The sequence below is a fragment of the Streptomyces sp. NPDC005706 genome (assembly GCF_040631045.1).
Lineage (GTDB): Bacteria > Actinomycetota > Actinomycetes > Streptomycetales > Streptomycetaceae > Streptomyces.
The window spans coordinates 1-57,671 of sequence record NZ_JBEXYS010000025.1 but is presented as its reverse complement, the minus strand read 5'-3'; the positions used below and the strand labels follow the sequence as shown (position 1 = coordinate 57,671).

General features: G+C 70.9%; 46 protein-coding genes, 3 pseudogenes and 1 riboswitch. Of the genes and pseudogenes, 28 read left to right on the top strand and 21 right to left on the bottom strand.

What is annotated here, in order from left to right:
* Positions 1 to 40 precede the first annotated feature (40 nt).
* Both ABZ478_RS29610 and ABZ478_RS29605 read left to right on the top strand, forming a co-directional pair.
* Positions 41 to 658, top strand: coding sequence for a LysE family translocator (locus ABZ478_RS29610; RefSeq protein ID WP_359553945.1), 618 nt, complete (start codon positions 41 to 43; stop codon positions 656 to 658).
* A 185-nt stretch (positions 659 to 843) separates the two neighbouring features.
* Positions 844 to 1,941: a PP2C family protein-serine/threonine phosphatase gene (locus ABZ478_RS29605; protein WP_359553943.1), complete on the top strand. Its 1,098-nt coding sequence runs from the start codon at positions 844 to 846 to the stop codon at positions 1,939 to 1,941.
* Positions 1,942 to 2,045: 104 nt separating this feature from the next.
* Here ABZ478_RS29605 and ABZ478_RS29600 read toward each other — a convergent pair whose 3' ends face one another.
* Positions 2,046 to 2,981 (bottom strand): hypothetical protein, encoded by a 936-nt coding sequence (locus tag ABZ478_RS29600; protein WP_359553941.1) that lies wholly within the window; start codon positions 2,979 to 2,981, stop codon positions 2,046 to 2,048.
* Positions 2,982 to 3,950: 969 nt separating this feature from the next.
* Here ABZ478_RS29600 and ABZ478_RS29595 point away from each other — a divergent pair.
* Together ABZ478_RS29595 and ABZ478_RS29590 are read left to right on the top strand one after the other, a co-directional pair.
* On the top strand, positions 3,951 to 4,379 hold the full coding sequence (locus ABZ478_RS29595) for a hypothetical protein (protein ID WP_359553940.1): 429 nt from the start codon (positions 3,951 to 3,953) through the stop codon (positions 4,377 to 4,379).
* Between the two features lie 273 nt (positions 4,380 to 4,652).
* Positions 4,653 to 5,234, top strand: coding sequence for a suppressor of fused domain protein (locus tag ABZ478_RS29590; protein WP_359553938.1), 582 nt, complete (start codon positions 4,653 to 4,655; stop codon positions 5,232 to 5,234).
* Between the two features lie 582 nt (positions 5,235 to 5,816).
* On the opposite strand, the gene ABZ478_RS29585 is transcribed toward ABZ478_RS29590, so the two are convergent.
* Positions 5,817 to 6,488 (bottom strand): hypothetical protein, encoded by a 672-nt coding sequence (locus ABZ478_RS29585; protein ID WP_359553936.1) that lies wholly within the window; start codon positions 6,486 to 6,488, stop codon positions 5,817 to 5,819.
* Between the two features lie 460 nt (positions 6,489 to 6,948).
* On the bottom strand, positions 6,949 to 7,161 hold the full coding sequence (locus ABZ478_RS29580; protein WP_359553934.1) for a hypothetical protein: 213 nt from the start codon (positions 7,159 to 7,161) through the stop codon (positions 6,949 to 6,951).
* 414 nt (positions 7,162 to 7,575) lie between these two features.
* Here ABZ478_RS29580 and rlmN point away from each other — a divergent pair, with 414 nt between their 5' ends.
* From rlmN to ABZ478_RS29555, 5 genes are all read left to right on the top strand, one after another.
* The gene (gene rlmN / locus ABZ478_RS29575; RefSeq protein ID WP_359553933.1) at positions 7,576 to 8,682 is read left to right on the top strand and encodes a 23S rRNA (adenine(2503)-C(2))-methyltransferase RlmN; all 1,107 of its coding nucleotides are present in this window, start codon (positions 7,576 to 7,578) and stop codon (positions 8,680 to 8,682) included.
* 23 nt (positions 8,683 to 8,705) lie between these two features.
* A riboswitch (TPP riboswitch) is annotated at positions 8,706 to 8,813 on the top strand.
* 80 nt (positions 8,814 to 8,893) lie between these two features.
* Positions 8,894 to 9,979 carry a thiamine ABC transporter substrate-binding protein gene (locus tag ABZ478_RS29570; protein WP_359553931.1) on the top strand — a complete coding sequence of 362 codons (1,086 nt, stop codon included), beginning with the start codon at positions 8,894 to 8,896 and terminating at the stop codon, positions 9,977 to 9,979.
* A gap of 47 nt (positions 9,980 to 10,026) precedes the next feature.
* Positions 10,027 to 11,628, top strand: coding sequence for an iron ABC transporter permease (locus ABZ478_RS29565; protein ID WP_359554000.1), 1,602 nt, complete (start codon positions 10,027 to 10,029; stop codon positions 11,626 to 11,628).
* Positions 11,628 to 12,650: an ABC transporter ATP-binding protein gene (locus tag ABZ478_RS29560; protein WP_359553930.1), complete on the top strand. Its 1,023-nt coding sequence runs from the start codon at positions 11,628 to 11,630 to the stop codon at positions 12,648 to 12,650. Before ABZ478_RS29565 ends, ABZ478_RS29560 begins: the two co-directional genes overlap by 1 nt.
* A gap of 24 nt (positions 12,651 to 12,674) precedes the next feature.
* Positions 12,675 to 13,472, top strand: a complete 798-nt coding sequence (locus ABZ478_RS29555) for a maleylpyruvate isomerase family mycothiol-dependent enzyme (protein ID WP_359553929.1) — start codon at positions 12,675 to 12,677, stop codon at positions 13,470 to 13,472.
* Between the two features lie 76 nt (positions 13,473 to 13,548).
* Here ABZ478_RS29555 and ABZ478_RS29550 read toward each other — a convergent pair whose 3' ends face one another.
* From ABZ478_RS29550 to ABZ478_RS29520, 7 genes are all read right to left on the bottom strand, one after another.
* Positions 13,549 to 14,241, bottom strand: a complete 693-nt coding sequence (locus ABZ478_RS29550; RefSeq protein WP_359553927.1) for an LAETG motif-containing sortase-dependent surface protein — start codon at positions 14,239 to 14,241, stop codon at positions 13,549 to 13,551.
* Between the two features lie 160 nt (positions 14,242 to 14,401).
* A complete protein-coding gene (locus ABZ478_RS29545) occupies positions 14,402 to 15,529 on the bottom strand; it encodes an LOG family protein (protein WP_359553925.1) in 1,128 nt (375 codons plus the stop codon).
* Between the two features lie 45 nt (positions 15,530 to 15,574).
* Positions 15,575 to 15,982, bottom strand: a complete 408-nt coding sequence (locus tag ABZ478_RS29540) for a VOC family protein (protein ID WP_359553924.1) — start codon at positions 15,980 to 15,982, stop codon at positions 15,575 to 15,577.
* Between the two features lie 111 nt (positions 15,983 to 16,093).
* A complete protein-coding gene (locus tag ABZ478_RS29535) occupies positions 16,094 to 17,470 on the bottom strand; it encodes a hypothetical protein (RefSeq protein ID WP_359553922.1) in 1,377 nt (458 codons plus the stop codon).
* The gene (locus ABZ478_RS29530; RefSeq protein WP_359553921.1) at positions 17,452 to 18,192 is read right to left on the bottom strand and encodes an ATP-binding cassette domain-containing protein; all 741 of its coding nucleotides are present in this window, start codon (positions 18,190 to 18,192) and stop codon (positions 17,452 to 17,454) included. The genes ABZ478_RS29535 and ABZ478_RS29530 overlap by 19 nt, the downstream gene beginning before the upstream one ends.
* 208 nt (positions 18,193 to 18,400) lie before the next feature.
* Positions 18,401 to 19,783, bottom strand: a complete 1,383-nt coding sequence (locus ABZ478_RS29525; RefSeq protein ID WP_359553920.1) for an aspartate aminotransferase family protein — start codon at positions 19,781 to 19,783, stop codon at positions 18,401 to 18,403.
* Positions 19,768 to 20,289: an Lrp/AsnC family transcriptional regulator gene (locus tag ABZ478_RS29520; RefSeq protein ID WP_359553919.1), complete on the bottom strand. Its 522-nt coding sequence runs from the start codon at positions 20,287 to 20,289 to the stop codon at positions 19,768 to 19,770. Before ABZ478_RS29520 ends, ABZ478_RS29525 begins: the two co-directional genes overlap by 16 nt.
* 205 nt (positions 20,290 to 20,494) lie before the next feature.
* Between ABZ478_RS29520 and ABZ478_RS29515 the strand changes: the two genes are divergently transcribed.
* Together ABZ478_RS29515 and ABZ478_RS29510 are read left to right on the top strand one after the other, a co-directional pair.
* Positions 20,495 to 21,934 (top strand): gamma-aminobutyraldehyde dehydrogenase, encoded by a 1,440-nt coding sequence (locus tag ABZ478_RS29515; protein ID WP_359553918.1) that lies wholly within the window; start codon positions 20,495 to 20,497, stop codon positions 21,932 to 21,934.
* Positions 21,935 to 22,148: 214 nt separating this feature from the next.
* Positions 22,149 to 23,336, top strand: a complete 1,188-nt coding sequence (locus ABZ478_RS29510) for a spermidine/putrescine ABC transporter substrate-binding protein (protein WP_359553916.1) — start codon at positions 22,149 to 22,151, stop codon at positions 23,334 to 23,336.
* Here the strand turns inward: ABZ478_RS29510 and ABZ478_RS29505 are convergent.
* Complete coding sequence (locus ABZ478_RS29505; protein WP_359553914.1) at positions 23,333 to 24,370, bottom strand: acyltransferase family protein; 1,038 nt, start codon at positions 24,368 to 24,370, stop codon at positions 23,333 to 23,335. The two genes, ABZ478_RS29510 and ABZ478_RS29505, sit on opposite strands and share 4 nt — an antisense overlap.
* A gap of 185 nt (positions 24,371 to 24,555) precedes the next feature.
* Positions 24,556 to 26,955, bottom strand: coding sequence for an excinuclease ABC subunit UvrA (locus ABZ478_RS29500; protein ID WP_359553913.1), 2,400 nt, complete (start codon positions 26,953 to 26,955; stop codon positions 24,556 to 24,558).
* 210 nt (positions 26,956 to 27,165) lie between these two features.
* Between ABZ478_RS29500 and ABZ478_RS29495 the strand changes: the two genes are divergently transcribed.
* The gene (locus ABZ478_RS29495) at positions 27,166 to 27,693 is read left to right on the top strand and encodes a hypothetical protein (RefSeq protein WP_359553912.1); all 528 of its coding nucleotides are present in this window, start codon (positions 27,166 to 27,168) and stop codon (positions 27,691 to 27,693) included.
* 51 nt (positions 27,694 to 27,744) lie between these two features.
* On the opposite strand, the gene ABZ478_RS29490 is transcribed toward ABZ478_RS29495, so the two are convergent.
* Both ABZ478_RS29490 and ABZ478_RS29485 read right to left on the bottom strand, forming a co-directional pair.
* Positions 27,745 to 28,431, bottom strand: a complete 687-nt coding sequence (locus tag ABZ478_RS29490) for a glycerophosphodiester phosphodiesterase (protein ID WP_359553911.1) — start codon at positions 28,429 to 28,431, stop codon at positions 27,745 to 27,747.
* 101 nt (positions 28,432 to 28,532) lie between these two features.
* The gene (locus ABZ478_RS29485) at positions 28,533 to 29,615 is read right to left on the bottom strand and encodes an adenosine deaminase (RefSeq protein WP_359553910.1); all 1,083 of its coding nucleotides are present in this window, start codon (positions 29,613 to 29,615) and stop codon (positions 28,533 to 28,535) included.
* A 197-nt stretch (positions 29,616 to 29,812) separates the two neighbouring features.
* Between ABZ478_RS29485 and ABZ478_RS29480 the strand changes: the two genes are divergently transcribed.
* The gene (locus tag ABZ478_RS29480; RefSeq protein ID WP_359553908.1) at positions 29,813 to 30,595 is read left to right on the top strand and encodes a DUF4190 domain-containing protein; all 783 of its coding nucleotides are present in this window, start codon (positions 29,813 to 29,815) and stop codon (positions 30,593 to 30,595) included.
* 37 nt (positions 30,596 to 30,632) lie between these two features.
* Here the strand turns inward: ABZ478_RS29480 and ABZ478_RS29475 are convergent, their stop codons facing one another.
* On the bottom strand, positions 30,633 to 31,196 hold the full coding sequence (locus ABZ478_RS29475) for an NADAR family protein (RefSeq protein ID WP_359553907.1): 564 nt from the start codon (positions 31,194 to 31,196) through the stop codon (positions 30,633 to 30,635).
* A gap of 212 nt (positions 31,197 to 31,408) precedes the next feature.
* Here ABZ478_RS29475 and ABZ478_RS29470 point away from each other — a divergent pair, with 212 nt between their 5' ends.
* From ABZ478_RS29470 to ABZ478_RS29435, 8 genes are all read left to right on the top strand, one after another.
* Positions 31,409 to 32,947 carry a gamma-aminobutyraldehyde dehydrogenase gene (locus ABZ478_RS29470; protein WP_359553905.1) on the top strand — a complete coding sequence of 513 codons (1,539 nt, stop codon included), beginning with the start codon at positions 31,409 to 31,411 and terminating at the stop codon, positions 32,945 to 32,947.
* A 49-nt stretch (positions 32,948 to 32,996) separates the two neighbouring features.
* On the top strand, positions 32,997 to 34,244 hold the full coding sequence (locus tag ABZ478_RS29465) for a spermidine/putrescine ABC transporter substrate-binding protein (protein ID WP_359553904.1): 1,248 nt from the start codon (positions 32,997 to 32,999) through the stop codon (positions 34,242 to 34,244).
* A complete protein-coding gene (locus ABZ478_RS29460; RefSeq protein ID WP_359553902.1) occupies positions 34,241 to 35,404 on the top strand; it encodes an ABC transporter ATP-binding protein in 1,164 nt (387 codons plus the stop codon). Before ABZ478_RS29465 ends, ABZ478_RS29460 begins: the two co-directional genes overlap by 4 nt.
* Positions 35,405 to 35,406: 2 nt before the next feature.
* Complete coding sequence (locus ABZ478_RS29455) at positions 35,407 to 36,336, top strand: ABC transporter permease (RefSeq protein WP_359553900.1); 930 nt, start codon at positions 35,407 to 35,409, stop codon at positions 36,334 to 36,336.
* Complete coding sequence (locus tag ABZ478_RS29450; protein WP_359553899.1) at positions 36,337 to 37,137, top strand: ABC transporter permease; 801 nt, start codon at positions 36,337 to 36,339, stop codon at positions 37,135 to 37,137.
* Positions 37,138 to 37,160: 23 nt separating this feature from the next.
* Positions 37,161 to 38,591, top strand: coding sequence for an FAD-dependent oxidoreductase (locus tag ABZ478_RS29445; RefSeq protein ID WP_359553898.1), 1,431 nt, complete (start codon positions 37,161 to 37,163; stop codon positions 38,589 to 38,591).
* 123 nt (positions 38,592 to 38,714) lie between these two features.
* A complete protein-coding gene (locus ABZ478_RS29440) occupies positions 38,715 to 39,188 on the top strand; it encodes a hypothetical protein (RefSeq protein WP_359553896.1) in 474 nt (157 codons plus the stop codon).
* 69 nt (positions 39,189 to 39,257) lie between these two features.
* The gene (locus ABZ478_RS29435; RefSeq protein ID WP_359553895.1) at positions 39,258 to 41,072 is read left to right on the top strand and encodes a glycoside hydrolase family 18 protein; all 1,815 of its coding nucleotides are present in this window, start codon (positions 39,258 to 39,260) and stop codon (positions 41,070 to 41,072) included.
* On the opposite strand, the pseudogene ABZ478_RS29430 reads toward ABZ478_RS29435, so the two are convergent.
* Together ABZ478_RS29430 and gabT are read right to left on the bottom strand one after the other, a co-directional pair.
* Positions 41,014 to 41,670: pseudogene (locus ABZ478_RS29430) on the bottom strand (phosphatase PAP2 family protein); the annotation flags it as partial. The gene ABZ478_RS29435 and the pseudogene ABZ478_RS29430 sit on opposite strands and share 59 nt — an antisense overlap.
* A 376-nt stretch (positions 41,671 to 42,046) precedes the next feature.
* Positions 42,047 to 43,381, bottom strand: coding sequence for a 4-aminobutyrate--2-oxoglutarate transaminase (gene gabT, locus ABZ478_RS29425; RefSeq protein ID WP_359553894.1), 1,335 nt, complete (start codon positions 43,379 to 43,381; stop codon positions 42,047 to 42,049).
* 287 nt (positions 43,382 to 43,668) lie between these two features.
* Between gabT and ABZ478_RS29420 the strand changes: the two genes are divergently transcribed.
* From ABZ478_RS29420 to ABZ478_RS29410, 3 genes are all read left to right on the top strand, one after another.
* Positions 43,669 to 45,795, top strand: a complete 2,127-nt coding sequence (locus ABZ478_RS29420; protein ID WP_359553893.1) for an ATP-binding protein — start codon at positions 43,669 to 43,671, stop codon at positions 45,793 to 45,795.
* A gap of 138 nt (positions 45,796 to 45,933) precedes the next feature.
* Positions 45,934 to 47,505: a PucR family transcriptional regulator gene (locus ABZ478_RS29415; protein ID WP_359553892.1), complete on the top strand. Its 1,572-nt coding sequence runs from the start codon at positions 45,934 to 45,936 to the stop codon at positions 47,503 to 47,505.
* Between the two features lie 147 nt (positions 47,506 to 47,652).
* On the top strand, positions 47,653 to 49,098 hold the full coding sequence (locus ABZ478_RS29410) for an aldehyde dehydrogenase family protein (protein WP_359553890.1): 1,446 nt from the start codon (positions 47,653 to 47,655) through the stop codon (positions 49,096 to 49,098).
* 279 nt (positions 49,099 to 49,377) lie between these two features.
* On the opposite strand, the pseudogene ABZ478_RS29405 reads toward ABZ478_RS29410, so the two are convergent.
* The 3 genes and pseudogenes from ABZ478_RS29405 to ABZ478_RS29395 all read right to left on the bottom strand — a co-directional run.
* Positions 49,378 to 49,746: pseudogene (locus ABZ478_RS29405) on the bottom strand (carbohydrate-binding protein); the annotation flags it as partial.
* Positions 49,742 to 50,176 (bottom strand): annotated as a pseudogene (locus ABZ478_RS29400) (family 31 glucosidase); the annotation flags it as partial. The pseudogenes ABZ478_RS29400 and ABZ478_RS29405, both read right to left, overlap by 5 nt.
* Before the next feature lie 87 nt (positions 50,177 to 50,263).
* Complete coding sequence (locus tag ABZ478_RS29395; RefSeq protein ID WP_359553889.1) at positions 50,264 to 51,277, bottom strand: LacI family DNA-binding transcriptional regulator; 1,014 nt, start codon at positions 51,275 to 51,277, stop codon at positions 50,264 to 50,266.
* Between the two features lie 313 nt (positions 51,278 to 51,590).
* Here ABZ478_RS29395 and ABZ478_RS29390 point away from each other — a divergent pair, with 313 nt between their 5' ends.
* The gene (locus tag ABZ478_RS29390) at positions 51,591 to 53,528 is read left to right on the top strand and encodes an acyl-CoA dehydrogenase family protein (protein WP_359553888.1); all 1,938 of its coding nucleotides are present in this window, start codon (positions 51,591 to 51,593) and stop codon (positions 53,526 to 53,528) included.
* Between the two features lie 29 nt (positions 53,529 to 53,557).
* Here the strand turns inward: ABZ478_RS29390 and ABZ478_RS29385 are convergent, their stop codons facing one another.
* The gene (locus tag ABZ478_RS29385; protein ID WP_358935783.1) at positions 53,558 to 54,019 is read right to left on the bottom strand and encodes a hypothetical protein; all 462 of its coding nucleotides are present in this window, start codon (positions 54,017 to 54,019) and stop codon (positions 53,558 to 53,560) included.
* A 275-nt stretch (positions 54,020 to 54,294) separates the two neighbouring features.
* Here ABZ478_RS29385 and dxr point away from each other — a divergent pair, with 275 nt between their 5' ends.
* The 3 genes from dxr to ABZ478_RS29370 all read left to right on the top strand — a co-directional run.
* Positions 54,295 to 55,560 carry a 1-deoxy-D-xylulose-5-phosphate reductoisomerase gene (gene dxr / locus ABZ478_RS29380; protein WP_359553887.1) on the top strand — a complete coding sequence of 422 codons (1,266 nt, stop codon included), beginning with the start codon at positions 54,295 to 54,297 and terminating at the stop codon, positions 55,558 to 55,560.
* Positions 55,561 to 55,568: 8 nt separating this feature from the next.
* Entirely contained in the window at positions 55,569 to 56,861 is a 1,293-nt protein-coding gene (locus tag ABZ478_RS29375; protein WP_359553999.1) for a site-2 protease family protein, read from the top strand.
* 169 nt (positions 56,862 to 57,030) lie between these two features.
* Positions 57,031 to 57,671: flavodoxin-dependent (E)-4-hydroxy-3-methylbut-2-enyl-diphosphate synthase (locus tag ABZ478_RS29370; protein WP_359553886.1), on the top strand; the 641-nt coding region annotated here is incomplete at its 3' end.

Sequence of the window (57,671 nt, the reverse complement as noted above, 5' to 3'; positions counted from 1 at the left end):
TGGGGAGGGGCCTGGACCGGGCGGGTGCGAGGATGGGCGCGTGCTCGTACAACTGGTCGCCGCGGTCGGTGTCCTCGCTGTCCTGACCGTCGTTCCCGGCCCGGACATGGCCGTCGTGACGAAGCGGGCCGTGGCCTGCGGCTGGCGGGACGGGCTGCGCACGGTCGGGGGCATCACCGCCGGCCTGCTCACCTGGGGCGTGCTCACCGTGGCCGGGCTGGCAGCGGTACTGGCCGCGTCCGCCGCCGCCTACACGGTGGTCAAGCTGGCCGGCGCCGCGTACCTGGCCTTCCTCGGCGTGCAGACGTTGCTTCGCAGCCGGCGCGGTCGCATGAGTGCCGCGACGCCCGGGCCCGCCCCGAAGGGAAACCCGTGGCGGACGGGCTTCGTGAGCAACGTCTTCAACCCGAAGATCGCCGTGTTCTACACGGGTCTGCTCCCCACCCTCGCGCCTCCCGGCATGTCACCGCACACCGGTATGGCGCTCCTCGTCGTCCTGCACGCCGTGCTCACCCTCGCCTGGCTCGGCGGGTACGTACTGCTGCTGGCCAGGGCCCGCGCCTTCTTCGAGAGGCCCGCCGTGCGGCGGGCCATGGACCGGGTCACCGGCGTCGTCCTGATCGGCTTCGGCATCAAGGTCGCGGCGACGCAGCCCTGACGCTTCGTGGCCGTGGCCGCAGCCGGAGTGCAGCCGTCGGCGGCGCCGTCACCCTGGGCCGGCGCGGGTGCCCCGGGCGACGTGGCGTCTGCTCGTCGGGTGTCCCCGACGGTGGCAATGTGGAAGATGTGAAAGCTGAGGACAGCTCAGCCGGTATGTGGCAGCTACGGCGGTCGAGTCACGCGTTGCTGCTCATTCCGATCGCCCTCATCGTGGTGATCACGGCGGTCGACCAACTGGTGCCGGAGGACATCCATCTCGGCCCGCTGCTCGTGATCGCCCCCGCGATCACCGCCTCGTTCACGGGCGCATGGCTCACGGGCGTGATCGGCACCCTGGCGGTGGCGGCACAGGCGTACATCGGCTGGCACTTCGGCGTGCTCTTCTCACGCAACGTACTGGTCCAGATCCTCGCCCTCGCGGTGCTCTCGGCCCTGAGCGTGGTCTTCTGCCTGATGCGCGAGCGGCGCCAGCGCCAGCTCGCCCAGGTGCGGTCGGTCGCCGAGGCCGCGCAGCACGGCCTGCTGTGGCCGCTGCCGGAGCGCATGGGGTCCCTGCAGATCGCCTGCCTGTACCTGGCCGCCGAGGACGAGGCGAAGATCGGCGGCGACCTGTACGCGGCCACCCGCATTACCGGCGGCGTGCGCCTCATGATCGGGGACGTCCGCGGCAAGGGGCTGTCCGCGATCGGCGAGGCCGCTCTGCTCCTCGGAGCCTTCCGCGAGGCCGCCCACCGGCACGCCACCCTCCCCGACCTGGCCACGACGCTGGACCACAGCGTCACCCGTTACCTGGCCGACTTCGAGCCGACCGCGGAGGCCGGTGAGCGGTTCGCGACCATGCTGCTGCTGGAACTCCCCGACGACGAGCACATCATCCGGATGATCAGTTGCGGGCACCCGCCTCCGCTGCTGCTCAGTCCGAACAGCGCCCTCACGGTCCCCGGCCTGCACCCCGCACCACCCCTGGGGACCACGGAAACGGGCCCGGAGGCGTACGCCATCGACGCGGCCTCCTTCGAGCCCGGCGACACCCTCCTGCTCTACACCGACGGCGTCATCGAGGCCCGTGACCGCGACGGCCGCTTCTACCCCCTGGAGACGCGGGTCGCCCAGTGGAACAAGAGCGGCCCCGAATCGCTGCTCCACCACATCCACCGCGATCTGCTCGCCCACACCCGCGGACGCCTCAACGACGACGCCGCCCTCGTCGCCCTGCACCGCCACGGACACCGCCGTCACGGCCGCGTCATCCACTCGAGCGGCTTCGGCCACACCCCGTGAAACACGCGGGTGCCCGACCGCGCGTCCCGCCCATGGCCCGGTCCGCCTCGGCGCGGCCGATGACGCCGGAGACGCCGCCGGGCCGGCGCGCCACGGCGTGACCGTCACTGGTCCGAGCCCTGACGGTGAGAGACCTGGCCCCGAACCGTGCGCCACTGCGACCGCGTCTGCTCGACCACCTTGTCCCACTGCCGGCGGACCTCACGGTCGGACGGGCGGTGACCCGCGCGGATCCGGCCGAGTTCGTCGTGTACTTCCCGTCCCAGTGCCGCCGATGCGACCAGGGCGAGCATGACCGTGAACAGGGCGGAGATCATCGCGAAGACCGCACCGACCACGCCGTAGCGTGCGGCGGAGGAGTTGAAGAGATGCGGCATGTAGACGGCCGCGCCCACCGAATACGCCGCGGTCAGGGCGGCGCCGGTGACGGCGAAGGGAATCAGGTCCGTCCAGCCGATCCGATTCGCCGACAGGAGCCGGCCGGTCCAGACGAGGAACACGGCGGTCACCGGTACCTCGCACACCAGGGCGACCAGACCCGGCCCGTGCCCGCCGAGGAGCGCGGAGAGCAACGTGATGACCGCCGCGTAGCCACCGAGCGACAGGATCCACCACAGACCTTTGCGCGTGTTCCGCACACTGAGGGGCCTGAGTTCCCATGCCTGCTCGAAGAGCCGCTGCGCCGCTCGCGTGAAACTCAGCATCGAGATCGCCAGAAACGCGACGCCGAAGATGCCCACACTCGCGCTGGTCCCTTCGGCGGGAGAGAACAGTGACCTGACCGCATCGGCGCCCGCGCCGGTGAGGTGGTAGCGCTGGATGATCCGCTCGGCGGCGTCGTACTGCCCGAAGACGGCGCCGAGGAGGATGGAGACCGGGACCAGCGCTGTCAGGGCGCTGGACGCGAGGGCCATCGAGCGGTCGAAACCCACGATCTTCTGGAACCGGTTGATGACCCGCAACGCGAACGCGGGCCGCAGCCAGAACGTCAGTGTCCTGACGAGGCGCTCTCGATTGATCTCCGCCGTCCTGCCTTCCATCGGGATCAGGATCTTTGTGGGCGAAGAGAGCGTAGCGGACGCCAGTGGGGTCGATGAGGGCGACACGAGAAGCGGCCCCCCGGCCGCACGACCGCGACTCGCCCAGCCGCACCTTCAGGCGGTCGGGCCCCCTCAGCGCCGCCGGGGGAACTTCCAGCCGTTCTGGCGCAGCTTGAAGAGGATGAACACTGCGCAGAGCGCCCACACGACCAGGAAGGCCCACAACAACCACGGAGGCCCGTCCGGACGCTCCGCCAGTTGAACCGCTGCCGCGTAAGAAGAGGTCACTCCTCGCGCGTGCCCGGCTGCGCGGGCAGGAACACGCGGTCGACTGCCTTCCGCTTGCGCTCCTGGCTCGACGGCATCACACACTCCGCCCTCTGAGACGCTGGGCAGATGCTCACTGAAGAGGAAGCACGAGGGCTCGTTGCGGCGGAGCTCGCACGGGTCGAAAGAGCGATATACCAACACCTGGACCTTGCGATCTCCAGGGTTGAGCCCGTGTCTTTCGGGTGGGTGTTCTACTGGTGCGCGCGACGGGACATCGGTCGCCCCGCCGGCCAGCGGCCACACTCGGTGGGAACGGCCCTTTCTTGGTGGATCGGGAGAACAAGCGGCTTATCCGAGGTGCAACCAGCAGGCCCGTACCCCGACAGATCGCGGACTATGAGCGTCGGGGGCACCGTCGCCGACTGCGGGCCCATAGTGGTGGGCGCGGGGAGCTCCCATCCCGTCCGTCATCGACCCAGGCAAAGCCGAGCAGACGCGGCCCATGGCGTCCAGGTCGTTCGTACAGTGGCGCGCTCCACCTGGACGCCATGAACCACGCCCGCTCCACGGTGTGTGGGTCGACGGCGGACGGGATGGGAGCTGGGGGTGTTGAGGCTGGGGGACGCTGGCCCGGCACCAACCAGAGTCGACCTTGGAGACGAAGTAGGCACGCGGCGCAGGGGAAGGCAACATGGCTGCGTGAGCCAGGAGCAAAGGGCAGGCGGATTGATGGCAGCGCTCCGCGACGCCGAGTCGGAGTCATGGTCTTGCAGAGCTGCCGCAGGCAGGCAGCTTGCGGCGATTGCAGGCCAGGAAGAAGTCGCGCCGGTCCTTGAACGGCTTCTGTTGGATCTTCACGACACTGGAGTCACGCAAGAAACGGCGGAGGCACTGCTGCAACGACGGGATCTTGTTGGTCTGCGCACGGTTCTTGCGGCGCTGTCACGGGCTGAGGCGTGGTGGACTGCTGACCAGCTCGACGGCGAGGTGTTCAACCATCAAAGCTGGATGATCGCCGATGGCCGGCTGGACCAGTTCGTGCAGCAACTCGAAGCACTCACAGCCGACGAGGACGCTGGCGTCCGCGGGGAGGCTTTGCGGTTCCTCGGGAGGGAGTCGATTGGCTGACACCAGCGGCAGACACCAACAACCGCGAACAGTGGCGATCGGCGCCGGACCTCAGCGGACGATCGCTCAAGGCAGGAAGCCGGTTGATGGATGTCCTCGGTCCCTTGTGATCGACCTGATAAGGATGAGGCCAGACCGCAAAGTCTGGGCCCGGTACGGGCGCCGTGCGCACCGTCGGCCGGCGCCCGTCGCTTGGCTCGGTCATTGAGACTCTGCCGACCTCACGTCGAACCGCCCCCTCGACCTTATTCGGCGCCTGACATGATCCCCGGTATGACGACGGATGGGGCCGCCGAAGCACTTGATCGACACGTGCGCCAGTTCTTCGCCGGACACTCGGTGAGGACGGCGCATTACGACCTAGGCGACGGGCGTCGCGGCATGGTCCGTGACCTGCGGATCCTTGAGATAGGTCCGGGACCACGTGGCAACCATTGGACCTACGTCACAGTCGGATGCTGGGCACGGGCCCACCATCAGGGACACGGCACGGAGTTCATCATGACGGCGCCGATCAGCGATCCGCGGTTCGCGGACGTTCTCGCGATGACGGCCTTCTACCACTGCGGTGGGCCGCAACCTCACCGTCTTGAGCTGGGCCACAGCCTGCCGATGGGGGAACCCTGGACGCCTGGATCGACCTGCGAGCATCTGCTTGTCAGCCTGCCCTACCTGCATGGGCCCGACCTTGAACGGTGTGCCCTGCCAGACGGACACGCCCGCTTGCTCTGGCTGCTACCGGTTACCGCATCCGAGATCGCGTTCCGCAGAAAGCGTGGAACCGAAGCCTTGGAGCAACTCTTCGACGAAGCCGAGATCAATCCCATTGATCCGCGCAGGCCCGCAGTCGTCTAAGCAAGGGTAAGTGGGGCCGTCTCGGGGCCGTCAGAGGGCGCTCAACGACGACCAACGCTGACAACCACTGACAGCTAAGTCGCAGGTCGCAGCGTTGATCGATTACGTGGCCGCAGGTCAGAGACCTGGCCCTTCATTTCTTCGGCTTCTAGTCGGAGCCGAACTAGCTGTTCACCCGTCTTCCTGAAGGACGGGAACATGATGTTCGTCAAGACCGCTTGCGGCAGCTGACATCAGCGGCTGACACCAAAAAGCACGAACAGCGGCGGCCGAGGCCGGACGCCAGGGGATGACCGAGCGAGGCGCACGGGCGGGTGGCCGACGTTGGCAGCCCCCCGTGATCGGCCTGATAAGGATGAGGCCAAACTTCAAAGCCTTCACCTCGTCCGGGCGTCATCCTCCGTGGGCGGCGCCGATCGCCTTGACTCGGTCATTGAAACTCCCGGCCAAAGTCGCTCCGTCGATCACGAGGGCTCGTGCCGCACCCATACCCCGTGAACCCCCGGGCCTGTAGTTCGCATCCTGGGACTGAAGGCAAGGCGCCCCTAGTAGGCCAGGAGAACTACTGACTGACAAGAGCTCCTAATCCGTTTCCCTCCGGTAGCAGCCAGGAGTGCTAGAGGAGTGGAACTTGGGAAGGTCATCGCGGAAAAAGAAGATCTGCTTCTGGTCTGCACCGTGGAATTCATCGGCAGCCTTCTTTGAAACAATCAGGCAGAAGTCCTTTGTCAAAGGACTGCCATTTCCCGCCCGGTTCAACCGAAGCGATCCCTCGTACCGGCCGGGTTGGAGGGTCCAGTTGTCGGCCCAGAAATTGAGTGTGGGCTGCTGAGGCTTGTCCTGGCTGACAATGAATGGGGCGGGATCGCTGGACCACTGATAGTTGAGCTGGTCTGAAGCGGGATCGAGCACGTATTTTCCGATTTCGCGCCAGTAGAAAATCGGCTTCCTTAAAGACGAAATCGAGCCGACGGGACTCATTTGCAGACGTGCATCACGAATCACCTCGACGTCCTGGGCCTTGAACCTGGTGGACACCGTAGGCTGAATCTCGAACGCGATTCCGTCATCTCTCAGCCCAATGCGCACCAGGTGAGGAAGCGTCAGATCGGTTCTGGGCTTCCGTTGGAGTTCAGCGAGGTTATAAATAGAAAAAGCAAGTGCAACAACAGCGGCTAGCGTGGCAGCCCACTTGTGAACACTGTCGAATCGCGCTCTTCGAGCCCCCGTCGCCCTCTCATCCGTGCCGTTCATACTTCTACTCTCTACTGATACCCGAGACGTCGGTCTGCTGTGTTGCTCCATTTGGGCGGCACGATTAGCGCCTGGGCCGACAGCGAACCGCTCACTCTCGCGCTTGCCGTTGCGGTGGGATTCAAATCGAGCCGGAGCGGTACAGCACAGAAGCACAGCAACCGTGACAACAATGGGTGACCGCCCAGGGCCGGCAGCATCCCCTTGACTGGGACGGATAACTCAGCGACCTCCCCGTCCGTAGTTCGCATCGAAGGGGTGGTGCGAACGTGGGGGCTGGCAGCATGGGGCCATGGCGGACTCTCTACTTGTGGCGGCCGTAAGCGTCCTAGGGACACTCGCAGGCGGCGGGTTGACCGCAGCAGTTACATTCCGGTCGGAACGGCGCAAAGATGCAGCCCTCTCGGAGCAGCAACGGCTACAGCTCCTGTCCGCTGAACAGCAGCAGGCGCGACTACTACTAGCCGAAGAGCGTCGACAGATACGAGAGCTCCAGATCGATCACCGTCGACAGGTGTATCAGCAGTTCCTGGCTGATGCTCATGCCGTCAACCACGATGGGGACAAGCTTGGCGACATGATCATGCGCTCCCGGTGGGAGCCAGTCGGCGACATTGATGCCCGAGCCGCAGAGCTCGACACCGCAGTCAGAGCGGCCGGAGGTTCGGTACATAAGGTGCAACTGGAGGGGCCTGAGGCGGTAGCGCAACTGGCGGATGAGGTGATGTTGTGCCTGTCCCGGCTGCCTCCCACACTCCGAACGCTGCGGCGTTGGCGGGAGGACGGAAGTCGTAGTGGGCCAGGCGAGGAGACGCCCGTCGATTCGTGGTTCGAGGTCCACTCCGGCCTGCATGACTGCATCGACACTTTCGTGGTGGCTGCACGTAGCGCCATGGACGATCTGCTGCGCGTGAGTGGACCGGAACGAGAGACAGGGGCAGCTCAACCAGGGCGCACGGCCCCACCCGCTGGGCCGTCCCTGGGCCGTCCGAGGCCGCTCAGTGGCGACCGGTGACGCCTACTAATGACAGTCGTAGCGACCGGCAGCCGCAGGTCACCCTTTTGGATCTGCGACACTGGTACAGCCATGCCTAAGCCCGGAGAACTCACTTTCGTCGCCCCCCGCGGAGCCAAGAAGCCGCCGCGGCATCTCGCCGATCTCACGCCCGCCGAGCGCAAGGACGCCGTGGCCGAGATGGGTGAGAAGCCGTTCCGTGCCAAGCAGCTGTCGCAGCACTACTTCGCGCGGTACGCGCACGACCCGGCGGAGTGGACCGACATCCCCGCCGCCGCGCGCGGCAGACTGCGCGAAGCGCTGCTGCCCGAGCTGATGACCGTCGTGCGGCATCTGTCGACCGACGAGGGGACGACCCGCAAGACGCTGTGGCGGCTGTTCGACGGCACGCTCGTGGAATCCGTGCTGATGCGGTACCCGGACCGGGTCACCATGTGCATCAGCTCGCAGGCCGGGTGCGGGATGAACTGCCCGTTCTGCGCGACCGGGCAGGCCGGTCTCGACCGGAACCTGTCCACCGCGGAGATCGTGCACCAGATCGTGGACGGGATGCGGGCGCTGCGGGACGGAGAGGTGCCGGGCGGGCCCGCGCGGCTGTCCAACATCGTCTTCATGGGCATGGGCGAGCCGCTCGCCAACTACAAGCGGGTCGTGGGTGCCGTCCGGGCGCTGACCGACCCCGCTCCCGACGGGCTCGGGCTGTCGCAGCGCGGCATCACCGTGTCGACGGTCGGGCTGGTCCCGGCCATCCACCGGTTCTCCGACGAGGGCTTCAAGTGCCGGCTCGCGATCTCCCTGCACGCGCCCGACGACGAACTGCGCGACACCCTCGTCCCCGTGAACACGCGGTGGAAGGTGCGCGAGGTGCTGGACGCCGGGTTCGAGTACTCCGCGAAGTCCGGGCGCCGGCTGTCCATCGAGTACGCGCTGATCCGGGACATCAACGACCAGGCCTGGCGCGGTGACCGGCTCGGCCGGCTGCTCAGGGGCAAGCCCGTGCACGTCAACCTCATCCCGCTGAACCCGACGCCGGGCTCCAAGTGGACCGCCTCGCGGCCCGAGGACGAGAAGGCGTTCGTGGAGGCCATCGCGGCCCATGGTGTACCGGTCACGATCCGGGACACCCGGGGGCAGGAGATCGACGGGGCCTGTGGTCAGCTCGCGGCGACCGAGCGATAATCTGGCCACGTCAACACATCTGCATATTCCGACAGGGGAGCGCCACAGCGCTGAGAGTGCGGCAACCGGGCCGCAGACCCTCTGAACCTCGCCCAGGTCATTCTGGGTAGGAAGTTCGGTCACCACTCAAGCTGTTGCGCCCTGCCCGGGCTCCCTCGTGGAGCCCGGGCAGGGCCGCGTCTCTTCCTGGCCAACCCCAGGAGGACATCCAGTGCACAACAAGACCCTCGTGGCCGTGGCCGCCGGGCTCGGTCTCGTCGCCCTGCCCGTGCTGACCGGGTGCGGGTCGGGCGACGCCAAGGGCTCCGCCGCGGACTCCGAAACCGTGACCCTCGTCAGCCACGACTCCTGGCTCGTCTCGAAGAGCGTCATGAAGGACTTCGAGAAGAAGTCCGGATACAAGGTCAAGGTCCTCAAGAGCGGCGACGCCGGGCAGGCGGTCAACAAGGCGCTGCTGACCAAGGACAACCCGCAGGGCGACGTCTTCTTCGGCGTCGACAACACGCTGCTCTCCCGCGCCCTGGACAACGGGCTGTTCCAGTCCTACCAGCCGAAGGGGTCCGACCAGGTGCTGCCCCAGTACCGCGTCGACCAGGACAAGCACCGCGTCACGCCCGTCGACACCGGCGACATCTGCGTCAACTACGACAAGGCCTGGTTCAGCGAGCACAGGCTCACCCCGCCGCAGTCCTTCGCCGACCTGGCCAAGCCGGCGTACAAGAACCTCCTCGTCACCGAGAACGCGGCCACCTCCTCGCCGGGCCTCGGCTTCCTGCTGGGCAGCGCCGCCAAGTTCGGTAACGACGACTGGCAGGACTACTGGAAGAAGCTCAAGGCCAACGGCGTCAAGGTCGTCGACGGCTGGGAGCAGGCCTACTACCAGGAGTTCTCCGGGTCGTCGGAGGGCAAGAAGGCCGGCGGCGACCGGCCGCTGGTGGTGTCGTACGCCTCCTCGCCGCCCGCCGAGGTCATCTACGCGAAGAAGCGGCCCAGCACCGCCCCCACCGGGGTGTCCCAGGGCACCTGCTTCCGGCAGACCGAGTACGCGGGCCTGCTGAGCAACGCGAAGAACACCAAGGGAGGCAAGGCGTTCCTGGACTTCCTGCTCACCAAGGAGTTCCAGGAGGACATGCCGCTCAACATGTTCGTCTACCCGGTGCGCGAGGGCGCGGCGGTGCCGCCGGACTTCGCGAAGTACGGGCCGCAGGCCAAGGACCCCGAGACCATGGCCCCCGGCACCATCGCCGCCAACCGTGACAGCTGGGTCAAGTCGTGGACGTCGCTCGTACTGAGGTGACGGCCCGCGAGGGCACCGCGCGCGGGAGCGCGGCGCGGCTGGGGCTGATGGCCCTGCCCGTCGCGTTCTTCGCGGTGTTCTTCGCCTGGCCCGTCGCCGCGATCGTGGCGCGCGGGCTGAAGGCGGACGGCGGCTGGCGGTTCGGGCGGGTGGCGGACGTCGTCACCCAGCCGGACATCGGGCACGTGCTGTGGTTCACCACCTGGCAGGCGCTCGCCTCCACCGCGCTCACCCTGCTGCTCGCGCTGCCCGCCGCCCATGTCTTCGCCCGCTTCGACTTCCCCGGCAGACAACTGCTGCGGGCGGTCGTCACGGTCCCGTTCGTGCTGCCGACCGTCGTCGTGGGCACGGCGTTCCTGGCGCTGGTCGGACGCGGCGGGCTGCTCGACGACCTGTGGGGCGTACGGCTGGACACCACCGTGTGGGCGATCCTGCTGGCGCACGTCTTCTTCAACTACGCGGTCGTCGTACGGACCGTCGGCGGGCTGTGGGCCCAGCTCGACCCCCGGCAGGAGCAGGCCGCGCGGATGCTGGGCGCCTCACCGCTGACGGCGTGGCGGAAGGTCACCCTGCCCGCCCTCGCGCCCGCCGTGGCCGCCGCCGCACTGATGGTCTTCCTGTTCACCTTCACCTCCTTCGGTGTGGTGCAGATCCTCGGCGGCCCCACGTTCTCCACCCTGGAAGTGGAGATCTACCGGCAGACCTCGGAGGTCTTCGACCTCTCCACGGCGGCCGTCCTGACCCTCGTCCAGTTCGTCGCGGTGGGCGCGATCCTCGGCGTGCACGCCTGGACGGTACGGCGGCGCGAGAGCGCACTGCGCCTGGTCGACCCGAAGGTGACCGCCCGCCGGCCACGCGGCGCCGGGCAGTGGGTGCTGCTCGCCGGAGTCCTGCTCACCGTGGCGCTGCTGCTCGTGCTGCCGCTCGCCGTCCTCGTGCAGCGCTCCCTGGACGCGCCCGGCCTCGGCTACTACCGGGCGCTGACCGACGCCGACGGCGGCACCTTCCTGGTGGCGCCGCTGCACGCCGTGTGGACCTCCCTGGAGTACGCCGTCGCCGCCACCGCGATCGCCTTGGCCGTCGGGGGCCTCGCCGCCGCCGCGCTGGCCCGCCGGGACGCGGGTCGGCTGGTGCGCGGCTTCGACGCGCTGCTGATGCTGCCGCTCGGCGTCTCCGCCGTCACCGTCGGCTTCGGCTTCCTGATCGCCCTGGACCGGCCCCCGCTGGACCTCAGACAGTCCTGGGTCCTCGTCCCGCTCGCCCAGGCGCTGGTCGGCGCCCCCTTCGTGGTGCGGACCATGCTGCCCGTGCTGCGGGCGGTGGACGGCCGGCTGAGGGAGGCGGCGGCCGTGCTCGGAGCCTCGCCCTGGCGGGTGTGGCGGGAGGTCGACCTGCCGCTGGTGCGGCGGGCGCTGCTGATCGCGGCCGGGTTCGCCTTCGCGGTGTCCCTGGGGGAGTTCGGGGCGACCGTGTTCATCGCACGGCCCGACAACCCGACGCTTCCGGTCGCCGTGGCCCGGCTGCTGAGCCGGCCCGGGGAGCTCAACTACGGGCAGGCGATGGCCCTGTCCACGATTCTGATGGTCGTGTGCGCCGCCGCGCTGCTGGTCCTGGAGCGGCTGCGCACGGACCGGACGGGGGAGTTCTGATGCTGCTGCGCCTCGACGCCGCGACCGTGCGCCTGGGCGGCCGGCCCGTGCTCGACGCGGTCGGACTCGACGTCGCCGAGCACGAGGTGGTGTGTGTGCTCGGCCCCAGCGGCAGCGGGAAGTCGACGCTGCTCAGGGCGGTGGCAGGGCTGCAGCCGCTGGACGCGGGGCGGGTGCTGCTCGGCGGCCGGGACCAGGCGGGCGTGCCGGCGCACAAGCGCGGTGTCGGCCTGATGTTCCAGGACCACCAGCTCTTCCCGCAGCGGGACGTCGGCGGCAACGTGGCCTTCGGGCTGCGGATGCACGGGGTCGGCAAGGGGCGACAGGACACCGAGGTGGGGGAGTTGCTGGAGCTGGTCGGTCTGCCGGGGGCGGCCCGGCGGGCCGTGGCCGGGCTGTCCGGCGGCGAGCAGCAGCGGGTGGCGCTGGCCCGGGCGCTCGCGCCCCGGCCCCGGCTGCTGATGCTGGACGAGCCGCTGGGCCAGCTCGACCGCTCGCTCCGGGACCGGCTCGTGGTCGAACTCCGTGAGCTCTTCCGCCGGTTGGGCACCACCGTGCTCGCCGTGACGCACGATCAGGGCGAGGCGTTCGCGCTGGCCGACCGGGTGGTGGTGATGCGGGACGGGCGGATCGCCCAGTCCGGGACCCCGCTGGAGGTCTGGCAGCGGCCCGCGGACGAGTTCGTGGCCCGGTTCCTCGGCTTCGAGAACGTGGTGCCCGCGACCGTCTCCGACGGCGCCGCGGACACCCCCTGGGGCAAGCTGCCCGTCCCCGACGGCTCACCCCAGGGTGACCATCCGCTGCTGGTCCGGCCCGCCGGTGTGCGGCTCGTGGCGGCGGACGAGGGTCTGCCCTGCGCGGTGACCGCCCGCACCTTCAAGGGCACCCATGTGGCCGTCCGGCTGCTGCCCCGGGACGGCGGCCCGCCCCTGGAGGCGGCCTGCGCGCTCCGGGCCGCGCCGGAGCCGGGGGCCGAGGTGGGGCTCGCGTTCGACGCGGCCGAAATCGTCGTGCTCGGCTGATCAACGCGTGCCTAGGGTGAGGGCATGACTCTGCTCGCACATGACCGGTACTGCGATGAGATCGACCTTCAGGTACAGCAGTTGAGGGCCGTGGTGGCCTCCGGCGCCGATCTCGCCGCTACCGTGCCCACCTGTCCGGAGTGGTCGCTGGAAGACCTCGTGCGCCACATGGGCGGTGCCCTGCGCTGGGTGGACACCCTGGTACGCGCCCGGGCGCGGGAGAACATCCCGGTGGAGCGAGTGCCGTTCGGAGCCGGACCGCGGGAGCGGGGTGACGCGGCCGCCCTGGACAAGTGGTTCGCGGAGACCGGCGAGTTGGCCGTGGCCGCGCTGCGCGAGGCGGGAGCCGGCACGCCGGTGTGGACGTGGGCGGGAAGCCTCGACTCCGGCTTCTGGGCCCGGCGCATGGCGCACGAGATCACCGTGCACCGCGCCGACGCCACGCTCGCGGCGGGCCTGCCCTACGAGGTGGCGCCCGACATCGCCGCCGACGCGCTGGACGAGTGGCTCCAGCTCGTGGAGTGGGTGCAGCGGAACGAGGCTCACCCGGCCGCGGCGGAACTGCGCGGCCCCGGGCGCAGCATCCACCTGCACGCCACGGACACCGGTCCGGCCCTGAACGCCGAGTGGGTCGTCGAACTGGGCGAGGAGGGCGTCGGCTGGCGCCGCGGCCACGAGAAGGCCACCGTCGCCCTGCGCGGCCCGCTCACCTCGGTGCTGCTCGCCTTCTACCGGCGTCTGCCGCTGGACGCGCCCGGCCTCGAAGTGCTGGGCGAGCGCGCCGTGCTGGAGTTCTGGCTCGAGCGGACCAGCTTCGGCTGAGCACGACCGCGGCCCGTCCCCCGGGGATACGGGGACGGGCCGCGGTGTTGTACGAGCGGTGATGCGAAGTCAGGCGTCAGGCGCCGTTCTTCGCCCCACGGCGGCGCATGCCGAAGAAGACCGCGCCACCGCCGACGACGACGAGCGCGCCGGCGACACCGGCGATCATGCCGGTGTTGGAGTTGGCGCCGGTCTCGGCGAGGTTCGAGTCACCGGCCGCCGGAGACGGCGCGTTGTCCGAGGTGCCCGCCGGGGCGGTGCTGCTCTCCGACGCCGACGGAGTCGGCGTGGCGGACTCCTCCGGGGCGGACGGGGACGGCTTCGACGACGGGCTGGCCGGCGCGCTCGGGGAGGAGGACTCCTCCTTCTTGCAGGCCTCGGCCGGGGTCGTCAGCCCGTCCTTGATGTCCGCGTCGACGTTGAACCGGTCCGTCTTGACGTGGATGCGGTACGTCGCGTTCGGCTTCCAGTCCTCCTGGAAGGTCACCGTGGCGCCCTCGCGGGAGCCCTTGACCACCTGCGGCTGCCCGACCGGCGTCTCACCGGCGTCGGTCTTCCGGAACACCGTGACGGTGGCCGGGGTGCCGGAGGAGTCGACGTCGGTGACGACGATGACGCCCTTGTCGCCGTCGCACTTGGCTTCGGCGGAGAACTCACTGATGTTGCAGGCGAGCGCCTGGCCGGCGACACCGAGCGCCAGTGCGGCGGAGGCGGAGGCGACGCCCAGGATGCGCACGGAACGACGTGCGGTACGGCGAGTTATGGACACGTTTGTCCTTTACAGAGTGCATAACTGCGGGGGGTAAAGGAGGAGTTGAGCACACATGGATGAGATGTGGTCCCAGCACCCCCAAGAGACACACAGGTCTATAAGCGTTCCATAAGAAGTGTCAATGCATATGCCCGCGACGCCCGTTGACTTTGCCTGCTTATTGCCCGCGGAGACGTTTCAGCGCCTCCGGAGCCTGCTCGATCCGGTCAACCAGACTGATTCGGGACTCCATCGCCCGGCCCCCGGCCAGCGACCGCAGCAGCGGCCAGGCGGGCAGCCGCCGTGTCCAGTGCTCCTCGTCCACGAGCACCATGGGCGTGGGCTCGCCCCGGGACTCGTAGTAGTTCGGCGTCGCGTTGTCGAAGATCTCCTGTACGGTCCCGGCGGCGCCCGGCAGGAACACCACCCCGGCGGTGGAGCGGGCCAGCAGGCCGTCCTCGCGGATGGCGTTGGTGAAGTACTTGGCGATGTGCGCGGCGAAGGCGTTCGGCGGCTCGTGGCCGTAGAACCAGGTCGGGATGCCCACCGACTCCCCACCGCCGGGCCAGCGTTCGCGTACCTCGAAGGCGGCCCGCGCCCAGTCGGTGACCGACGGCCGGAAGGACGGTGCCTTGGCGAGGAGCAGGAGCGCCTCCTCCAGCATGCCGTCGGCGAAGGGCGCGGCGTACGCGCCGAGGTTCGCCGCCTCCATCGCGCCCGGTCCGCCACCCGTGGCGACCGTGAACCCGGCGCGCGTCAGTTCGCGGCCCAGCCGGGCCGCACCGGCGTACTCGTCGGTGCCGCGGGCCATGGCGTGCCCGCCCATGACGCCCACCACCCGTGCGCCGGCGAGGAGTTCGTCCAGGGAGTCGGAGACCGAGTCGTCGTGGATCGCGCGCAGCATCGAGGCGAAGACGTCGCCGTCCGCCTTGGTGCGCTGGAACCAGGAGTAGGCCCGCGCGTCGGGTGTCGCCTCGTAGCCGCCGTCCAGCGATGCGAACAACTCGTCGGGCGTGTAGGCGAAACCGCGGTACGGATCGAAGGGGAGCCCCGGTATCGGCGGGAAGACCAGGGCGCCGGCCGAGCGGACGTGCGCGGCGGCTTCGGGGTCCATCGGGCAGCCGAGGAAGACGGCGCCCGCGGTGTCGACGGTGAGCAGCTCCTTCGTGCGTGGCGTCAGATCGACGGCCTGCACGCGGAATCGGGTCAGTGAGCCGTGCGCGGCGACCACCTCGTCGAACTCGGCGAGGGACTCGATCTCACGGTCGTGGGCGGCTCGGTTCGGCTGGGCGGGTGTCTGATCCACCCGCCCATGCTAGGTGCGCGTGTGCGCGTCCCCGGCCGGAAGGGGTCAGCCCTGGACCGCGGCCGGGTCCATCCACATGACCTCCCAGCTGTGGCCGTCGAGGTCGTCGAAGGACCGGCCGTACATGAAGCCGTGGTCCTGGGCGTCACCGCTCGCCGAGCCGCCGGCCGCGATCGCCCTGTCGACCAGCTCGTCCACCTTCTCGCGGCTCTCGGCGCTCAGGCAGATCAGCACCTCGCTGGTCCTGGTGGAGTCCGCGATCTCCTTCTTGGTGAAGTCGGCGTAGCGCTGCTTGCTCAGCAGCATCGCGACGATCGTGTCGCTGATCACCACGCAGGCGCAGTCGTCGGTGCTGAACTGCGGGTTGATCGAGTAGCCGAGCTGGGTGAAGAACTTCTTCGAGGCCTCGACGTCGTCGGTGGCCAGGTTCACGAAGATCATCTGCTGGTACACGGGGTGCCTCCCTGGGCTGTGGTCGCCGCTGTCGTGAGTTGGACACCGGGCGGCGGCGGAACTCATCGCCGGGCGGCGAGGTTTTTTTCCGCCCGGCTCCGGTGCGGGGTCTCACGGGGCGGACGCCAGGGCGGTGAGGTGGGCGATCACCAGGGTGAGCGGGCCGAACAGCGCCAGCAGGGCGCCCGCGCGCAGGGCGGCGGCGGTGCGCAGCGTTCCCGGCGGGGCGCCGAGCCGCAGCAGGGCGGCGGTGGTCTCGGCACGGCACTGGCGGGCCTCGACGGCCGCCGTCAGCAGGGTCGCCACGGTGCAGCCGGTGACCACGAGCGCCCCGAGCACGGTGAGCGGGCCCCCGGACGTGACCGGACCCCCGTACAGGACGGTCATGGCGTAGGTGGCCGAGGCGGCCGCGCAGGCCACCCCGAGCGGCCGGCCGATCCGGGGGGCCTCCGCCATGAGCACGCGGCCCGCCAGCAGCCGGAGGACCCCGGGACGGCTGGACTGCAGCAGGCGTCCGCAGAGGTGGGTGAGGCCGGGGGCGGCGAGCACGAGCCCGGCGGCGGTGAGGACCCAGCCGGCCAGGACGGCCATGGCCTCGGCGGGCAGGCGGGTGAGGGCCGGGGTGGCCGCGGGCCCGCCGGAGTAGGCCTGTACGGCGAGCCCGGCGGCGACGGCCGCGATGCCCCAGGGGAGACCGGCGGGGGTGGCGGCCGGGGAGGGCCGGCGGCCGAGGGCACCGGTTTCGTCGGCGTCCAGGACCTCGGCCCCGTTCACCTCGGCCCCGTTCACCTCGGGCTCGGTGACCGCCGCCGTGGTGGCCCCGGCGGCCGGGGGTCGCGCCGCGCCCTGCCGCGTCGCCGCCGGTGTGCGCGGCCGCGCCCCGAACCTTCCGTACGCCCCGAACGTCTCCCGGGGCGCCGAGTGGCCGTACGCCCCGAAGCGGCCGAACGCGCGCGGGGCGCCGGCCGGCGGGCGCGGGTCCCGGGGGCGCAGGGCGAGGGCGACCGCCGCGGCGGCGAGCGCGGGGACCGGGGTCAGCAGGGTCAGCGCCGCGGGCAGCGGCAGCGACCGGTCCGTGGCCAGGAACCGGGCCGCCACGCCGTCGATCGGCGTGCCCGCCAGGTCGCCGCGCAGTTGCAGGAAGAACAGCAGGGCCAGCAGCGAACCCAGGCCGCAGGACAGCACGGTGGTCAGGACCGAGACCGCCATCAGCCGCGCCGGGCCGAGCCCCACGGCCGACAGCCCCGGACGCGGCCGGGTGCCGGGATCCGTGCGGGCCACGGCGAGCGCGAGGTACACCGTGGCCGCGAGCGGGACCACGCACCACGCCAGCCGGGGCACCGCGGCGCCCGGTGTCCCGGGGTGGGCCAGCGCGTAGCCGAGGGAGGACAGCAGGAGAAAACCGGTGCCCGCCGAGGCCGCGGCCACCAGCAGCCGGCGCAGCTGTACGGCGGGCCGGGCCGCGCGGGTCAGACGGAGAGCGAGCACGCGGCCCGGCCTTCCGTCTCCGCGGCGTCCGGCAGCGGCACGGTCCGCACCCGCCGCCCGTCCAGCAGCGAGACGGTGCGGTCGGCGAGAGCGGCGGTGTCGGCGTCGTGCGTGGCCAGGACGACCGTGATGCCGTGCGAGCGGGCCGCCGTGGTGAGGGTGCGCAGCACATGCGCCCGGTCACCGCGGTGCAGCGGCGCCGTCGGCTCGTCCGCGAAGAGGACCGTGGGCCCCGGGGCGAGCGCGCGGGCGATGGCCACCCGCTGGCGTTCGGCCTGCTGGAGCTCGCGCGGGTGCCTGCGCGCGTGCTCGCCGGCGTCGAGGCGCTCCAGCCACTCCAGCGCGGCCACCTTGGCGCGCCGGCGGCCGATGCCGCGCAGCATCAGGGGCAGGGCGGTGTTCTCCCAGACGTTCAGCTCCGGTACCAGCACCGGCGCAGGTTCGACCCAGCCGAAGTGGTCGCGGCGCAGCCGCTCGCGGGCGGCCGGGCCCATGGTGTGCACCGGCGAGCTGTTGAACCAGACCTCGCCGTCGCGCACCGGAAGGAGCCCGGACAGGCAGTGCAGCAGGGTCGTCTTGCCGCTGCCGCGCGGGCCGGCGACGGCGAGGATCTCGCCCACCCGGACGCCCAGCGAGACCCCGGCGAGGCCGGGGGAGCCGTCCAGGTGCCTGAACTGCAGGGAGCGTGCCCAGAGCACGTCGTTGTCCGGCGGGGCCTCCATGGCGAACACCTCGGTTCTGATCCGTTTTCCCGTGCCTGATCGCTCGTCCGGGTGAACGAAGGCAGGGCCGATCGGTCACTGGCACGCTAGGCAGCCCACCGCGGGAGCCCGGACAGCACACGGCCCCGGGCCGCCGTTCTCACTCGAACGGGCGGCACCGGGGCCGGTGTTGATCATCCGGTCGGATGATCCGGGCTCGCGCCGGGGCTCAGAGCTTCGTCCACGCCTCGGTGAGAGTGGCGCGCAGTATCTGCTCGATCTCGTCGAACGTCTCCTGGTTGGAGATCAGCGGCGGGGCGAGCTGGATGACCGGGTCGCCGCGGTCGTCGGCACGGCAGTACAGGCCGCTGTCGAACAGCGCCTTGGAGAGGAAGCCGTACAGGACGCGCTCGGTCTCCTCGTCGTTGAAGGACTCCTTGGTGTGCTTGTCCTTCACCAGCTCGATGCCGTAGAAGAAGCCGTTGCCGCGGACGTCGCCGACGATCGGCAGGTCGTGCAGCTTCTGCAGGGTCTGCAGGAAGGCGCCCTCGTTGTCCAGCACGTGCTGGTTCAGGCCCTCGCGCTCGAACAGGTCGAGGTTGGCGAGGCCCACCGCGGCCGACACCGGGTGGCCGCCGAAGGTGTAGCCGTGCAGGAAGGTGTTGTCACCCTTGTAGAACGGCTCGGCGAGGCGGTCGGAGACGATGCAGGCGCCGATCGGGGAGTAGCCCGAGGTCATGCCCTTGGCGCAGGTGATCATGTCCGGGACGTAGCCGAACTTGTCGCAGGCGAACGTCGTGCCCAGGCGGCCGAAGGCGCAGATGACCTCGTCCGACACGAGCAGCACGTCGTACTGGTCGCAGATCTCGCGCACGCGCTGGAAGTAGCCGGGCGGGGGCGGGAAGCAGCCGCCGGCGTTCTGCACCGGCTCCAGGAAGACCGCGGCCACCGTGTCCGGGCCCTCGAAGAGGATCTGCTGCTCGATCTGGTCGGCGGCCCAGCGGCCGAAGGCCTCCGGGTCGTCACCGAAGAGCGGCGCGCGGTAGATGTTGGTGTTCGGGACCTTGTGCGCGCCGGGCACCAGCGGCTCGAAGGGGGCCTTCAGGGCGGGCAGACCGGTGATGGACAGGGCGCCCTGCGGAGTGCCGTGGTAGGCGACGGCGCGGGAGATGACCTTGTACTTGGTCGGCTTGCCGATCAGCTTGAAGTACTGCTTGGCGAGCTTCCAGGCGGTCTCGACGGCCTCGCCGCCGCCGGTGGTGAAGAACACCTTGTTCAGGTCGCCGGGGGCCTCGTCGGCCAGACGCTCGGCCAGTTCGACGGCCTTGGGGTGGGCGTAGGACCACACCGGGAAGAAGGCCAGCTCCTGGGCCTGCTTGAAGGCGGTCTCGGCGAGCTCCGTGCGGCCGTGACCGGCCTGGACCACGAACAGGCCCGCGAGACCGTCGAGGTAGCGCTTGCCCTTGTCGTCGTAGATGTAGGTGCCCTCGCCCCGGACGATGGTCGGGACGGGGGAGTTCTCGTACGAGGACATGCGGGTGAAGTGCATCCACAGGTGGTCGTACGCGGTGCGGCTGAGGTCCTTCTCGGTCACGGTTATCGGGTTCCCCACATGTAGGTCTGCTTCTTGAGCTTCAGGTAGACGAAGCTCTCGGTGGAGCGCACGCCGGGCAGCGCCCGGACGCGTTTGTTGATGACGTCCAGCAGGTGGTCGTCGTCCTCGCAGACGATCTCGGCGAGGATGTCGAACGAGCCCGCGGCCATCACCACGTACTCGACCTCCGACATGCCGGTCAGCGCGTCCGCGATCGACTCGACATCGCCCTCGACGTTGATCCCGACCATCGCCTGCCTGCGGAAGCCCACGGTGAGCGGGTCCGTGACGGCGACGATCTGCATCACGCCCTGGTCCAGCAGCTTCTGGACGCGCTGGCGCACGGCCGCCTCGGAGAGGCCGACGGCCTTGCCGATCGCGGCGTACGGCCGGCGGCCGTCCTCCTGGAGCTGCTGGATGATGGCGAGGGAGACGGCGTCCAGCTGGGGACTGTTGCCGTTCCTGGACTCGCGGGGCGAGTCCCTCTGGTCTGCGCTTCGACTGGCCACGGCCTCACTGTGCACGACGTCTCGACAGTTTCGCAAGGCCGTCGCGATGAAATTCGTTGTTTACGAGTCCGAACCTTGCGGATTTCGCAGAACACGTGGCAACGGGGGTGTTGAAAACGTGGGCGCGCCGATTAGGGTGGGGTGTCTCAGTCTTCGGACAGCCGGAGCGGCTGTCCGGGCTGGACAGCTCGAACCCTCGAACCAGATCAGGAGGCCGGCAGTGAGCACCGAGCTGCGTCGTCTGCGCAACTACATCGACGGTGAGTTCCGGGACGCCGCCGACGGACGGACCACCGAGGTGGTCAACCCCGCGACGGGCGAGGCGTACGCGACCGCGCCGCTGTCCGGTCAGGCGGACGTGGACGCCGCCATGGCGGCCGCCGCCGCGGCCTTCCCGGCCTGGCGCGACACCACTCCCGCGGAGCGCCAGAAGGCCCTGCTGAAGATCGCCGACGCGTTCGAGGAGCGCGCCGAGGATCTGATCGCGGCCGAGGTGGAGAACACGGGCAAGCCCACCGGGCTGACCCGCTCCGAGGAGATCCCGCCGATGGTCGACCAGATCCGCTTCTTCGCGGGTGCGGCCCGGCTGCTGGAGGGCCGCTCGGCCGGCGAGTACATGGACGGGATGACCTCGATCATCCGCCGTGAGCCGGTGGGCGTCTGCGCCCAGGTGGCCCCGTGGAACTACCCGATGATGATGGCCGTGTGGAAGTTCGCCCCGGCCATCGCCGCGGGCAACACGGTCGTCCTGAAGCCTTCGGACACCACCCCCGCCTCGACCGTGCTGATCGCCGAGATCCTCGGCTCGATCCTGCCCAAGGGCGTCTTCAACGTCATCTGCGGCGACCGCGACTCCGGCCGCCTGATGGTCGAGCACCCGACCCCGGCGATGGCCTCCATCACCGGCTCGGTCCGGGCCGGCATGTCGGTCGCCGAGTCCGCCTCCAAGGACGTCAAGCGGGTCCACCTGGAGCTGGGTGGCAAGGCCCCCGTCGTGGTCTTCGAGGACACCGACATCGCCAAGGCCGTCGAGGACATCTCCGTGGCGGGCTTCTTCAACGCCGGTCAGGACTGCACGGCCGCGACCCGCGTCCTGGTGCACGAGTCCATCCACGACGAGTTCGTCTCCGCGCTGGCCAAGGCCGCCGCCGAGACCAAGACCGGGCAGCCGGACGACGAGGACGTCCTCTTCGGCCCGCTGAACAACCCCAACCAGCTCAAGCAGGTCGCCGGCTTCATCGAGCGGCTGCCCGCGCACGCCAAGGTGGAGGCGGGCGGCCAGCAGGTCGGCGACAAGGGCTACTTCTACGCCCCGACCGTCGTCTCCGGCCTGAGGCAGGACGACGAGATCGTCCAGAACGAGGTCTTCGGCCCGGTCATCACCGTCCAGTCCTTCGCGGACGAGGACCAGGCCGTCGAGTGGGCCAACGGCGTCGAGTTCGCCCTCGCCTCCTCGGTGTGGACCAAGGACCACGGCCGTGCGATGCGCATGTCCAAGAAGCTGGACTTCGGCTGCGTGTGGATCAACACCCACATCCCGCTGGTCGCCGAGATGCCCCACGGCGGCTTCAAGAAGTCCGGCTACGGCAAGGACCTGTCGGCGTACGGCTTCGAGGACTACACCCGGATCAAGCACGTCATGACGTCGCTCGACGCGTAAGCCTCCTGACGCCTGAGGCCGTGTCCGCGAAGCCACGCCGCCTGCGTCGCGACCTCGCGGACACGACCCGGCCCCGGACGGGACACCTCCGAGTCCGGGGCCGCGCGCGTGTACCGGGGGCCCGGACGCCGGTGGACAGGGTGTCGGGTACTGCCCGGTCCGCTCGACGCACCGTCAATTGCCCCTGCCCGCGCGGCGGCGGCATCCTGCCGGGGTGACCCGGACCTTCCCGCACGCCCCGTCCCGCCGTTCCCTGCTGCGCTCGCTGACCGGTGCCGCAGCGCTCGGCACCCTCGCCGGCTGCGGGGTGCCCGCCGCCTACGTCGAGCCCGGCGACCGGTCCGTGACCGACGAGTCCGCCGCCGACCGGAGACTCACCTGGGCGAACTGGCCGCTGTACATCGACACCGATGACGACGACACGAGCCGGCGGCCCACCCTGGACGCCTTCGAGAAGCACACCGGGATCTCCGTCGACTACACCGAGGAGATCAACGACAACGACGAGTTCTTCGGCAAGATCAGCCCCGCGCTGATGAACCACCAGCGCACCGGGCGCGACCTGATCGTCATCAGCGACTGGATGTGCGCGCGGTTCGTCCGGCTGGGCTGGGTGCAGCGGATGGACCGCTCCCGCCAGCCCAACGTGGCCGAGCACCTGGACCCGCTGCTGCGCTCGCCCGCGTTCGACCCGGGCCGCGGGTCCACGGTGCCGTGGCAGTCCGGCATCACCGGGATCGCCTACGACCGCCGCCGGCTGGGCCGTGAGATCCGGGGGGTGGCGGACCTCTGGGCGAGCGACCTGAAGGGCAGGGTGACCCTGCTCTCCGGACTGGACGAGGCGTTCGCGCTGCTGATGCAGGGCGACGGAGTGGACATCACCCGGTGGGCCACGGACGACTTCCACCGGGTCTGCGACCGGGTGGAACGGGCGGTCCACCGGGGCCAGATCCGCCGCTTCACCGGCAACGACTACACCAAGGACCTGGTCACCGGCGACGTCCTCGCCTGCCAGGCGTACTCCGGCGACGTCATCCAGCTCCAGGCGGACAACCCCGACATCCGCTTCGTCGTCCCCGAGGAGGGCGCCGAACTGTGGTCGGACTCCCTGATGATCCCCGACCGGGCCAGCCACAAGTCCAACGCCGAGCGCCTGATCGACTACTACTACGAACCCGAGGTCGCCGCGAGGCTCGCCGCCTGGGTCAACTACGTCTGCCCCGTCCCGGCGGCCAGGGAGGTCCTGGCCGCGTCCAAGGACAAGGAAACGGCAGCCCTGGCCGGCAACCCGCTGATCTTCCCCGACTCCACGATGCGCGGACGCCTGGCCATCGCCCGCGACATCACCTCCGCGGAACGACCGGAACTCGCGAAGCGGTGGAACACGATCGTGGGGCTCTAGCGGGACTCCAGGGAGGCCGGCCGGAAGGCCCGGTCCATCCTCGGTTCCACCGCGAACCGGAAGACGCGCCGGACGGGCGGGGTGCACAGCGCGGTCACCAGGGCGGCGACGATCACCGAGACGGTGATCCCGCCGGCGAAGGTGTGGGACCAGCGGTGGTCGGACCAGTGCCAGTGGTTCGCGGCCTGGACGAAGAAGCCGTGCAGCAGGTAGCCGTAGAGCGTGCCCGCGCCCAGCGCGGTGAACCAGAGACGGCGTCCGGGGACCCAGGCGAGGAAGCAGGCGGTCAGCGTCACGGAGCAGCCGAACAGTGCCACGGTCATGACGGGCCCGTACCAGGCGGGCACTCCGAAGGCCGCGGCGGCGGAACGGTGGAAGAGCCACGCGTCGTCCATGCGGGGCACCGCCCAGTAGGCGAAGGCGAGCGCGCCCGCGAACACCGGCACGGCAAGGACGCGCACCCGACCGCGGCGCACCAGCCGGAAATGCTCCGGCTTCAGGCACAGGCCCAGCACGAAGTACGGCAGGAACTGCAGCGCGCGCTGCAGGTCGAGATCCTTGCCGATGGACGGGGACAGGGTCGCCAGTGCCGCCACCCCGAGTGCGAGTGGCAGCGGATGGCGCACGCTCCGGAAGACCGGGGAGATCAGTCGCCAGATGAACAGGGCGGCCAGAAACCACGTCAGGTACAGCGGGTCCAGCAGGCTGACCGGCCGGTCCGGCACGCCGTCGGTCCACCTGGTGAAGTAGGTGTACGCCGTCTCGAAGACGACATAGGGGACCACCACGCCGGTGACGAGACGCCTGATGTTCCGTGGACTGGCCTCGAAGTGGCGTGAGAAATAGCCGGAGATGACGATGAACGCCGGCATGTGGAAGGCGTAGACGAACATGTAGAGCGCGCTGACCGCACGACTCCCTGACCGCAGCGGCTCCCAGACGTGCCCCAGCGCGACCAGAACGATCGCCAGGTACTTCGCGTTGTCGAAGAACGCGTCCCGCCGCGCGGGCGGTTCGCGATCGGTTCGCGGCACGCGTGCGGGCACCGTGGCGGACACCCGTGCGGCACCGTCGCCGGTCGGTCTCGCGTCGGCGGCCGTCGTCCTGGCCTCGGAGTGCGGCATTCCGTGCGTCTCACCGCTCCCGGGCACGGTAAACGCGCGGACGGGAGCGCGAGCGGGAGCGGGAGCCGCACCGCGCATGGGCCTGACGGGAGAGCTCAGTTCTTCCCGTCGTCGCCGACGTACGCCGCCAAGTGCTCTCCCGTCAGGGTCGAGCGGGCGGTGATCAGGTCGGTGGGGGTGCCCTCGAAGACGATTCGGCCGCCGTCGTGGCCGGCGCCGGGGCCGAGGTCGATGATCCAGTCGGCGTGTGCCATGACCGCCTGGTGGTGTTCGACGACGATGACCGACTTGCCGGAGTCGACGAGCCGGTCGAGCAGGCCCAGCAGTTGCTCGACGTCGGCGAGGTGCAGGCCGGAGGTGGGCTCGTCGAGGACGTAGACGCCGCCCTTGTCCCCCATGTGGGTGGCCAGCTTCAGGCGCTGGCGCTCGCCGCCGGAGAGGGTGGTGAGCGGCTGGCCGAGGGTGAGGTAGCCGAGCCCCACGTCGGAGAGCCGGGTGAGGACGCGGTGCGCCGCCGGGGTGCGTGCCTCGCCGGCACCGAAGAACTCCTCGGCCTCGGAGACCGGCATCGCGAGCACCTCGCTGATGTCGCGGCCGCCGAGGTGGTACTCCAGGACCGACGCCTCGAACCGCTTGCCCTCGCACTCCTCGCAGGTGGTGGCGACACCGGCCATCATCGCCAGGTCGGTGTAGACGACGCCGGCGCCGTTGCAGGTGGGGCAGGCGCCCTCGGAGTTGGCGCTGAACAGGGCCGGCTTGACCCCGTTGGCCTGGGCGAAGGCCTTGCGGATCGGGTCGAGCAGCCCGGTGTACGTCGCCGGGTTGCTGCGCCGTGAGCCGCGGATCGGGGTCTGGTCGACCGACACCACGCCCGCGCCGGCCGGGATCGAGCCGTGCACGAGGGAGCTCTTGCCGGACCCGGCGACACCGGTGACGACGGTGAGCACCCCGAGCGGGATGTCGACGTCGACGTCGCGCAGGTTGTTCGCCGACGCCCCGCGGACCTGCAGCGTGCCGGTCGGCCTGCGCACCGTCTTCTTGACCGCGGCCCGGTCGTCGAGGTGCCGGCCCGTCAGCGTGCCGCTGGTCCGCAGGCCGTCGAGGGTGCCCTCGAAGCAGACGGTGCCGCCCGCCGTGCCGGCGCCGGGGCCGAGGTCGACGACATGGTCGGCGATCGCGATCAGCTCCGGCTTGTGCTCCACGACGAGCACCGTGTTGCCCTTGTCCCGCAGCCGCAGCAGGAGTTCGTTCATCCGCTGGATGTCGTGCGGGTGCAGACCCGCGGTGGGCTCGTCGAAGACGTAGGTGACGTCGGTGAGCGAGGAGCCCAGGTGGCGGATCATCTTCACGCGCTGCGCCTCGCCGCCCGACAGCGTGCCCGCCGGCCGGTCGAGGGCGAGGTAGCCGAGGCCGATCTCGACGAACGAGTCCAAGGTCTGCCCCAGCTTCGCCAGCAGCGGCGCCACCGACGGCTCGTCCAGGCCGCGCACCCATGCGGCCAGGTCGCTGATCTGCATCGCGCAGGCGTCGGCGATGCTGGTCCCGCCGATCTTCGACGACCGGGCGCCCTCGTTCAGCCGGGTGCCCGCGCAGTCGGGGCAGGTGGTGAAGGTGACCGCGCGGTCCACGAACTCCCGGATGTGCGGCTGCATCGCCTCCCGCTCCTTGGCGAGCATCGACTTCTGGATCCGCGGGATCAGACCCTCGTAGGTCATGTTGATGCCCGCGATCTTCATCCGGGTCGGCTCGTGGTGCAGGAAGTCCCGCAGCTCCTTCTCGGTGAACTTGCTGATCGGCTTGTCCGGGTCGTAGAGGCCCGACTCGCTGTAGAGCCGGTGGTTCCAGCCGCCCGCCTTGTAGCCGGGGACGGTGAGCGCCCCCTCGCTCAGCGACTTGGAGTCGTCGTAGAGCTGGGTGAGGTCGATGTCGGAGACCGTGCCCCGGCCCTCGCAGCGCGGGCACATGCCGCCGGTGATGCTGAAGCTGCGGCGCTCCTTCACGGCCTGCCCGGCGCGCTGCACGGTGACCGCGCCCGCTCCGCTGATCGAGGCCACGTTGAAGGAGAACGCCTTGGGCGAGCCGAGGTGCGGCCGCCCGAGCCGGCTGAAGAGGATGCGCAGCATCGCGTTGGCGTCGGTGGCGGTGCCGACCGTGGAGCGCGGGTCGCCGCCCATCCGCTGCTGGTCGACGGTGATCGCGGTCGTGAGCCCGTCGAGCACGTCGACCTCGGGCCGGGCGAGGGCCGGCATGAAGCCCTGTACGAAGGCGCTGTACGTCTCGTTGATCAGCCGCTGAGACTCGGCCGCGATGGTGTCGAAGACCAGTGAGCTCTTGCCCGAGCCGGAGACACCCGTGAACACCGTCAGCCGGCGCTTGGGGAGCTCGATGCTGACGTCCTTGAGGTTGTTCTCGCGCGCTCCGTGCACCCGGATCAGGCCGTGGCTGTCGGCGACGTGCGGCGCAGGCGGCTGGGTGGCGTCCGTGCTCGTGGCCATGCTCTTCGTGTCTCCATCCGTCGGGGGCGCCGCCCGCGCGGTTCCCTCTGGCATCGCCCGGCTCGGTCCCTCGGCTCGATCGCCCGGCTCGGTCCAGGCAGCACGCTAGCCGCGCGCCCCGGCCCGGCGCTTCTCGATTCCTGACCGGTCGGCCGAATTCTCGCCCGGAAGTAGTTTTGAACACGTTCAAATGGCGGGTACGCTCCTGCCATGAGTGACAGAGCCGCCCTGCTCCGGGGCATCCGCGTCTGGCTGGTTCTCTTCGTCGTGTGCCTCGTGCTCAGCGGGGCCACCGCTTTTCCGCTGGTGCACGAACTGCGTTGGACGGAGAGCGGACTTCGCGCGCTGTCCGTGCCCGAACTGCTGCCAGGGCTCATGGACTGGATCACCCGGGTGCGCGAGGGGCTCGACGCCGTCGACGCCGAGTACCCGTTCGTGCTGTACGGCACGGACTGGCTGGCCTTCGCGCACCTCGTCATCGCGGTCGCCTTCTACGGCCCCTACCGCGACCCGGTGCGCAACATCTGGGTCGTGGAGTTCGGGATGATCGCCTGCGCCGGGATCATCCCGCTCGCCCTCGTGTGCGGGCCGGTCCGCGGGATCCCCTTCTGGTGGACGCTGATCGACATGTCCTTCGGGGTGTTCGGCGTCCTGCCGCTGTACGTCGTGCGCCGGAGGATCAAGCGGCTCGAGGCGCTCACCGGGCCGGCCGCCGCCGTGGCGGTGCCCGCCGGCTGACTCGCGCCGTGGCCGGCCCCCGCGGCCCGCCGCCGGGGCCGACCACCGGGGTCAGCCGCCGTTGCGCAGTGCGTGCAGCGCGTCCACGCGGTTCGTGGTGATCGAGTCGACGCCCAGGTCGAGCAGCCGGCGCAGGGAGCGGCGGGTGTCCGGGGTCCACACCGACAGCAGGTATCCGTCGCGGTGGACGCGGGCCGCCAGGTCCCGGTCGACCAGGGAGAAGCGGTAGTTGAGCCAGCGGGGGCGCACGGCGGCCAGCAGCGCGGGCCGGGGCGGGGCGATCGTCGTCCAGGTCAGGGCGATCTCGGCGGCCGGATCGGCGGCCCGTACGGCGAGCATGGCCTCGGCGCCCGCGCAGTAGTACACCCGGTCGCCGGCCCCGCTCTGCCGGACGGCGTCCAAGACCGCCCGCACGGTCCGGCGGTCGACCCGGCCGCACAGGTCCACCATCACCCGGCCGCCGTCCGTCGCGGCCAGCGCCTGCTCCAGCGTCGGCACCCCGCCGGCCGTGAGCCCGGTCAGCTCGGCGGCCGACAGCGAGCGCAGCGGCCGGCGGTGCCCCCACAGCCGCTCCAGCGTCTCGTCGTGCAGCAGCACGGGGACGTCGTCACGGGTGAGCCGTACGTCGATCTCGACCGCGTCCGCGCCCAGGCCGGACGCGCAGCGCAGCGAGTCGAGGGTGTTCTCACGGAAGCGGTAGGGGGCGCCGCGGTGGGCCACGGCGGTCACGGTCTGCATGGCCCCCATTGTGGGGGGCGTCCCCCAGGGGCAGCGCTTCAGGCGGGGTCCGAGGCGATGCCCCGGACACCGCGGCTTCGGTCAGGGCTTCGGTCAGGGCTTCAGGGGGCGAGCCAGGCGTCGGTGTAGGTGTCGATCTCCGCCGCGACGCGCGCCTTGCCCGCCGCGTCCAGGAAGGACGCCTCGACGGCGTTCTTCGCCAGCCCGGCCAGCCCGCGCTCGTCCAGCTCGAGGAGGCGCGCGGCCACCGCGTACTCGTTGTTGAGGTCGGTGCCGAACATCGGCGGATCGTCGGAGTTGATGGTGACGAGCACTCCGGCCCGGGTGAACTCCTTGATCGGGTGCTCGTCCAGGGTGGCGACCGCGCGGGTGGCGATGTTCGAGGTCGGGCAGACCTCCAACGGGATGCGGTGCTCGGCGAGGTGGGCGAGCAGCCGGGGGTCTTGTGCCGAGCTGGTGCCGTGCCCGATGCGCTCGGCGCGCAGCTCGGTCAGCGCGTCCCAGACCGTCTCCGGGCCGGTCGTCTCGCCGGCGTGCGGGACGGAGTGCAGGCCCGCGGCGATGGCGCGGTCGAAGTACGGCTTGAACTGCGGGCGCGGTACGCCGATCTCGGGCCCGCCGAGCCCGAACGACACCAGGCCCTCCGGGCGGATCCGGTCGTCGGTGGCCAGCCGGGCGGTCTCCTCGGCGGACTCCAGACCGGCCTCGCCGGGGATGTCGAAGCACCAGCGGAGCACGGTCCCGAACTCGGCCTCGGCCGCCTTGCGGGCGTCCTCTATCGCCGACATGAAGGCCGTCTCCTCGATGCCGCGCCGGGTCGAGGAGAACGGGGTGATGGTCAGCTCGGCGTACCGCACCTGTTGCCGGGCCAGGTCGCGGGCCACCTCGTAGGTCAGCAGCCGGACGTCCTCCGGCGTGCGGATGAGGTCCACCACGGACAGGTACACCTCGATGAAGTGCGCGAAGTCCGTGAACGTGAAGTAGTCGGCCAGGGCCTCGGGGTCGGTGGGGACCTTGGAGTCGGGGTGGCGGGCGGCCAGTTCGGAGACGATGCGCGGGGAGGCGGAGCCGACATGGTGGACGTGCAGTTCGGCCTTGGGCAGTCCGGCGATGAAAGCGTGCAGATCGCGGTCGGGCGTGCCCGCGGCGGGTACCGAGCGGGATGCGGCGCTGCGGTCGGTCAAGGGTTCCTCCCCGGGAACGGCGCCCGCGGACCGAGGTCCGTGGTCCGGGCGCGGGTGATCGGCTGATCGGTGATCCGGGGGTCATCGTAGGCCGGGCCGCAGGCGGCGCCCCGGCCGCCGGTGGGAACGGCGACCCGGCGCGGGGCCGCGGAACCGACGCTTTACCATGGCCTGACCATCGATGGAGGGGCGGGGACGTGGCGGACCAGGGACAGCAGGGCGCAGGCGGGGGCGGGGGCTTCGACCCGTGGGCGCCGCCCGAGAGCAAGCCTTCGCTGGAGAAGGGCCCGCAGCCCGGCGCGTTCGGGCAGCAGCCCCCCGCGCAGCAGCCCCCCGTGCAGGACCAGCAGCCCGGTCAGGCCCAGCAGCCCCCGGCCGCCGTCCCGCAGCAGCCCCCGGCGCCGCAGCCGTCCGTGCACGACCAGGCCACCATGATCTCCGCGCCGGGCCCCGGCTTCGGGGCGCCGGGCTACGGCCCGCCCGCACCGCCGCCGCCACCGGCCCAAGGCTGGACCGAGTCCGCCATGCCACCCCCGCCGGCCGCGCCCGGCGGCCCGGGCCCCGCCGCTCCGGGCGGTTACGGCTACCCCGCCTACCCGCAGCAGGGCTACGGCTGGCCCGGCATGCCGATGGGCCCGCAGAACGGCATGGGCACCGCGGCGATGGTGCTGGGCATCCTGTCCATCTGCCTGTTCTGCCTCTACGGCGTGGTGTCCATCGTGCTCGGCGTCATAGCCGTGGTGCTCGGCGTCAAGGGCAAGAAGCGGGCCGAGCGGGGCGAGGCCACCAACCACGGCCAGGCCCAGGCCGGCTTCATCACGGGCATCATCGGGATCATCATCGGCCTCGCCATCGTCGGCTTCCTGGCGTTCGCCATCGGGATGGCCATCAACGAGGACAAGAAGCACGACAGCGACTACGACGACCCGTACTACAACTCCGCGCCCCGGGTGCCGGCACCCGTGCTGACGCGGGGCTGACCCCGGCCCCGGGCGGCCCCGCCGGGCCGCCCGGCGCTCAGCGCGCGGACGCGGCGAGCCGCTCGCGCGCCTCCATCAGCGCGAACCCCAGCAGATTCGGCCCCCGCCAACGCTCGGGATCCGACGCCGCCTCGTCTCCGGCCGCCAGGCCGATGCCCCACACCCGGTCAACGGGGCTCGCCTCCACCAGGACCCGGTCGCCGGTGCCGCGCAGGAACGCGCTCAGACCGGCGTGCGCGGCGAACTTGTGCACACTGCCCTCGACCACGATCCGGAAGCGCTCCCGCTCCCATATCGCCTCGTCGAAACCGCGGACCAGCCGCCCCGCCTTCTTGGCCTCGGCGGGATGCTCCGCCGCCAGCACCCGGTGCTCCGCCTCCGCGTCCCCGAACAGCCGCGCCTTCTCCGCCATCATCCAGTGCTCGGCCGTCGCGTAGCCGACGCCCTCCACCGCGAAGGGTGACGGCCACCACTGGCTCAGACAGCTCGCGCCGATCCGGCCGTCCGGCAGCGGCCGGTGCCCCCAGAAGTGCAGGTACCTGACCCCGGCTCCCGCCCGGACCTCCCTGATCAGGGCTTCCATCCCGTCGATCTTCCCCATGCACGCGAGTGTGGCACGCACCACTGACACTCCGTCCGCCCTTTTCGGCGCCGACTCGACACCTGGTCGACAGATTTCGTCGCGTAACCAAAAGGCAACAACGGAATCACTTGTTGGAGTCCACTTGCTCTGTCAGGATCGGCACTCAAATCGAGCTGGAGCTACGCCACCCACCCCTTCGGGGGACGGGACGAACGGCGGAGGAGAGCGACATGCACAACCCGGGCAGCACCGCCATCCCGGAACGATTTCCCGCCCAGGACCGCCTCGCGGACGGCGCGCAGTTCATCGCCGGCCGGCTGACGAAGGGCACCTCGGGCCGTACCCACACCGTGGTCGACCCGGCCACCGGTGAGGAGGTGTACACCTACGACCTGGCCGGCGCCGACGACGTCGACGCGGCCGTCGCCGCGGCGCGCGAGGCCTTCCCGGCCTGGGCCGGCGCCACCCCCGGTGAGCGCTCCGACGCCCTGCACCGGTTCGCCGCCGTGCTCGCGGAGCGCGCCGAGGAGTTCGCCCGCGCAGAGTCCCTGCAGTGCGGGAAGCCGCTGAAGCTCACCCGTGAGTTCGATGTGCCGGGAACCGTCGACAACACCGCCTTCTTCGCCGGCGCGGCCCGGCATCTGCAGGGGCAGGCGGCCGGTGAGTACTCCGGTGACCACACGTCGTACGTCCGGCGCGAGCCGATCGGTGTCGTCGGGTCGATCGCGCCCTGGAACTACCCGCTGCAGATGGCCGCCTGGAAGATCCTCCCGGCCGTCGCCGCGGGCAACACCGTCGTGCTCAAGCCCGCCGAGCTGACCCCGCTCACCTCGCTGCTGTTCGCGCAGGCCGCCACGGACGCGGGCATACCGGACGGTGTGATCAACATCGTCACCGGGACCGGCCGGGAGGCGGGCGAACACCTCGTCGGCCACCCCGACGTGGCCATGACGTCCTTCACCGGGTCCACCGCCGTCGGCAAGCGGGTCGCCGAGATCGCCACCGCCACCGTCAAGCGCCTCCACCTGGAGCTGGGCGGCAAGGCGCCCTTCGTCGTCTTCGACGACGCCGACCTGGAAGCGGCCGCCAACGGAGCCGTCGCCGGCGCGCTCATCAACACCGGCCAGGACTGCACGGCCGCCACGCGGGCGTACGTGCAGCGACCGCTGTACGAGGCCTTCGTGGAGCGGACGGCCGCGCTGATGGAGACCGTACGGCTCGGTGACCCGTTCGCGCCCGGCACCGACCTCGGCCCGCTGGTCTCGCACGCCCAGCGCGACCGGGTCGCCGGCTTCGTGGACCGGGCGCGCGGCTACGCGCGCGTGGTGACCGGCGGTGAGGCCCCGCAGGGGGACCTGGGCAAGGGCGCGTACTACCGGCCCACCCTGGTCACCGGCGCGGCCCAGGACAGCGAGATCGTCCAGTCCGAGATCTTCGGCCCGGTGCTGGTCGTTCTGCCGTTCGACAGTGATGACGAGGGCATCCGGCTGGCCAACGACACGCCGTACGGCCTGGCCGCCTCCGCCTGGACCGGCGGCGTCTACCGGGCCGGGCGCGCCACCCGCGAGATCAAGGCCGGCTGTGTGTGGATCAACGACCACATCCCGATCATCAGCGAGATGCCGCACGGCGGCTACAAGGCCTCCGGCTTCGGCAAGGACATGTCCGCGTACTCGTTCGAGGAGTACACGCAGGTCAAGCACGTCATGTTGGACAACACCGCGGTCGCCAGGAAGGACTGGCACCGCACCGTGTTCGGGGACCGCTAGCAACGACAGGCCGGACCAGGCCGACCCCATCCGAAAGGGCACCACGCGCATGGAGCAGTACGAGCCCGACCGCCTCACCCCGGCCCAAGTGGCCGCCATGCGGCGCAGTCTGCGCAACGGCAGGGCCGCGATGACCCGCCGGTCGCTGCTGCGCGCCTCCGCGGGCGGCGCGCTCACGGTCGGCGGTCTCGGGGCGCTGAGCGGCTGCGGGATCCCCGCGGCGGGCCAGACCCAGGGCGGCACGTCCGCCCAGGACCACTCGGCCCAGGAGAAGACCGTGAACTTCTCCAACTGGACCGAGTACATCGACGTCGACGACAGCGGAAAGCGCCATCCCACGCTGGAAGCGTTCCGCGGGCGGACCGGCATCACGGTCAAGTACACCGAGGACATCAACGACAACAACGAGTTCTTCGGCAAGATCAAGCCGCAGCTCGCCGCCGGCCAGGCCACCGGCCGCGACCTGATCGTCCTCACCGACTGGCTGGCCGCCCGGCTGATCCGCCTGGGCTGGGTCCAGAAACTGGACCCGTCCAACCTGCCGCACGCCTACACCAACCTGTCGCCGCAGTTCCGCGACCCCGACTGGGACCCCGGCCGCGCCTACTCCTACCCCTGGCAGGGCATCCCGACGGTCATCGCCTACAACAAGAAGGCGCTCGACGGCATCGAGGTGAAGTCGGTCTCCGACCTGCTCGACAACCCGAGGCTCAAGGGCCGCGTCTCCTTCCTGTCCGAGATGCGCGACAGCATCGGCATGACCCTGCTCGACATGGGCAAGGACCCGGCGAAGTTCACCGACGACGACTTCGACGCCGTCATAGCCCGGCTGCAGAAGGCCGTCGACAAGGGCCAGATCCGCCGCTTCACCGGCAACGACTACACCTCGGACCTGACCAAGGGCGACATCGCCGCCTGCGTCGCCTGGGCCGGGGACGTGGTCCAGCTCAAGGCGGACAGCCCGGACGTCGACTTCGTCATCCCGGACAGCGGCTACATGACGTCGACCGACAACATGCTGGTGCCCAACAAGGCGCGCCACAAGACGAACGCCGAGCGGCTGATCGACTTCTACTACGAGCCGGAGCAGGCCGCCGCGCTCGCCGCGTACATCAACTACGCGACTCCCGTCGACGGTGTGAAGCCCTACCTTGCGAAGATCGACAGGGACGCGGCGAACAACCCGCTGATCGTTCCCGACAAGGCCATGCAGGCCAAGTCGCACTCCTTCCGCTCGCTGAGCCAGAAGGAAGAGACGGCCTACGAAGAGAAGTTCGCGAAGCTCACAGGGGCGTGACGACCATGACGACAGACAACAGCGGCGACGTCCGCCTCTCCGGTATCAGCAAGACCTACGACAACGGCTTCACCGCCGTTCAGCCGCTCGACCTGACCGTGCCGCAGGGCTCCTTCTTCGCCCTGCTCGGCGCCTCCGGCTGCGGCAAGACGACCACCCTGCGCATGATTGCCGGTCTGGAGGAGCCCTCCTCCGGCACCGTGTGCCTCGGCGACCAGGACGTCACCCATCTGCCGCCGTACAAGCGCCCCGTGAACACGGTCTTCCAGTCCTACGCCCTCTTCCCGCACCTCGACATCTTCGAGAATGTCGCCTTCGGCCTGCGCCGGCGTGGCGTCAAGAGCGTGAAGAAGCAGGTCGAGGAGATGCTGGAGCTGGTCCAGCTCGGTGAGCAGGCGCGCAAGAAACCGCACCAGCTCTCCGGCGGCCAGCAGCAGCGGGTCGCGGTGGCCCGCGCGCTGATCAACCACCCGAAGGTGCTCCTCCTCGACGAGCCCCTCGGCGCCCTCGACCTCAAGCTGCGGCGCCAGATGCAGCTCGAACTCAAGCGCATCCAGACCGAGGTCGGCATCACCTTCGTGCACGTCACCCACGACCAGGAGGAGGCCATGACGATGGCCGACACGGTCGCGGTGATGAACGCCGGCCGGGTCGAGCAGCTGGGCGCGCCCAGCGACCTGTATGAGAACCCGAGCACGACCTTCGTGGCGAACTTCCTCGGCACCTCCAACCTCATCGAGGCCGAGGTCGACACGAAGAACGGCGACGACATCGTGCTCAAGGCCGGCGGCGGCAAGCTGGTGCTGCCCCAGGCGCGGTGTTCCGCCCCGGCGACGACCGGCGGCAAGGTGCTGGTCGGCATCCGTCCCGAGAAGATCGCCCTCACCCACGCCGACGACGCCGGCTCCATCCCCGAGGGCCGCAACCGCCTCACCGGCAGGATCGCCGACGCCAGTTTCATCGGCGTCTCCACGCAGTACGTCATCGACAGCCCCGTCTGCGACGAACTCGCGGTCTACGTCCAGAACGTCGAGCGCGACGGCCGGCTGGTCCCCGGCGCCGAGGTCGTCCTGCACTGGAGCCCGGCGCACACGTTCGGACTCGACGCCTCCCAGGACATCGACGCCGGCGTCGAGACCGTCGAGGAAGAGGCCGCCTGACCATGTCGACGCTTCAAGAGGCGCCACCGCCCCTCGCCCCCGCCGAACCCGCGAAGACGCCCCCGCGCAGGCGCGGCCGGTTCACTCCGTACTGGCTGCTGCTGCCCGGCCTGCTGTGGCTCGTCGTGTTCTTCGCGCTGCCGATGATCTACCAGGCCTCCACGTCCGTGCAGACGGGCTCCCTGGAGGACGGCTACAAGGTCACCTGGCACTTCGCGACGTACTGGGACGCCCTGGCCGAGTACTGGCCGCAGTTCCTGCGCTCCGTCTTCTACGCGGCCGCCGCGACCGTCCTGTGCCTGGTGCTCGGCTATCCGCTGGCCTACCTCATCGCCTTCCGCGCGGGCCGCTGGCGCAACCTGATCATGGTGCTGGTGATCGCGCCGTTCTTCACCAGCTTCCTGATCCGCACCCTGGCCTGGAAGACGATCCTCGCCGACAGCGGCCCGGTCGTGCACGCGCTGAACTCGCTGCACCTCCTGGACGTGACCGACTGGCTCGGCTGGACGGCGGGCGACCGCGTCCTCGCCACCCCGCTGGCGGTGGTGTGCGGTCTCACGTACAACTTCCTGCCGTTCATGATCCTGCCGCTGTACACCTCGCTGGAGCGGATCGACGGGCGGCTGCACGAGGCGGCCGGCGACCTGTACGCCAAGCCGTGGACCACCTTCCGCAAGGTGACCTTCCCGCTGTCGATGCCGGGCGTGGTCTCCGGCACGCTGCTCACCTTCATCCCCGCGACCGGTGACTACGTCAACGCCGAACTCCTCGGCTCCACCGACACCCGCATGATCGGAAACGTCATCCAGACCCAGTTCCTGAGGATCCTGGACTATCCGACCGCCGCGGCGCTGTCCTTCATCCTCATGGCCGCGATCCTGCTCATGGTCACGGTCTACATCCGCCGGTCCGGGACGGAGGACCTGGTCTAAATGCCCTTCGTCACCTGGCTCAAGCGTCATCTCGTGGTCATCGCCGGGCTGTTCACGCTCGCCTATCTGCTGCTGCCGAACATCGTCGTCACCGTGTTCTCCTTCAACAAACCGAAGGGGCGCTTCAACTACGAGTGGCGGCAGTTCTCCACGGCGGCCTGGAAGGACCCGTGCGGAGTCGCCGACATGTGCGGCTCGCTGACCCTCAGCCTCCAGATCGCCTTCTGGGCGACGGTCGGGGCCACCCTCCTCGGCACCATGATCGCCTTCGCGCTGGTCCGCTACCGCTTCCGCGCGCGGTCCGCCGTGAACTCGCTGATCTTCCTGCCGATGGCCATGCCCGAGGTCGTCATGGCGGCCTCGCTGCTCACCCTGTTCCTCAACATGGGCGCTCAGCTCGGCTTCTGGACGATCCTGATCGCGCACATCATGTTCTGCCTCAGCTTCGTCGTCGTCGCCGTCAAGGCGCGCGTGATGTCGATGGACCCGCGCCTGGAGGAGGCGGCCCGCGACCTGTACGCCGGGCCGGTGCAGACGTTCCTGCGGGTGACGCTGCCGATCGCGGCACCGGGCATCGCGGCGGGCGCGCTGCTGTCGTTCGCGCTCTCCTTCGACGACTTCATCATCACCAACTTCAACGCCGGTTCGACCGTCACGTTCCCCATGTTCGTGTGGGGTTCGGCGCAGCGCGGAACGCCCGTGCAGATCAACGTCATCGGTACGGCCATGTTCCTGGTCGCCGTGCTGTTCGTCCTGGTCTCGATGCTCATCACCAACCGCCGTAACAGCCAGAAGGCGTAGCAGCCCTGTAGGGAGTTGAAATCATGGCCCCGAGCGCCATGAGTCGTGGCAAAGACAACTGGATCTCCGCCCTCTCCGAAGCCCAGCCGGTCCCGTACTGGCTGGAAGACCCCGGCAAGCCCCGCCCCGAGCCCGCCCTCACCGGCACCGAGACCTGTGACCTGCTGGTCGTCGGCGGCGGGTACAGCGGACTGTGGACCGCGCTCAACGCCAAGGAGCGCGATCCGGGACGGGACGTGGTCCTGCTGGAAGGCCGCGAGGTGGGCTGGGCCGCCTCCGGCCGCAACGGCGGCTTCTGTGCCGCCTCCCTCACCCACGGACTGCCCAACGGCCTGACCCGCTGGCCGGACGAGATCCACCGGCTGGAGGAGCTGGGCCGGCGCAACCTCGACGGCATCGAGGCCGCCGTCGCCCGGTACGGCATCGACTGCGACTTCGAGCGCACCGGTGAGATCGACGTGGCCACCGAGGCCTACCAGGCCCGGGAACTGCGCGACTGGCACCGGGAACTGGAGGCCAAGGGCCTCGCCGACGGCATCGAGTTCCTGGACGCCGAGGCGGTGCGCGAGCAGGTGAACTCGCCGACCTTCGAGGCCGGTCTGTGGGATCGCCGGGGCGTGGCCATGCTGCACCCGGCCAAGCTGGCCTGGGGGCTGAAGCGGGCCTGCGTGGAGCTCGGGGTGCGCGTCTACGAGCACACACCCGCGCTCACCCTGAAGCAGTACGGCGCCGGGATGGCCGTACGCACCCCGTACGGCTCGGTCCGTGCCCGCGGGGTCGCGCTCGGCACGAACATCTTCCCGAGCCTGCTGCGGCGCGTGCGCTCGTACACCGTCCCGGTTTACGACTACGCGCTGATGACCGAGCCGCTGAGCGCCGGCCGGCTGGAGTCCATCGGCTGGAAGAACCGCCAGGGCCTCGGGGACTCGGCCAACCAGTTCCACTACTTCCGGCTGTCCGCCGACAACCGGATCCTGTGGGGCGGCTACGACGCCGTCCACCACTACGGCGGCCGGGTGCGCGCCGAGTACGACGACCGCCCGGAGACCTACGCCAAGCTGGCCGAACACTTCTTCACCTGCTTCCCGCAGCTGGAGGGCGTCCGCTTCACCCACGCCTGGGGCGGCGCGATCGACACCTGCTCGCGCTTCTCGGCGTTCTTCGGCACCGCCCACCAGGGCAGGGTGGCGTACGCGGCGGGCTACACCGGCCTCGGCGTGGGCGCCACCCGCTTCGGGGCCGACGTCATGCTGGACCTGCTGGACGGGGAGCGCACCGAGCGGACCGAGCTGGAGATGGTGCGCCGCAAGCCGCTGCCGTTCCCGCCGGAGCCCTTCGCCTGGACCGGCATCGCCCTGACCAAGTGGTCGCTGGCCCGCGCGGACGCGCACGACGGCCGGCGCAATCTGTGGCTGCGCACGATGGACCGGCTGGGCCTCGGCTTCGACAGCTGAACCCGGCCCTGGGGTGACCCGGCTCACTCGAAAGAGGGGCCGCAACCCGCGTAATGCACCAGGGAGGACCTCCTTCTTCCTTCTGGACGCGACCGCGTCCCGAGGAACGAGGAGGTCTTCTTGATGAGTGCGGCCAATACGGCGATCGAGTGGCTGGTGGCCGTCGCGCCGGATCCCGAGGCCTGCCGCTGGGCCTGGGAGCGCAATCCGCTCGGGGTCACGCTGCTGCCCGCCGGCCGGGCCTGGGACGTGCTGATCCTGCCGGGGGAGCTCGGGTATCCCACGCTCGACGTGCTCACCCGGGTCCTCGGCCTGCCCGGCCCGGTGCTCGTCGACTTCGGCGACAGCCGGGTCGGCTTCTTCGTGCCGCCCGGCACCGCGGCCCGCTGGCTGGGCACCGGCATCCGTACCGCCGGAGCCGGCACCTGGATCGTCGTGCCGTACCCGGGCCGGGCGACCCGGACCGTGCGCTGGCTGGTGCCGCCGGACGGCTCGGGGACGCTGACCGACCCCGCGCTGCTGGAACTGGCGATGCACGAGGCGGCCGCGGAGCTGGCCCGGGGCGGGAGAGGGGCGGACAGCGGCCCGACATCTTGACAACAGGATTGGTCTGGACCAAGTTGAGTGCGCTCCGCCCCTCCAACTCCCCCCGCTCCGGAGGCCCTTGTGGACCGCGCCAGACGCGACCGACGCCCCAGATCCCTCCTCGCCCTGTTCACGGCCGCGCTGCTGGCCGTACCCGGCATCACCGCGCTCTCGTCGGCCGCCCACGCGGCCGACGCGGACCTCGCGAAGAACGGCGGCTTCGAGTCCGGCCTCGACGGCTGGACCTGCACGGCCGGGACGACGGTCACCTCACCCGTGCACAGCGGCGGCTCTGCGTTGCGGGCCACCCCGGCCGGCGGCGACAACGCCCAGTGCGCGCAGACGGTGACCGTGCGGCCGAACGCGCAGTACACCCTGTCCGGCTACGTCCGCGGCTCCTACGTCTACCTGGGCGCGACCGGCACCGGCACCACCGACGTCTCCACCTGGACCCAGTCCGCCGCCGACTGGCAGAAGCTGTCCACCACCTTCACCACCGGCGCCGACACCACGAAGGTGACCGTCTACACCCACGGCTGGTACGGCACCGGCGCCTACCACGCCGACGACATCTCCCTCACCGGCCCGGGCGGGAGCGCGCAGCAGCCGCCCGCCGCGCCCACCGGCCTGAAGACCGGCACCGTCACCTCCTCCTCCGTCGCCCTGTCCTGGTCGGCGGTGACCGGCGCCACCGGCTACGCGGTCTACCGCGACGGGGTCAGGGTGCGGACGGCGAGCGGCACCTCGGCCACCGTCACCGGGCTCACCCCCTCGACGGCGTACGGCTTCCAGGTCGCCGCGGTCAACGAGGCGGGCGAGTCCGCGAAGTCGGCCACCGTGACCGCGACGACCCCGGCCGACACCGGCGGCGGCTCACCCGGCCTGCCCGCGCACGCGCTGGTCGGCTACCTCCACACCACCTTCGCCAACGGCTCCGGCTACACCCGCCTGGCCGACGTGCCCGACAGCTGGGACGTCATCGACCTCGCCTTCGGCGAGCCGACCTCGGTCACCTCCGGCGACATCCGGTTCAACCGCTGCCCGGTCACCGAGTGCCCGAACGTGGAGAGCGACGCCGACTTCAAGGCGGCGGTCAAGGCCAGGCAGGCGGCCGGCAAGAAGGTGCTGATCTCCATCGGCGGCCAGAACGGCCAGGTCCAGCTCGCCACGACGGCCGCGCGGGACACCTTCGTCGCCTCGGTCTCCAAGATCATCGACGACTACGGCCTGGACGGCCTCGACATCGACTTCGAGGGGCACTCGCTCTCCCTGAACACGAACGACACGGACTTCAAGAACCCCACGACCCCCGTGATCACCAACCTGATCTCGGCCCTGAGGACCCTGAAGGCCAAGTACGGCTCCGGGTTCGTGCTGAGCATGGCACCGGAGACCTTCTTCGTGCAGAACGGCTACCAGTACTACGGCACCGGCAAGTGGGGCGGACAGGACCCGCGCTGCGGGGCGTACCTCCCGGTCATATACGCCCTGCGCGACGACCTGACGCTGCTGCACGTCCAGGACTACAACTCCGGCCCGATCATGGGCCTGGACAACCAGTACCACTCCATGGGCGGCGCCGACTTCCACATCGCCATGACCGACATGCTGCTCACCGGCTTCCCGGTCGCGGGCGACGCGAACAACGTCTTCCCGCCGCTGCGCCCCGACCAGGTCGCCATCGGCATGCCGGCGTCGACCAACGCGGGCAACGGCTACGTCTCGCCGTCCGAGGTCACCAAGACCCTGGACTGCCTCACGAAGAGGACGAACTGCGGCTCGTACGCGACCCACGGGACCTGGCCCGCCCTGCGGGGTCTGATGACGTGGTCGGTGAACTGGGACCGCTACGCGAACTGGGAGTTCCAGAAGAACTTCGACGGCTACTTCGGCTGAGCACGGCACGGGGGACGAGGAACAGGGTGGTCAGCAGCACGGTGCTCAGGCACCAGCTGGCCACCACGTCCAGCGGCCAGTGCCAGCCCCGGCGGACCAGACCGTAGGAGACGCCGAGGACGAGGGCCGCGCAGCCGCCGACGAGCAGCCGGCGGGCGGCGGGGGAGCGGAGCCAGGGAAGCAGCAGCAGGGTCGCTGAGCCGTACGCGATCGCCGCCGTCGCCGTATGGCCGGACGGGAAGTAGCCGGTCCCCGGGGACACCGGTGTTCCCGGGCGGTCCGTCCACTCCTTCAGCGGGACCACGACCGCCGGGACCAGCGCCATCAGGGCGGCCGCGGTGGCGGGCCGCAGCCACCACAGGTGCGTGCCCGCGGCGCGGCCGCGCCAGGCGACGTACCCGGCGGCCAGGAGCAGCACGGGGACCGCCACCTCGACGTTGCCGAGGTCGGAGAGCCCGCCGGAGAACCGGTCCGGGTGGACCAGGGCCCCGCTGAGCCGCTCGTCCACACGCGTCAGCGGGCCGTCGGCGACCACCTGCCAGGTGATCACCGCGAAGAGGAGAAGAAGGAGGAGGCACAGACCCAGAAGCACAGCCATGAGGGACAGACTGGCAGGTTTCGGCCGGGAAGGAGGTCGGCCGCCCAGGAACAGGGGGGGTGGTTCCGGGGCGGCCGTCCGGACCGGAACGTCGCTCGCCCCGGGGGGTTTGGGGCGGCGACCGTCCGATCGGTGAGGAGATCCCGGAGCCGTCAGGCCCCGGTTGTGTGCGCGAGGGCACGACCAGGTCGAAGCTGGGGAGGCCCCGGCCTGAGGTCGCCCACAGTCCCCTGTGGGCGGGGTGTATCTCTCATCTGGGTAGAACCTACGGCAGGCCGGGGCGCTTGGGCAGACGCAATCGCGTCCCGCCATCCACCCCGCACACCTTCTTCACACGGCCTGCCGCAGGAACTGTCCATAGGTGCGACCGGGTCGCTCAGATGCGCGAGAAGGCCTGCTCGATGATGTCGAGGCCCTCGTTCAGCAGGTCCTCGCCGATCACCAGCGGGGGCAGGAAGCGCAGCACGTTGCCGTAGGTGCCGCAGGTGAGCACCAGCAGGCCCTCGGCGTGGCAGGCCTTGGCGAGCGCCGCGGTGGCCTCCGGGTTCGGCTCCTTGGTGGCGCGGTCCTTGACCAGCTCGATGGCGATCATCGCGCCGCGGCCGCGCACGTCGCCGATGATGTCGAACTTCTCCGCCATGGCGCCGAGGCGGGCCTTCATGACCGCCTCGATGTTCTTCGCCTTGGCGTTGAGGTCCTGCTCCTTCATCGTCTCGATGGCGCCGAGCGCACCGGCGCAGGCCACCGGGTTGCCGCCGTAGGTGCCGCCGAGGCCGCCCGCGTGCGCGGCGTCCATGATCTCGGCGCGGCCGGTGACGGCGGCCAGCGGCAGACCGCCGGCGATGCCCTTGGCGGTGGTGATCAGGTCCGGGACGATGCCCTCGTCCTCGCAGGCGAACCACTGGCCGGTACGGCAGAAGCCGGACTGGATCTCGTCCGCGACGAACACGATGCCGTTGTCCGCGGCGAACTGGCGGATGGCCGGCAGGAAGCCCTTGGCCGGCTCGATGAAGCCGCCCTCACCGAGCACCGGCTCGATGATGATCGCGGCCACGTTGTCCGGGCCGACCTGCTTGGTGATCTGGTCGATGGCCTGCTTGGCGGCCTCGGGGCCGGCGTTCTCCGGACCGGTCGGCCAGCGGTAGCCGTAGGCGACCGGGACGCGGTAGACCTCGGGGGCGAACGGACCGAAGCCGTGCTTGTACGGCATGTTCTTCGCGGTCAGCGCCATCGTCAGGTTCGTACGGCCGTGGTAGCCGTGGTCGAACACGACGACCGCCTGGCGCTTGGTGTAGGCACGCGCGATCTTGACGGCGTTCTCGACCGCCTCGGCGCCGGAGTTGAACAGCGCCGACTTCTTGGCGTGGTCGCCCGGGGTCAGCTCGGCGAGAGCCTCGGCGACCGCCACGTAGCCCTCGTACGGGGTGACCATGAAACAGGTGTGGGTGAAGTCGGCGAGCTGGGCGGCCGCGCGCCGCACGACGGCCTCGGCGGAGGCGCCGACCGAGGTCACGGCGATGCCGGAGCCGAAGTCGATCAGACGGTTGCCGTCGACGTCCTCGATGATGCCGCCGCCGGCCCGGGTGACGAAGACCGGCAGCGTGGAGCCCACGCCCTGCGCGACCACGGCGGTGCGGCGGGCCTGCAGCTCCTGCGACTTCGGGCCGGGGATGGCGGTGGCGACGCGGCGCTCCTGCGGAAGTGCGGTCATGGGGGCTCCCTGTGATCTTGCGTACCGGGTGTTCCCGGGGGTTCCGGACGGTGCGTTTTTCGGACGCTTGTCTCTTTCTTCGCAGGTTAGGGCCGGGCAAGGCGGGTGGGCATGCTCCATGTGGGCGTTGTCTGCGAGGCCCGTTGTCCGTGGTGGACATAGCAACGGGTGACGGATGTGCCAGGACCGGCCGTCCGCCCGGCCGCGTAAGCGGTGAACTGCCGTTCCCGGGGCGTTAGATTGGCTCGCTGACGGTGGACGGAACGGCAGGTCAGGGGGAGAGGGCCATGGACAGCGACGGGACCCGGGACGCGCGCGGCACGCATGCGAATCCGGTGCCGCGCCCGGCGGTGCCCCCGGAGGGCGCCGCCCTACCGCCCATGCCCCCGGTTCCGCCGGGCGCGCCGCCGCGGCCGGACGGCTCGGCCTTCCTCGCCTGGCTGCGGGCGTCCAGGCCGCAGGCGGCGCCCGGCGTGTGGCGGTTCGGGCACCGGCCGCGGCCCGAGCAGGAACCCGAGCTGATCCCCGCCCGGCAACTGCTGAGCGGCGCGCTGATCGCGTTCCTGGTGGGCTGGCTGGTGTGGTCCCTGCTGTGGAACGGCTACCTCGGCGGCTGGTGGGTGCTGCCGCTCGAGCTGTTCACCCCGGACTCCTGGCGCCAGGGCAACAGCCGCGTCGGCAACGCCGTTCTCTGGTACTCGTACTACACGCTCATCGCCGTCGTCATCATGCTCGTCGTCGGCCGGCTCGGCCGCTGGGGCGAGGTCTGGCGGCGCTACGGCCCGCCCGCCTGGCGTCCGGCCGCGCCCGCCACCGAACCGCCCCCCGCACCCCAACAGGACCCCGCCGAGTGGCCTCAGCTGCGTGCCTCCGGCGCGCACGAGGCCGCCGCGCGGCTGGCCGCCGACGCGCGGGCCGGCCTGATGCGGGACGTGGACCACGCCCGGATCAGCCGGGCCTGGCAGGGCGTGCGGTCCGGCGCGCACAGCCTCGCCACCTTCACCGGGGCCGTGCTCAGGGACGGCGCCGCCGCCTGCCCGCACCCCTCCGGCGAGCGCGACCTGCCCGCCCGGCAGGCCCGGCACGACCTGGTCACCGGTCAGGTGCGGCTCGGCACCACCGCCGACGACCCGCGCAACCCCTACCACTACCGGGGCGCCGGACTCGCCCTCGGGCCCGAGCTGCTCGGCACCTCCCTCATCGCCGTCGGCCCGGCAGGCTCCGGCAAGACCGGCTCCGTGGTCCGGCCGCTCGCCGAGTCGCTGTGCCTGCACGCGCTCGCCGGACAGGCCGCGCTCGTGGTCGTCGGCGCGGCGGGCGCCGGGCTCGGGCCGGCCGAGTCCTACGACGTCGTCGTGCGGGTCGGGCACCCCGACTCCGTCTACGACCTCGACCTGTACGGCGGCACCACCGACCCGGACGAGGCCGCCGCCATACTCGCCGAGGCCCTCGTCGGCGACCTCGCCGACCCGCACCCCGGCAGCGACAGCCGACGCTCCACCACCGTCCTCGCCCAGCTCCTCGGCCCCTTCCGGGCCGTCCACGGCCGTTTCCCCTCCGTCCCCGAGCTGCGCCAGCTCCTCGACGGCACCCCCGGCCCGCTGGCCGCCCTCCGCAAGGCGCTCACCGACACAGGACATGCCTCGCTGCTGCGCGAACTGGACGCCCGCGAGCGGCAGATGGCCCACCCCGGTGATGTCGGCGCGGTGCTCGCCGACCGGGTCGCACTGCTCGACCGGCCCGCCTTCGCCGCCTTCTTCGACACCACCGGGGAGTCCCGGCCGTTCTCGCTGAAGGCACTCGACCACCCGGTGCGGGTCCGCATCGACCTGCCGCAGCGCGGCCACGCCGACGCCTCCCGGATCCTGGCCCGGCTGGTGCTCGCCCAGTTCACGGCCAGTGTGACGGCGCGGGAGGACCGGTCGCTGTTCGCCTGCCTGCTCCTCGACGACGCCTCCGGCGTGGTCACCCCCGAGGCGGTCCGGGGCATCCAGCGGCTGCGGTCGGCGGGCGCGGGCGCCGTGCTGACGCTGCGCACCCTGGACGACGTGCCCCGGCCGCTGCGCGGCCCGCTGCTCGGCTCCACCGGATGCCGGATGGCCCTGTCCGGGCTCACCCCCTGGGACGGGCAGGACTTCGCCGAGGTGTGGGGCAAGGAGTGGACCGAGACCCGGGACGTCACCGACCGGCAGATCATCGCCGAGACCCCGGCCGGCAAGGCCGTGCACATGCTGCGCCGGGTCATCACCGGGCAGGCGCCCACCGCCCGGGCCGTCACCGTCCGCCAGGTGGAGCGCGAGCGCTGGTCCGCCTCCGAGCTGGCGCACGGGGTGCCGCCCGGGCACGCGGTGCTGTCGCTGACGACCGTGCGGGGTGAGCACGCGCCGCCGCTGCTGGTGGATCTGCGGGGCTGAGGCAGGGCCGAACGGCCATCGGCGGACCGTACGGTGCGGCAGAATCGGCATAGGCTGTTCGTACGCGGCGGCCAAATGATCCGAACCGGCCGTCACCGGAACCCCCGTCCGACCGGTTCACCACGACCTGAAGGCCCCATGCCCCCGACGCTCGCCTCGCTCGTCCACCACTCCGCGCTCAAGCTGACCGTGCGCGCGGGCGAGGACCGCCTCGACGTGCCCGTCCGGTGGGCGCACGTCAGCGAGCTGGCCGACCCCGTCCCCTACATGGAGGGCGGCGAGCTGCTGCTGATCACCGCGCTCAAGCTGGACGCGGAGGACCCGCAGGCCATGCGGCGGTACGTGCGGCGGCTGGTCGGCGCGGGAGTGGTCGGGCTCGGCTTCGCGGTCGGCGTCAACTACGAGGAGATCCCCGAGGCCCTCGTCGACGCCGCCGAGGAGGAGGGGCTGCCGCTGCTGGAGGTGCCCCGCCGCACCCCGTTCCTCGCCATCAGCAAGGCCGTCTCCGCCGCGATCGCCGCCGACCAGTACCGGGCCGTCACGGCCGGCTTCGCCGCCCAGCGCGAGCTGACCCGCCAGGCGCTGAACGCCGGCCCCGAGGGACTGCTCGGCGCGCTCGCCGCGCAGATCGACGGCTGGGCGGCGCTGTACGACGCCTCGGGCGCCGTCGTCGCCGCCGCGCCCGAGTGGGCCGGCCGCCGCGCCGCCCGGCTCACCGCCGAGGTGGAGCGGCTGCGGGAACGGCCCGCTCCGGCGTCCTCGGTGGTGGGCGGACCGGAGAACGAGGACCGGGTGGAACTGCACTCCCTGGGGACGGGGAAGCGCCCGCGGGACGCGCTCGCCGTGGGCACGGCGGCCGCGCTGGGCACCGCCGAGCGCTACGCCCTGCACTCCGCGATCGCCCTGCTCACCCTCACCACCGAACGCTCCCGCTCGCTGCACGCGGCCGAACAGCGGATCGGCGCGGCGGTGCTGCGCATGCTGCTCGCCGGCGAGCCCGACCACGCCCGGGCGGTCGCCGGTGACCTGTACGGCGGGCTGCTCGACGCGCCGTTCCGGATGATCGTCGCCGAGCCGGGGTCCGGCGGCGACCCGCTGGGCACGCTCGCGGAGACGGTCGAGGCCGCGGCGGCGCGCTCCGGTGAGGCGGTGCTCGTGGTGCCGGAGCGGGAGCGACTGGTGGTGCTGGTCGCCGACGGGGGCGCGGCGGTGGCCGCGTGCACCGGGCACGCGTCGGGGCTGGAGCGCGCGCGGGGCGTGCCCGAGCAGGGGGCGGCCGGGGAGGACGACCTGGTCGTCGGCCTCTCGGCGCCGGCCGGCCCGATAGCGGCGGCCGCCGCCTACAAGCAGGCCGAGCAGGCGCTCTCGGTGGCGCGGCGACGCGGACGGGTGCTCGTCGAGCACGACCAGCTGGCCGCGGGCTCGGTGCTGCCGCTGCTGGCCGACGACGCGGTGAAGGCCTTCGCCGACGGGTTGCTGCGGCCCCTGTACGAGCACGACGCGACGGGCCGCGGGGACCTGGTCGCCTCGCTGCGCGCCTGGCTCTCCCGGCACGGCCAGTGGGACGCGGCCGCGGCGGACCTGGGCGTCCACCGGCACACCCTGCGGTACCGGATGCGCAGGGTCGAGGAGATCCTGGGCCGCAGCCTCGACGACCCCGACGTCCGCATGGAACTGTGGCTGGCCCTGAAGACGACGTCGACGGAGTGACCGGCTCCACCGCGCCAAACCGGCGCACCCCACACCCCGACTGCTACGACTCGGACAAGCGACCACCGCCCGCCCCCGCCCTACCGTGGACCACGAACCGAAAGCACACCCACAACCCCACAACATGGAAGGGCCGGGACGACTCACATGACTTCCACCCACGCCTTCTGGCTCGCCGGCCGCCAGGCCACCGGCGAGGACACCTTCGACGTCACCTCCCCGTGGGACGGCCGTCTCGTCGGCAAGGTCAGCGTGCCGACCGAGGCCCAGGTCGAGGAGGCCGTGGCCGCCGCGTACGCCGTCCGCGACGACTTCGCCGCCACCCCGGCCCACGTGCGTGCCGCCGCCCTCGACCACGTCAGCAGGCGTCTGGTCGAGCGCACCGAGGAGATCGCCCAGCTGATCTCCGCCGAGAACGGCAAGCCGATCAAGTGGGCCCGGGGCGAGGTCGGCCGTGCCCTCTCCGTCTTCCGGTTCGCCGCCGAGGAGGCCCGCCGCTTCAACGGCGGCGAGGCCCAGCGCCTGGACACCGACGCCGGCGGCCAGGGCCGGCTGGCGCTGACCCGCCGCTTCCCGAAGGGCGTCGTCCTCGGCATCGCGCCGTTCAACTTCCCGCTGAACCTGTGCGCGCACAAGATCGCCCCGGCCATCGCTGCCGGCGCCCCGATCATCCTCAAGCCCGCCCCGGCCACCCCGCTGTCCGGCCTCATCCTCGGTGACCTGCTCGCCGAGACCGAGCTGCCCGCCGGCTCCTGGTCGATCCTCCCGGTCGCCAACGACCGCATGCCCGCCCTGGTCCAGGACGAGCGTCTGCCGGTGATCTCCTTCACCGGTTCGGAGAAGGTCGGCTACGCGATCATGGACTCGGTGCCGCGCAAGCACTGCACCCTGGAACTCGGCGGCAACGGCGCGGCCGTCGTGCTCGGCGACTTCGCGAGCGACGAGGACCTGGACTGGGCCGCGACCCGCATCGCGACCTTCTCCAACTACCAGGGCGGCCAGTCCTGCATCTCCGTGCAGCGGGTCATCGCGGACGCCGCCGTGTACGACCGTCTGCTGCCGCGCATCGTCGCCGCCGTCGAGGCCCAGGTCACCGGTGACCCGAGCGACGCCAAGACCGACGTCGGCCCGCTGGTCAGCGAGGACGCCGCCAAGCGTGTCGAGTCCTGGGTGGACGAGGCCGTCGCCGCCGGCGCGAAGCTCCTCACGGGCGGCGAGCGCGACGGCGCCTCCTACGCGCCGACCGTCCTCACCGAGGTGCCCGCCGACACCACGATCTCCTGCGAGGAGGTCTTCGGGCCGGTCCTCACCGTGCGGAAGGTGGACGGGGAGGCCGAGGCCTTCGCCGCCGTCAACGACTCCAAGTACGGCCTCCAGGCGGGTGTGTTCACGCACGACCTGCAGGTCGCCTTCCGCGCCCACCGCGCCCTCGAGGTCGGCGGCGTCGTGATCGGCGACGTGCCGTCCTACCGCGCCGACCAGATGCCGTACGGCGGCGCCAAGCAGTCCGGCGTGGGCCGCGAGGGCGTGCGGTTCGCGATGGACGACTACACATACGAGCGCGTGCTGGTCCTCACCGGGCTCGCGCTCTGACCTGACACGAACAGGTCGGACGGACGGCCGGAGCCCACTGTGCGGGGGCTCCGGCCGTCTCCTTGTTCCCGGCCGGCAGACCGGCTCCGCCAGCAGACCGGCACCGCCGGCGAACCAGGAAGCGCGGCACGCGTGCGGTGCCGTTCCCTCCGGGCACCGGGCTCTGACGACCGCCTTGCGGACCGCCCGCCAGGTCCGCGGGGAGCAGTCCACAAAGGGCCCCGGCACCGCTGCCTGTCGGTGCCGGGGCCCCTCGTGCCACCGGGCTCTTCCGGACCCTCAGCCGGAGAAGCCGGCGTGCGCGAGCCGCAGGGGGCCGCGCAGCCTGAGACGGACGTCGTGCACGCCGGCGGCGGCGAACGGCGCGTCCACGGTGACGTAGGTGTGCTCGTCGGCCGTCGGGGTGGCGAGGGTGAGCCTGGCGAGCGGCGGGCCGCCGTCCAGGGAGAGTTCCAGCACGCCCTCGCCCGCCAGCCGGGCCCTCACCGTGGTCACGCCGTCCGCGAAGTCGCAGGAGCGGTAGAGCAGTTCACCGGGTGACTCCGCTGCGGCGGGGGTCACCGCGTCGCCCGCCGTCCTGGTGCGGTCGACGATCGCGATGCCGGAGTGCTCGTCGAAGTCGGCGCCGTCCAGGCCCCGTTCGCGCACCGAAGCGCTGCTCCAGGCGGTGGTGGCCGCCCCCGACGGCCGTGTACAGACGCGAACCCGGCCACCAGAAATGAGCACGCTCCTCGGCGAGGAGTTCCGTACGGTCGTCGGTGCGCAGGAAGCGGATCAGCCCCTCGGCGCTCACCTCGACGGTCAGCGCGCCGACGGTCAGCAGTGCCTCCGTGTCACCGGTCTTCACCGAGCCGACGGCCGGCGGGCGTTCCTCGAGCAGGGCGCCCGGCAGCCCGTCGAGCACCGGGCCGCCGAGCCGGGCGCGCACCCGGACCGCGTCCGGACCCCACGGCTCGATCCGCACCGTCTCCTGACGGCCGCTCCACTCCAGCGCGCCGTCACACTCACGGAAGGTGCCGACGGTGAGGGAGGACTGGGCGAGGCTGGCCTTGGGCCGGATTCCGGCGGGCTGGTTCACAAGCATGCTCCTGAAGGAGTGCAGACAGGGAAGGCAGGCAGCGGCCCGCCCCGGGCGGCCGGGGCGGGGTGGAAGACGGAGGAGGGGTCAGGGCGCGGCGGGCGCCGGCCCCGTACTCGCCCGTACCGACAGCTCGGGCGCGATCAGCACGACCTCGTCGCCGCCCCGCCCGTCCAGCTTGGCCATCAGGTGTTCCACGGCGTGCCGGCCCATCTCCTGCGCGGGGATGGCGACCGAGGTCAGCCGCACCGACGCCTGCACGGCGACCTGGTCCGGGCAGATCGCGACCACGGAGACGTCCTCGGGCACCGCCCGGCCCTGCTGGCGCAACAGCGCGAGCAGCGGTTCCACCGCGGACTCGTTCTGCACGACGAACCCGGTGGTGCCGGGCCGCTCGTCCAGGATCCGGGCCAGGGTCACGGCCATCGCGTCGTACCCGCCCTCGCAGGGCCGGTGCAGCACCCGGACGCCGGCCTGCCGGGCCCGGGAGCGGAGCCCGTCCAGGGTGCGCTCGGCGAAGCCGGTGTGCCGCTCGTACACGGCCGGGGCCTCGCCGATGACAGCGATGTCGCGGTGCCCGAGCCCGGCCAGATGCTCCAGGCACAGGGCGCCCGTCGCCGTCCAGTCCAGGTCGACGCAGGTCAGCCCGCCGGCGTCGGCGGGCAGGCCGATCAGCACGGACGGCTGGTGCGAGCCGCGCAGCAGCGGCAGCCGCTCGTCCTGAAGCTCCACGTCCATCAGGATCATCGCGTCGGCGAGCCCGCTGCCGGTGACCCGGCGCACCGCGTCGGGTCCCTCCTCGCCGGTGAGCAGCAGGACGTCGTACCCGTGGGCGCGGGCGGTGGTGGCCACCGCGATGGCGATCTCCATCATCACCGGCACGTACAGGTCGGTGCGCAGCGGGATCATCAGCGCGATGATGTTCGACCGGCTGCTCGCCAGGGCGCGGGCCCCGGCGTTCGGGTGGTAGCCGAGCTCCCGGATGCTCTGCTCGACCCGTTCCCGGGTGGTGGTGGAGATGGACCGCTTGCCGCTGAGGACATAGCTCACCGTGCTCGCCGAGACTCCGGCGTGCTGGGCGACCTCGGCGAGGGTGACCATCCAGCTCTCCAAGCTTTGTGAAGCGCTTCGACACGGCGCATTGCTGACAAGGGCGAGTGAAGGTGGTTCGACAGTAACCCCAGTGGGAGTGCGTGTCCATAGGCTGTCGAAGCGCTTCGACAGCAAATCCGGTCGGCGGGAAGTGCCGTGCGAAACCAGTACACCTCGCCGCCACCGGCCTTCGGCGGCCATTCCACCCGAACGGCGCGCGAGGGGTGGTGGGAGCGGCCCGTTTCGGGTACCAACGATCCAGTAGCACCGGTCGGTAACGAACGACCCTCAATGATCCCTCTTCGCGGCGAGGTGAGCCTCAATGTCCGCCCCCACCACCCAACGCACCAACGTCACCGAACGCGAGGCCCGCCAGGTGGCGGAGGCCGCCCGGGAACAGGACTGGCACAAGCCGAGCTTCGCCAAGGAACTGTTCCTCGGCCGCTTCCGGCTCGACCTCATCCACCCCCATCCGCTCCCCGACGCCGAGTCCGTACGGCGCGGCGAGGAGTTCCTGGCCGAACTGCGCGCCTTCTGCGAGTCGACGGTCGACTCCGCCCGCATCGAGCGCGAGGCCCGCATCCCGGACGAGGTCATCACGGGCCTGAAGGAAATCGGCGCCCTCGGCATGAAGATCGACCCGAAGTACGGCGGTCTCGGCCTGACCCAGCTCTACTACAACAAGGCGCTGGCCCTGGCCGGCTCCGCCAGCCCCGCCGTCGGCGCCCTGCTCTCCGCCCACCAGTCGATCGGCGTACCGCAGCCGCTGAAGATCTTCGGCACCCAGGAGCAGAAGGACGCCTTCCTGCCCCGCTGCGCCCGCACCGACATCTCCGCCTTCCTGCTCACCGAGCCGGACGTCGGCTCCGACCCGGCACGCCTGGCCACCACGGCCGTGCCCGACGGCGACACCTACGTCCTCGACGGGGTCAAGCTGTGGACCACCAACGGAGTCGTCGCCGACCTGCTCGTCGTCATGGCCCGGGTGCCGAAGTCCGAGGGCCACAAGGGCGGCATCACCGCCTTCGTGGTGGAGGCCACCGCCGAGGGCGTCACCGTCGAGAACCGCAACGCCTTCATGGGGCTGCGCGGCATCGAGAACGGCGTCACCCGCTTCCACCAGGTCCGGGTGCCCGCCGCCAACCGCATCGGCCCGGAGGGCGCGGGTCTGAAGATCGCGCTCACCACCCTCAACACCGGCCGGCTGTCGCTGCCCGCGATGTGCGCCGGAGCCGGCAAGTGGTGCCTGAAGATCGCCCGGGAGTGGGCGGCGGAGCGGGAGCAGTGGGGCAAGCCGGTCGCGCTGCACGAGGCCGTCGGCTCCAAGATCAGCTTCATCGCGGCCACCACCTTCGCCCTGGAGGCCGTGCTCGACCTGTCCTCGCAGATGGCCGACGAGGACCGCAACGACATCCGCATCGAGGCCGCCCTCGCCAAGCTCTACGGCTCCGAGATGGCCTGGCTGATGGCCGACGAGCTGGTCCAGATCCGCGGCGGCCGCGGTTACGAGACCGCCGAGTCCCTGAAGGCGCGCGGCGAGCGGGCCGTCCCCGCCGAGCAGATGCTGCGCGACCTGCGCATCAACCGCATCTTCGAGGGCTCCACGGAGATCATGCACCTGTTGATCGCCCGCGAGGCCGTCGACGCCCACCTCTCGGTCGCCGGTGACCTCATCGATCCCGAGAAGACCCTCTCGGACAAGGCCAGGGCGGGCGCGAACGCGGGCGTCTTCTACGCCAAGTGGCTGCCGAAGCTGGTCGCGGGTCCCGGGCAACTGCCGTCCTCGTACGGCGAGTTCAAGCGCGAGGTCGACCTCTCCGGTCATCTGCGCTACGTCGAGCGGCACGCCCGCAAGCTGGCCCGCTCCACCTTCTACGCCATGTCCCGCTGGCAGGGCCGGATGGAGACCAAGCAGGGCTTCCTCGGCCGGATCGTGGACATCGGCGCCGAACTGTTCGCGATGAGCGCGGCCTGCGTCCGCGCCGAGCGGCTGCGCGGTGAGGGCGAGCACGGCCGCGAGGCCTATCAGCTCGCCGACGCCTTCTGCCGCCAGGCCCGCATCCGGGTCGAGGAACTCTTCGGCCGCCTGTGGGCCAACACCGACGATCTCGACCGCAAGGTGGTCAAGGGAGTCCTCGGCGGCGCCTACACCTGGCTCGAGGAGGGCGTCATCGACCCGTCCGGGGACGGCCCGTGGATCGCCGACGCGACCCCCGGACCGTCCGCACGGCCGAACGAACGGCGCCCCTTCGGCGCCTGAACATCCCGCCCCGGACCGGGCGCCTGGGCTCAGACGCCCCAGGTGCCCTGGTTCGAGGCGCAGTTCCAGCCGGTGCCCTTCAGGGTGAACTTCACCTTGTAGGAACGGGTGTTGAGCAGGTGCGTGGGCACCTTCAGCCCGAGGCTGGTCTTCTTCTTGAGCGTCGTCGTGTACACGGACACCGTCTTGGTCGTGTTCTTGGTGACCTTGCCGTTCTTCGCCTTGGCCGTGCCGAAGCGGATGTTGCGGACGTTCGTGACGGTGAACGTGACCTTCTTGAAGCTCTTGGTGGTGCTCTTGTTCTTGATCCCGAAGTACAGACCGCCGTTGGTCACCCAGCCGTGCGAGTCGACGTAGAAGCGGCTCGGGTAGACCAGGTCGACCGGGCAGCCGGTGCTCGTCGCCGTCGCGGCGGACGCGACACCGCCCAGACCGAGCTGAGCGGCGGTGACGACCCCCGCCGCCGCCAGGACGGTCGCGGTCGTGCGCATGCGGTTCATCGTGGTTTCTCTCCTCCCCCTGTGAGCCACTTGGACTTGGCTCCAGCGGGCAGGATGCCATGAGTGAGGGCCCCGCACCCGGGAATTCACCCGGCCCGGCGGTACTCGCGGTCGTCGTTGACGCGCGGGTGCGGATGATGTTCACCTCGACCCCACATGCGGAGTTTCAAGAACAATCACCCCATCCGGCGACGAAAACCGGTGACGCGCCCTTCCATGGGGGACGCCCTGTCCGGACGCGCGCGGCTTGCGGCGACAATGGGGGGATGACCGACAGTCCCGCCAGCCCCGCGCCCCTCGCCGACCCGCACCTCGTGTACGACCCCGTCGCGGGCGACGGCCCGAAGGACGTGGTGATCCTCGGCTCCACCGGGTCCATCGGAACCCAGGCCATCGACCTCGTGCTGCGCCATCCCGACCGCTTCCGGGTCACCGCGCTCTCCGCGAACGGTGCCCGCCCGGCCCTGCTCGCCGAGCAGGCGCACCGCCTGCGGGCGCGGACCGTCGCGGTCGCCCGTCAGGCCGCCGTGCCGGCCCTGCGCGAGGCGCTGACCGGGCTCTACGGCGCCTCGGAGCCGCTGCCCGAGATCCTCGCCGGACCGGACGCGGCCACCCACCTCGCGGCCTCCGACTGCCACACCGTGCTGAACGGCATCACCGGGTCCATCGGCCTCGCGCCCACCCTGGCCGCCCTGGAGGCGGGCCGCACCCTGGCGCTCGCCAACAAGGAGTCGCTGATCGTCGGCGGCCCGCTGGTCAAGGCGCTCGCCAAGCCCGGGCAGATCATCCCCGTGGACTCCGAGCACGCCGCGCTCTTCCAGGCACTCGCCTCCGGCACCCGCGCCGACGTGCGCAAGCTCGTCGTCACCGCGTCCGGCGGCCCCTTCCGCGGCCGGACCAGGGCGGAACTGGCGAACGTCACCGTCGAGGACGCCCTCGCGCACCCCACCTGGGCGATGGGCCCGGTGATCACGATCAACTCGGCGACCCTCGTCAACAAGGGCCTGGAAGTCATCGAGGCGCACCTGCTCTACGACATTCCCTTCGACCGCATTGAGGTCGTCGTGCATCCGCAGTCGTATGTCCACTCGATGGTCGAGTTCACCGACGGATCCACGATCGCCCAGGCGACGCCCCCCGACATGCGCGGGCCCATCGCCATCGGTCTGGGCTGGCCCGAACGGGTCCCGGACGCGGCGCCCGCCTTCGACTGGAGCAAGGCCTCCACGTGGGAGTTCTTCCCGCTCGACGACGAGGCCTTCCCCTCGGTGAACCTCGCCCGGCACGTGGGGCGGCTCGCGGGCACCGCTCCGGCGGTGTTCAATGCCGCCAACGAGGAATGCGTCGAGGCGTTCCGCTGCGGCGCACTGCCCTTCAACGGAATCATGGAGACCGTCACCCGGGTGGTCGAGGAGCACGGCACCCCGGTCACGGGAACCCCGCTCACCGTGTCGGACGTCCTCGAAGCGGAGACCTGGGCCCGGGCCAGGGCCCGCGAACTGACAGACCGGACCGCGGAGGCGCGTGCATGACGACCCTGATGTTCATCCTCGGCATAGTGGTCTTCGCGGTCGGCCTGCTCGTCTCCATCGCGTGGCACGAGCTGGGGCACCTGTCCACGGCCAAGCTCTTCGGCATCCGCGTCCCGCAGTACATGGTCGGGTTCGGCCCGACCATCTGGTCGCGCAGGAAGGGCGAGACCGAGTACGGCATCAAGGCCGTCCCGCTCGGCGGCTACATCCGCATGATCGGCATGTTCCCGCCCGACGACGCCGGCCGGGTCTCCGCCCGCTCCACCTCTCCGTGGCGCGGCATGATCGAGGACGCCCGCTCCGCCGCCTTCGAGGAGCTGAAGGAGGGCGACGAGACGCGCATGTTCTACACGCGCAAGCCGTGGAAGCGCGTCATCGTCATGTTCGCGGGCCCGTTCATGAACCTGGTGCTCGCGATCGGCCTGTTCCTCACCGTGCTGATGGGCTTCGGCATCCAGCAGCAGACCACCACCGTCGCCTCCGTCTCGCCCTGCGTCATCGCGCAGAGCGAGAACCGCGACAGCTGCAAGAAGTCCGACCCCGCCTCCCCGGCGGCGGCCGCCGGCATGAGGAACGGCGACCGCATCGTCTCCTTCGCCGGCACGCCGACCAAGGACTGGAACACGCTGTCCGACCTCATCCGGGACAGCGCGGGCAAGGACGTCGCGATCGTCGTCGACCGCAAGGGCCAGGAGCTGACCCTGCACGCGAAGATCGCCACGAACCAGGTCGCCAAGAAGGACTCCAGCGGAACCTACGTCCAGGGCCAGTACGTCAAGGCGGGCTTCCTCGGCTTCAGCTCCGCCACCGGTGTCGTCAAACAGGACTTCGGCCAGTCCGTGACCTGGATGACCGACCGGGTGGGCGACGCCGTCGACTCGCTCATCGCCCTGCCCGGCAAGATCCCCGCCCTGTGGGACGCCGCCTTCGGCGACGGCCCGCGCGAGCCGGACTCCCCGATGGGCATCGTCGGCGCGGCCCGGGTCACCGGCGAGATCGCCACGCTGGACATCCCGGCCTCGCAGCAGCTCGCCATGGCCGTGTTCGTGGTCGCCGGGTTCAACCTCTCCCTGTTCCTGTTCAACATGCTCCCGCTGCTCCCGCTCGACGGCGGGCACATCGCGGGCGCCCTGTGGGAGTCGCTGCGGCGCGGCGTGGCCCGTGTGCTGCGCCGCCCGGACCCGGGCCCCTTCGACGTGGCGAAGCTGATGCCGGTGGCGTACGTGGTGGCGGGCATCTTCGTCTGCTTCACGATCCTCGTGCTGATCGCCGACGTCGTTAACCCGGTGAAAATCTCCTAGCCACCTGAGGTTGGAGGCGGCCCGGAACCCCGTGTTCCGGGCCGCCTTTCATTGAGCGTGTTTGCCGGGTGGGATGTGCCCGCGCCCGCGCCCGTGCCGTAATCTCGAAGCCTGGAGCCCGCCGATCACGGGACCGGACCTTGATCCACGACTTGGGGTTGCACAGCAGATGACTGCGATTTCTCTCGGCATGCCGTCCGTTCCGACCAAGCTGGCCGAGCGCCGGAAGAGCCGGCAGATCCAGGTCGGATCCGTGGCGGTCGGCGGGGACGCGCCCGTCTCGGTCCAGTCGATGACCACGACCCGTACGTCCGACGTGGGCGCCACCCTCCAGCAGATCGCCGAGCTGACCGCGTCCGGCTGCCAGATCGTCCGGGTCGCCTGCCCCACCCAGGACGACGCCGACGCCCTCGCGACCATCGCCCGCAAGTCGCAGATCCCGGTGATCGCGGACATCCACTTCCAGCCCAAGTACGTCTTCGCCGCCATCGAGGCGGGCTGCGCCGCCGTCCGCGTCAACCCCGGCAACATCAAGCAGTTCGACGACAAGGTCAAGGAGATCGCGCGGGCCGCCAAGGACCACGGCACCCCGATCCGGATCGGCGTCAACGCGGGTTCCCTGGACAGGCGGCTGCTGCAGAAGTACGGCAAGGCCACCCCGGAGGCGCTCGTCGAGTCGGCCCTGTGGGAGGCGTCCCTCTTCGAGGAGCACGATTTCCGGGACATCAAGATCTCGGTCAAGCACAACGACCCGGTCGTGATGATCGAGGCCTACAAGCAGCTCGCCGCCCAGTGCGACTACCCGCTGCA

Coding starts and splice junctions, on each gene's coding strand:
- ABZ478_RS29600 (WP_359553941.1), bottom strand. CDS start 2,981: ATGGAAGGCAGGACGGCGGAGATCAATCGAGAGCGCCTCGTCAGGACA.
- ABZ478_RS29590 (WP_359553938.1), top strand. CDS start 4,653: ATGACGACGGATGGGGCCGCCGAAGCACTTGATCGACACGTGCGCCAG.
- ABZ478_RS29585 (WP_359553936.1), bottom strand. CDS start 6,488: ATGAACGGCACGGATGAGAGGGCGACGGGGGCTCGAAGAGCGCGATTC.
- ABZ478_RS29580 (WP_359553934.1), bottom strand. CDS start 7,161: ATGTACCGAACCTCCGGCCGCTCTGACTGCGGTGTCGAGCTCTGCGGC.
- rlmN (WP_359553933.1), top strand. CDS start 7,576: ATGCCTAAGCCCGGAGAACTCACTTTCGTCGCCCCCCGCGGAGCCAAG.
- ABZ478_RS29565 (WP_359554000.1), top strand. CDS start 10,027: ATGGCCCTGCCCGTCGCGTTCTTCGCGGTGTTCTTCGCCTGGCCCGTC.
- ABZ478_RS29560 (WP_359553930.1), top strand. CDS start 11,628: ATGCTGCTGCGCCTCGACGCCGCGACCGTGCGCCTGGGCGGCCGGCCC.
- ABZ478_RS29555 (WP_359553929.1), top strand. CDS start 12,675: ATGACTCTGCTCGCACATGACCGGTACTGCGATGAGATCGACCTTCAG.
- ABZ478_RS29530 (WP_359553921.1), bottom strand. CDS start 18,192: ATGGAGGCCCCGCCGGACAACGACGTGCTCTGGGCACGCTCCCTGCAG.
- ABZ478_RS29500 (WP_359553913.1), bottom strand. CDS start 26,955: ATGGCCACGAGCACGGACGCCACCCAGCCGCCTGCGCCGCACGTCGCC.
- ABZ478_RS29495 (WP_359553912.1), top strand. CDS start 27,166: ATGAGTGACAGAGCCGCCCTGCTCCGGGGCATCCGCGTCTGGCTGGTT.
- ABZ478_RS29490 (WP_359553911.1), bottom strand. CDS start 28,431: ATGCAGACCGTGACCGCCGTGGCCCACCGCGGCGCCCCCTACCGCTTC.
- ABZ478_RS29475 (WP_359553907.1), bottom strand. CDS start 31,196: ATGGGGAAGATCGACGGGATGGAAGCCCTGATCAGGGAGGTCCGGGCG.
- ABZ478_RS29470 (WP_359553905.1), top strand. CDS start 31,409: ATGCACAACCCGGGCAGCACCGCCATCCCGGAACGATTTCCCGCCCAG.
- ABZ478_RS29465 (WP_359553904.1), top strand. CDS start 32,997: ATGGAGCAGTACGAGCCCGACCGCCTCACCCCGGCCCAAGTGGCCGCC.
- ABZ478_RS29455 (WP_359553900.1), top strand. CDS start 35,407: ATGTCGACGCTTCAAGAGGCGCCACCGCCCCTCGCCCCCGCCGAACCC.
- ABZ478_RS29450 (WP_359553899.1), top strand. CDS start 36,337: ATGCCCTTCGTCACCTGGCTCAAGCGTCATCTCGTGGTCATCGCCGGG.
- ABZ478_RS29445 (WP_359553898.1), top strand. CDS start 37,161: ATGGCCCCGAGCGCCATGAGTCGTGGCAAAGACAACTGGATCTCCGCC.
- ABZ478_RS29440 (WP_359553896.1), top strand. CDS start 38,715: ATGAGTGCGGCCAATACGGCGATCGAGTGGCTGGTGGCCGTCGCGCCG.
- gabT (WP_359553894.1), bottom strand. CDS start 43,381: ATGACCGCACTTCCGCAGGAGCGCCGCGTCGCCACCGCCATCCCCGGC.
- ABZ478_RS29420 (WP_359553893.1), top strand. CDS start 43,669: ATGGACAGCGACGGGACCCGGGACGCGCGCGGCACGCATGCGAATCCG.
- ABZ478_RS29415 (WP_359553892.1), top strand. CDS start 45,934: ATGCCCCCGACGCTCGCCTCGCTCGTCCACCACTCCGCGCTCAAGCTG.
- ABZ478_RS29410 (WP_359553890.1), top strand. CDS start 47,653: ATGACTTCCACCCACGCCTTCTGGCTCGCCGGCCGCCAGGCCACCGGC.
- ABZ478_RS29395 (WP_359553889.1), bottom strand. CDS start 51,277: ATGGTCACCCTCGCCGAGGTCGCCCAGCACGCCGGAGTCTCGGCGAGC.
- ABZ478_RS29390 (WP_359553888.1), top strand. CDS start 51,591: ATGTCCGCCCCCACCACCCAACGCACCAACGTCACCGAACGCGAGGCC.
- ABZ478_RS29385 (WP_358935783.1), bottom strand. CDS start 54,019: ATGCGCACGACCGCGACCGTCCTGGCGGCGGCGGGGGTCGTCACCGCC.
- dxr (WP_359553887.1), top strand. CDS start 54,295: ATGACCGACAGTCCCGCCAGCCCCGCGCCCCTCGCCGACCCGCACCTC.
- ABZ478_RS29375 (WP_359553999.1), top strand. CDS start 55,569: ATGTTCATCCTCGGCATAGTGGTCTTCGCGGTCGGCCTGCTCGTCTCC.